Origin of the sequence: Sphingomonas sp. CFBP 8760, assembly GCF_014841615.1 — a bacterium.
Taxonomy (GTDB): domain Bacteria; phylum Pseudomonadota; class Alphaproteobacteria; order Sphingomonadales; family Sphingomonadaceae; genus Sphingomonas.
Genome location: NZ_JACYUG010000005.1, coordinates 1 through 56,369, shown reverse-complemented (window position 1 = coordinate 56,369; position 56,369 = coordinate 1). Strand labels below are relative to the sequence as shown.

Sequence of the window (56,369 nt, the reverse complement as noted above, 5' to 3'; positions counted from 1 at the left end):
GAACAGGCAGCGGAGGCCGCACGCCAGCTCGCGCTTGCAAGTGGTCCTTTCGGACTGCGCAACCGTCCCGGGCAGCTACTGGATGTCCAGGAAAAGGTTTGGGCCGGCTATCTCAACGTGGGAATTGGCGGACCGAACTGGTCAGGAAACCTCGGTTTCCGCGTCGCCGACACGTCGGTCGTGTCGCAGGGCTTTGCGCAGACCATCCGGTCGATCACGGTCAATCCCGGCGACGACAATCTGAACATCGTGTTCAACTACCCGAGCGCCAGTACGGTCCGCAACAGCTATCGCAACTTCCTGCCCTCGGCGAACGTCAAGTACAACCTGACCAGCGACATGGTGGTACGCGCTGCCGCGTCGCAGACCGTGACGCGCCCGACGTTGACTGATCTCGGCGTCGACAACAACTACACCGGTCGGATCACGGCCGCGGTCTCGGGCGGTGGCAATCCCGCACTACGTCCGTTCAAGTCGACCAATTACGACCTGTCATACGAATGGTATATTTCGGATATCAGCTACGTCAGCGTGGCTGGCTTCTACAAGGAATTCTCCGACTTCCTCGAACAGCAGACGTTGCCGGTCCCGCTCGGAGCCTACACCTTCCAGGATACCCGTACGCGCAACGGCGCAACCGGCTCAGTGGCAGGTGTCGAGGTCGGCGGTCAGCTGACCGCCGATCGCCTGACTTCAGGGTTCTTCGGAGGCTTCGGCGTCGCGGGGAATTACACTTACGTCTCGAGTACCGCCAAGCGCGCAGCTGCCACGAACAATAGCTGCGGCTACAATGGCCTGTCGCCGCACTCGGCAAATGGCAGCTTGTTCTTCCAGAAATACGGCATTCAAGCACGCGCTTCGTATAACTGGCGCTCATCGTTCCTGCGTACGTGCTTTAGCGATTATGGCCAGCCGGAAAACCGTGCAGCATACGGACAGCTGGATTTCAGTGCATCCTATGACATCACGCCAGCCTTTCAGGTATATGTTCAAGGCGTAAACCTTACCCAAAAGTACACCTTCGATTACTCCGTCAGGGAGGAGCGGGTAAAAAATATTCAAAACACCGGATCTCGCTTCAACGTTGGAGTTCGCGCTTCCTTCTAATTGTTCAATTGATTTGTGACGTCGGAAGATGCCTATTAATTACAGAAATTAGCGCTTACCTTTCGTCCTTCGGTTTCGTGGGTTTGTTGCCTTGGGTCGCCATCTCTTTTTCAAAAGGTGCTAAGTGGCGACTCCTCATTTAATCACTAACTTCTAGACTGCCGAGGGTGGCTTGTGAGAGGAGTCGAGCCCGTATGCTCCGCCCCGGCAAGGCGCGACATTCATGTCTTGGTTAGGTGTTTGATCCCACGGTTTAATGGTGCGATCCTTTCGTTGGAATGGAAGGAAGCCGTATGGGACAAGTTCGTCACGGGAGCGCCACGACCACGCACGCCGTCCGAGCAGCAATACAGCGATCGCAAGCTTCGCTCGCGACGCTGAGCCGGGAGCTGGGGATCAATCCGAAGACGGTGGCGAAGTGGCGGAAGCGGGTGACGGTCGAGGATCTGAAGACTGGGCCGAAGGCCCCTCACTCCACGACCTTGACCGAAGCCGAGGAGGCAATGGTTGTGGCGTTCCGCCGGCACACGCTGTTGCCGTTGGACGACTGCCTCTACGCCTTGCAGCCATCGATCCCGCCGTTGACGCGCTCAGCGCTACACCGCTGCCTGCAGCGTCATGGCATATCCCGTCTGCCGGACATTGAAGGGAATAAGCCGAAGCGACAGCGCTTCAAACGCTATCCAATCGGTTTCTTCCATATGGATATCGCCGAGGTGCAGACCGCCGAAGGCAAACTGTACCTGTTCGTCGGCATCGACCGCACGAGCAAGTTCGCGGTCACCCAACTCGTCGACAAGGCTGATCGACGGACAGCGTGGGAGTTCCTCGAACACCTGCTGAAAGCCGTGCCCTACCGCATCCACACGATCCTGACCGATAATGGGATCCAGTTCGCCGAGCAGCCCCGCAACCGCAACACCCCCTGGTCGCGCCAGATGCGCTTCGACATGATCTGCGAGGCCAACGACATCGAGCACCGGCTCACCAAACCGAACCATCCGTGGACGAACGGCCAGGTCGAGCGGATGAACCGGACGATCAAAGAGGCGACCGTCAAACGCTTCCACTACGAGAGCCACGACCAGCTCCGGACACACCTCGCCGACTTCATGGCCGCCTACAATTTCGCTCGCCGGCTCAAGACGCTCAGTGGCCTCACATCCTACGAATACATCGCCAAGATCTGGACCTCAGAGCCAGATCGGTTCATCGTCGACCCGATCCACCAGATGCCGGGACTAAACATCTACGGACCGCTGGCATCGCGGGATCCGACGCGGGCCCTACGGGCCGGTGCCGATAGTCCCCTCGACCGGCGGGAGACCCTGGACGCGTTGGCGCAGGCATTTCGCGTTCACAATGCCGCGCGGGATTCTCCGCCGCCGCGCATCGTCGATGCAGGGCGGATCGCCTAACTACCGAATGCCCTCAGTAGTTCGACCAATCCTTCTGGTGGCGGCCTATCGCCCGACGAGCCGATGCCCGCAATCAAGGGAGCGTTGTAGTCATCCACCGCCAGCAGGATCCTAGCCCGGGCCTTTTCCCGGTCGAGCCGTGGCGCTCGTTCCGCGGCCCACTCCGGCAGTCTCTGCACGTTGAGGCGTGCCGGCCAGATGGAAAGGACGCCGATGGTGCGGCCTACCACACGTTCGAGATAGCGCCCGGCCTTGCGGTCCGCCGTCAGGTTCAGACCAACATGATGCTGGACGCGGCCGTGAGCGACTATGCGACTCGCTCGACCCTGGCGAAGCGGGCGGGAACCATGCTCGCGCAAGCCGAAGACGCGATCACCGAGATCGTGGCCAGTCTGCCGTCCGACGTGGCGACAGCGATGCGGCAGCTAACGGCCCACGCTAAGGTCACTGAGCTGGAGCCAACGGGACCTCACCAGCGAATGGAGGGTCCACCCAGCACGGTGGACCAATCGACGAACTGAGCACGATTCGCTGCGATCCCGATGCCCGACAACTGCGTTAGCATCCCGCGAGACGATCACTACGCCCGCGCCGAACCGGTTGCGTACTCGTTGTTGCTCAAACGCCCAACTTGAGTAGTTTCGATTGCAAAATCCGCAAAACCGCTTTTTGCACAATCCACGTCATTTCAATGGCTTACGATAGCATGTCTTGTTGCTAATCGACACCGGCGTGACATGAAGTGCAAGCAGATGACCCAGCGTATCGACGGCCATGTGGATCTTCGAGCCCCTCTTGCGTTTCCCGCCGTCATAGCCGGCACGCTCGCCGCTCTCGGGCGTGGAGCGCAGCGTCCGACTATCGATGATCGCGGCGATCGGCTCGGCCGTGCGCCCCGCCGCCAGTCGCAGCACGCCGCGCAGATCGTCGACCAGCGCCTCGAAGCAGCCCGCCGCCAGCCATCGCTGCGTCTGCTGGTAGACCGCCGCCCAGGGTGGCAGATCGTTCGGCATCCACCGCCACGGCGCGCCGGTCTTCACGATATAGCGCAGACCGTTGAACACCTCGCGCAGATCGTGCTCCCGCTGGCCGGCATCCTCGCGCTGCAACAGCAGGTACGGCGCAACCAGCGACCATTCCTCGTCGCTGACGTCAGACGGATACCCCTTGCGGCAAATGCTCATCCAAGAACGGATGAATCAGACGCGCTCCAAAGTCCATAACAGCCTCTAGGCGCCAAGGAGGAAGTTCTCGTCATTGTTACTGCTGATCAGAGCTTCCGCATTCCAACGGGTGAGTTGAGTCGGCAGAGAATGGACGACATCGGTAATGGACGTATCGTCCGCGACTGCCCGTACCGCTTTTGCATAAGGCATGAACAATGGTCTGACGGCTAGACGTTCCGTTCGGCAGATCGGAAAGGCCGTTAATGAGCTGCGCATCGCGAGTTTGATAGCATTGTCATGAATGTCCGCAACTCGGGCGCTGGCGAATTGTCTTCCTCGTCAAGTTTCGGTGCATTCGACGATCCACGGCGAGCCACTATGTACCACCGCCCCTGCAGGACCCGGGAACGCCGTGGCCATCGCGGGGCTCCCTAGGCTCGTCATACCGGACGGCTACCGTCGTGTACGCACGGCGGATCGCGGATCGGGACTTGCCGGTGGCATCATGTGGCAGCCGTGGCAGGGGATCGTGTTGGTCAGGCCATGCCTGTGGCCGGCAGTGATGGCGCGATGTCGATTTCATCGCATATCCATCCCTTAAAACGTTGGCGTTCGGGCGGAGCGATACCTATTATCACTTCTGCACGGGAAGCGGTTCCCGGGCCGGGGCGTGGAAACCCTGAACGAGAGTCGGTCGAAAGACCATTGATGGTCGAAGAGCTTCTTCGGCCGGGTGGCGGACGCGTATGTCCAAGCCCCGGCTAAAGGCGTTCGCGCCAGTCTCGTTCTGGTTTCCAACATCCGGCTCAGGAGGCCCGCATCTCGCGCAGCGAGATGCGGCCGACTGGGCGGCGTGCCATCTCGTCGGACCGTCGACGATGATCCCCGCGCTGCGCCATGCGCATCGCCGCAGGGAGCCATCAGGTAGTCCGGCCCATCCTCCCAGACGCTCCGGGAGACCGCTGAATGCGCTTCGCCATCGTCATACCCGTCATCTGCACCCTTGCGGCACCCTTGCCCGCGAGCTCGCAGCGTGCGCCGACCACCCGGCTGCTCGATCGTATCCCGCCCATTTTCGGCAGCGGCCCCAATCAGCCGGGACTCGTCATCCCGTCGACGCCCGTCATGCCTGGCCTGACGGCCGTCGCCGACCATGCGAAACCAGGCGATGCGGTCGGCTTCGATCTCGGCGGCTTCCGGCTCGGCATGTCCGAGGCGCAGGTGGACGCCGTCGTCCGCACCCGGCACATGACCCCGGGCATCATTACGCGGGGCGTCGACTTCGAGTCCTCGGTCAGGAGCCTCATCAATACACGCGGAGGTGCCGGTGGCGAGGAGACCCATCGTGGCGTGCTCAGCGAGGCCAACGTGGAGGACGATGCGGGTGGCCGATACACGCTGCGCATGCTGACGTGGCCGGACGGGGCGCATCTCTACGACATCGTCTATGTCGCGGCACAGGGCACGGCGGCCGCCGAATGGCGGCGGATGCTCGTCGGCAAGTGGGGCAGGCCACGGACCGACGACGGCGGTAGCGACCTTACCGCACGGTGGGGTGCCACAACGCCGGCCGGGTTCCGCGCGACGGTACGACTCGGGTCCGACGGCGGCACGATATTGCTGCAGGCACCGGAAGGCTCGGCCGAGCGGCCTTACGCTCTGGTCGCCCAGGCAGCCGACGCCTTCTTCTCCACGCGAGCGCGGAAGCCGGCGCTGTGATCGCCACGACCATCCCCATGATCCGGACCAGAGGAACGTTTCACATGAGGAAGATACAGTTCGTCGCGGCCGCGTGCCTGTCGCTTGCCGCCTGCTCGGCCGGCCCGGAGGATACCGCGCGTGGCTTCATGGAGGACAAGGCCGCCGGGCGGACGGCGGAGGCGATGCAGCGCATGGATCCTGCGATGGCTCAGACGGTGGGCCCCATCATCGCGGCCGTCCTGGCCACCGAAGCGGCGAAGGGTAAATCCCATGGCGGCCTGAAGAACGTCTCCGTCGCCGAGATCGTAAAGGCGGACGCCGATCATGCGATCGTCCGGGCCGAGGGACACTACGGCGACGGCACCGTCGCGCGCGAGCAGACGAAGCTCCGACGGGTCGATGGCACATGGTATGTCACGATGTGACGGCTCGCCCCGCAGCGCCTACGGATGCGGGGCTTTCCTTCCATGTCCGCAGGCGCAGGGCGGACGAAGACGGAAAGACATCCACCATGAGTAATGCTACATTTCCAGAAGGGTTGAATTATAAGTAGGGTTTCCTACCTTTCCGATGCTCGGCCGCATGTCGGACGGATAGACGCAGCCGTGCCGAGGCATGGTGAAAGGAGATGCACCCTATGGATACGACGTTCGACCCGTCACGCGCCGCAGGGGTTCGACGGGCAGATCCAGGGTCCATGCCGCCCGACCCTCTTGATCCCGACAGCCCGTACGACTCTCCGGTCATCGCAACCCGTCGCCGCCTGATTCGCCTTGCGCTGGTCTCGGCCGAGACGTGGGCACGCTCCCAGCGCGAAGGGATGGATCACGACCCCATGGCATGGATGCTCGCATCGCGCGAACTCTTGGATGGCCGCGATGCCGTCGAGGCAGCTCTCGAGCTGGGTCATTGCATCAGGGCGATCCTGCTCCATGACCTGGTCCTGGGGCTCGATGCGGATCCCGCCATCATCGACGATCTCTGCCTCGACGATGCCCCCGCGGTGTTCGCCGCGGTCTGAACCTGACGCGTGTCAGGTCACGCCATTCGTCCGGGCACACCCGACTTGGAGAAGACGACATGACGATCTTCACTGGAAGCTCCCCTCGCCTACCGGCCACGGCGCCGATCCGCAGGGGGCGTTCCGCGCTCACGGTGGCAACACATCGCGAGAGCGACGACGACCTCCCGTTCCAGATCCCCATCGTCCGGCCGCCAGGAGACCGAGGCCGGCTGGCCAGGCCCCGGCGTGGGAGGAGCGGCCGTGCGAAGTCGTCGACCGCGCCACAGCTCTACACGGCGTCGATCGCCTCGGGAGGCGGGCCGGTCCTGATGCAGGCGTTCCACGCGTCCGTTGCCCGGCATCCCATGGAGGTGGTCCAGCGGCTCCGCCGCCGCTTTGGCGACGACGTGGTGCCGCTCGCGGAGATCCGGGTCGGCTTTCACCGTTCGTCGCCGATCGTCATCGCGCTCGTTCCTGAGACGCTGGCGGAGGTCATCAGACGCGTCGAGAGGGACTGCGGCTCGGTGGATGTCGGCACGTTCGTCGTGGACATCGAGCAGCGCGTCGAACTGTAGTCATCGCGCTGGCGCGGGCGACGCACGCCGTCCCGCCGCGCCGTCCTGGCAGGTAACGGAGAAGCACATGGAACAAGTGGAAGGTACCAGCCGCGTCGACGCGGTCGGCAAGAACGGGAACGTGCGCGTTCAGTACCGTCTCGACGTGCAGGATGGGTCCACCGGCGTCGGCAACGGATCCGACACCAGGATAGGCGTAGTCGTCGCCGCCCGGGCCACGGGGGAAAGCCCGACGCGGACAACGATCATCGATCTTGCGATGCGCCGCTTCCGGTTCGACCGGACTGGCGTCGTCACCCATGTCGACCGGGTATATCGATGGTACGAGGACCCGGGCGTCGCGATACCGCCGGATGTCGCCGCAGTCACCGGTCTGACCGACGCGGACGTGGCAGGCCGTGGCATCAAGGACGAGGTGGCGGTACGTCTGCTACGTTCGGCGTGCATCGTGATCTCGCATCGTGCCGCCGCCGACAGGCCTCGGATCGAACGTCGGCTGGAAGGCGTCGGCGATCTCGCATGGGCCTGCTCGATGACGCAGATCGACTGGAGATCGAACGGCTTCGACGGAGTGGAGCTCGGTCATCTCCTCCGTCAGGCCGGGTGGTTCCACGAAGGGCGAGGTGCTGGCGCGGATGTGGACGCCGTCATTCAGCTGCTCCGACATCGCTTCGACGATCGGACGGCGCTGACCATTCTGATCAAGGCGGCGACGCAGCCGAGCTGGATGGTCAGGGCGGTCGGTGCGGCCTTCGACGTCAAGGACATGCTCAAGGAACGGGGATACCGCTGGGATCTCGACCGACGCGTCTGGTGGCGGGAAGTGTCCGACGACGCCCGCATCGCGGAGGAGTTATGGCTGGCCGCCAACGTCTATGCCGTACCGGCAGGAGCGAGGGCGATGGGACCGGACATCGAACCGATCACGGCGGCGACGCGGTTCCTATGATCCGCCCGGGCCAGATCCTGTCGTTCGTCAGGCAAACGATCGGATCGAGATGACGGGCCGGTGACGGTTCGCATGCGCGCATGGCGTTCTGGCCGATGACCACTTCCTGCTCGGAGCGTAGTCCTTCGACCCCGTACGGCAGAGCATGACGATGGAAAGAGCTCGTCGATGTCGGCCAACTGCCAGCCATCGCCCGACGATCTGACCCCATGCCCGCAGGGGCTGTCGGCCTAGGAAAGCCTTGTCCATGAAAGGACGCCTGCCGAGCCCATCGAAACGGCGGCCGAGTAGCCCCGCCACCATCAACCGCGCCCCCCTCCCGCCTCAGGCATCGCGTTGATAAGGGCCTCGACGATGCCGTCGTACCGACACGCCGCGGGCGGGTCGGTACGACACGTCTGCGCATCGGGCCGGTCCTAGAATGTCAGATTCAGCCCTCCAGCCAGGCTGTGATTGCGCATATCGAGCCCGACATGGATGTCGCCAGTCGATCCGGAGATTCCTCCAGCCGATCCTGTGACCCGACCAGCGATCGCGTGGGCATTACCGATGCCCGTGTATCGGTACTCTGCGAACATGGCGATGTGGCGGGAAAGGGGCAGCCTGGCGCCGACACCAGCCCGAATCCCCCAGTAGCCACTGACGTCGCTGTCGGTGATGAGATAGGCCGGACCAGCGAAGATGTAGGGCTGGACGCCTGCGCGGGGTATGCGAACCATCGCTAGGGCAGCGGCCGTCGCGGTCGTCGGAACCTTCAGCCTGGGTATGTCGACGGCGACCGATTGCCCAGGATCGATGGTTACCTGCTCGCCAAACACCCGTTCGTCGAACCTCAGATTGGCCGAGGCTCTGACGGTTTGCCGGTCCAAATCAGGACTTAGCGTGGCTGCATCTATAGCCACACCGAACCAATTGAACCAATGCCCAACACGAAGGCCGAATATGGTCGATTTCGTTGGCCTCAGGCTTTCGACATCAACCCGCAGCTGCGCCGGTACGATCGCACCATTGATCCTGGCCTCGTCTGCGGTGATCGATGCCGCAGTGCGTTCAGGTGGGTAGCGAGCGGCGAATACATCGACGAATGTTTGCGCGGACGCCGTGGTCGGTATTGTTATTGCGGCAAATGATGAATAATATTGCATTTTTACTATTTTATACAACGGGAAACTTTCAAATAATTCGGTAAATCTAAACAACAGCCTAGCTCTCAATAAGTAGATTGCTTGGCTTCATGTTGTTTTCAATAAAGTATTGCTCATCGCGCACTGAGCCTAGGTGTTTGATCCCACGGTTTGATGGTGCGATCCTTTCGTTGGAAGGGAAGGAAGCCATATGGGACAGGTACGTCACGGGAGCGCCACGCCTGTCCTGAGCCTGCCGAAGGGACCACGCACGCTGTCCGAGCAGCAATACAGCGATCGCAAGCTTCGCTCGCGACGCTGAGCCGGGAGATGGGGATCAATCCGAAGACGGTCGCGAAGTGGCGTAAGCGGGCGACGGTGGAGGATCTGAAGACCGGGCCGAAGGCCCCTCACTCCACGACTTTGACGCAAGAGGAGGAGGCGGCCGTCGTCGCGTTCCGGCGTCACACATTGCTGCCGCTCGACGACTGCCTCTATGCGCTGCAGCCGTCGATCCCGCATCTGACACGGTCAGCGCTGCACCGCTGCCTGCAGCGGCACGGCATATCCCGCCTGCCGGACATCGAGGGCGACAAGCTCAAGCGCCAGCGCTTCAAGCGTTATCCCATCGGCTTCTTTCACATCGATATCGCCGAGGTGCAGACCGCCGAAGGCAAACTGTACCTGTTCGTCGGCATCGACCGCACCAGCAAGTTCGCGGTCACCCAGCTGGTCGACAAGGCTGATCGACGAACAGCCTGGGAGTTTCTCGAACACCTGCTGAAAGCCGTGCCTTACCGAATCCACACGATCCTGACCGACAATCCTGTCCTGAGCGAAGTCGAAGGGGGAATCCAGTTCGCCGAGCAGCCCCGCAACCGCAACACCCCCTGGTCGCGCCAGATGCGCTTCGACATGATCTGCGAGGCAAATGGCATCGAGCACCGGCTGACCAAACCGAACCACCCCTGGACCAACGGACAGGTCGAACGGATGAACCGCACCATCAAGGAGGCGACCGTCAAACGCTTCCACTACGAGAGCCACGATCAGCTCCGGACGCACCTCGCCGACTTCATGGCCGCCTATAACTTTGCCCGCCGGCTCAAGACGCTCAGCGGTCTCACACCCTACGAATACATCGCCAAGATCTGGACGTCAGAGCCAGACCGGTTCATCGTCGACCCGATCCACCAGATGCCGGGACTAAACACCTAATGCCTGACGGTACCTTTTGAATATACCCTGAAAGCACCTTAGAATACTGGTCTTTTTACAGTCCGCGACTAACTTCAAAAAACCGGCCCCGATTTCTAGGAAAATCCTTTTTGTTCCTAGGCCTTTCAAAGACCAACGAGCACCAACCCATCGGAGACCGATATCCCACAACGTCACAGGTCAACGGGGCGGTATCACTGTGATTACTCCTAATCGAAAGCCACGAACAATTAGCGATAAATGGAAGCACCTATCTAAGGGAAGCACCGGTGCGGCACGTACTGCGAATAAGGGGGGCCTTACGCGGAGAACGACGATGCACCACCACATGAGCGCCGAAATGCAGGCCTGCATGGATGCCTGCCACCACTGCCACATTACCTGTCTGTCGATGACGACGCAGCATTGCCTTCAGGTAGGCGGCCCGCACGCCGCGCCCGACCACATCAAGATCATGCTGGATTGCGCGCAGGTTTGCGCCACCTCGCTCGACTTCATGGCGCGCGGCTCCGACCAGCATAAGCTCGTGTGCGGCATCTGCGCTCAGATCTGCCGGGCTTGCGCGGCGAGCTGCAAAGGGCTGGACGGGATGGAAGAGTGCGTCGCCGCCTGCGAGCGGTGCGCCGAGGAATGCGAGAAGATGGCCGCCTGAGCGGCGAGGCGGGCGGCGCTTGGCCGCCCGCCCTTCACATCGCCGAAGCGGGCGGTTCGAGCGTCCCCAGCCATGCGACGAGCGCCAGGATCGCCACTGCGCAGCTCGCCTCGACCGCGAGGCTGCGCCGCAGGGCGCGAAGCGCGCCGTGATGATCGGCCGCGGCGATCGAGCGCTCGAACGCCGGCGTAAGTCTGAAGCGGTTGAGCGACGCGAGCGCGAGCATTGTGCCGAACAGCGCTAGCTTGGCGATCAGAAGCTGGCCGTAGCGCGTAGTCGGAAGGTCCGGCAGATTGGCGAGGCCGACCAGCAGCCACGCGTTGACGACACCCGTGACGACGATCGTGCCGACCAGGATCGTGCCGACCATGCCGAACCCGTGCAGTGCGCGGTGCGTCAGAGTCAGATGGGCGGCGTCGACGCGGCCGACCGGCCGGGCGACCAAAAGCACGAGCCCGAGTAGGGCTCCGGCCCAGGCTCCGCCCGCAAGCAGGTGAAGAATGTCGGCGCCCAGATGCACCCAGCCAACAGCGCCCTCGTCCATCGCGCCGTGTCCTGTCCAAGCAAGCGTGGCGAGCGCCACGGCCGCAGCGAACGTCACCAAGCCGAGCAAAGCCGCGCGATCGGTTGCCACGAGGGCCGCGACCGACGCCACCACGAGCGCAGCTATGCGCGCTTCCCACGCGGTGCCCGTTGCGGACCCGGAGAGGAGCATCCCGATCGCCTCCTGATCGACCGGCCAGGGCGGTGCCCCGGCCATCGCCGCCGCGAGCAGTGCGAGGGCGATCCCGGAGAACAGGAGGCCGAGCAGGCCGCTTCCGACGAGCCAGGGGCGCAAGGCGAGCGCATTGGCGCGCTCGCCGGCTTTGAGGCCGTAGAGACTAAAGGCCGACAAGCCGAACAACCCGCTCAGCGTTGCATAAAGCGCGACGCGAACCGCGATCAGCGGCCAGTCGGTCTCCACCCTTACTTGACCGCGAAGGCGAAGTTTCCGGCTACCCGGTGGGTGTCAACCGAGACCACATGCCAAGCGACGCTGTAGCGCCCCGCGGCGAGCGGCGCCTTGGGCGTGACGACGAGCGTGCGGCCATCATCGGCGACCCCGGCCGCAGCCGCGACCTTCATGGGCGCGTGCGCGGTGCCGCCATGCGCGGTCATCATCAGGTCCGCGCCCGAGAACTTCGGCATCAGCTTCTCGCTGAACCGCAGCGCGAGGCGCGCGGGCTTGGCGACAGTCGCGTTCGGCGCCGGTGAGGCGGACAGCAGCTTAGGATGAGCCTGGGCGGCGCTGGCGAGCCCGAGGATGGCAAGGGCGGCAGGGATTAGGGCGCGACGCATGCGGTTACTCCGTGATGTTCTGTCCATTCTACGCGGCACGGTCGCGCACCCCTCACGCGACCGATGAGGGATGATGGGCAGCGCTGCGTAACCAGTGTTAGAGGGGCGGAGTGGAAAACATGGATGATCTGGACAGAGCGTTGGTGAGGTTGGCGGGAGCACCTGTTCCGGCTGCGCTGGACGACGTCGAAGCACGTGTTCTCGCGCGCATCGGCACACGGCCGGTCGTGCGACAGGCCGGGCTCGGCATCGGTGCGGTGACGGTCGCGGCATTGGCGATCGGCATGATCGGCGCCGAGCTGCCCGCGACCGCGAGCCCCGCGGTGTCGCTCGCACCGCTCGGCGGGGCCTCGCCGCTCGCACCCTCGACTTTGCTGATCGGCGAGCCGTGACCTCGACCAAGCGCGTCCTGCTGTGTGTCGTACTCGCCTTTCTCGCGGCGATCGGGGGCGTGTTCGTTGGACGTGCGCTGTTGCCCCAGCCCAAGCAGCCGGGCGCCGCGCTGCACGAGGTCCTGCACCACAAGCTCGCGCTCGATGCCGATCAGCAGGCAAAGCTGAAGGTTCTGGAGGACCGGTTCGCGGTGCAACGGCGCGCTCTCGAGCTGGAGTTGCGCGCGACCAATGCTCGGCTCGCCGAGGCGATCGAGGCCGAGCACGGCAACGGCCCGCGGGTCACGGCCGCGGTCGATCAGAGCCATGCCGCGATGGGCGAGCTGCAGAAGGCCACGTTGGCGCATATCTTTGCCATGCGGCAGCTTCTGCGCACCGATCAGACCTCTCAATTCGATGCTGCGGTGGTGAAGGCGCTCACCGACGGCCAGGGGTGAGCCTCGATTGGACCACGCTGTCCGATGGCGAGCTGGCGACGCTCAGCATTGCCGGTCGGCAGGCCGCTTTTGCCGAAATCGTGCGACGCTACCAACAGCCGGTGTTCCGGCTCGCGCGGGCATGCGTCGGCGAACCCGACGAAGCGCTTGATCTGGTGCAGGAGACGTTCGTCGCCGCACACCAGGCCCTCCCGCGCTACGACGGGCAGCGCGCCATGAGAGCGTGGCTTTCGACGATCGCGATCAACAAATGTCGTGACTGGGCGCGAAAGCGCACGGTGCGCCGGTTCTTCTCCTTCGCGGCCCCCATCGATCATCGGGCTGAAGCTGTGGTGGACGATCAGGTGGCAATCGACGACGGCGCAGCCGACCGCCAGGAGTTGGACCGGGTAACAGATGCCATTTCCGCTCTGCCCATGAATCTAAAAGAGGCTCTGGTGCTGCGCACCATCGAGGGTTTGAGCCAAGCCGAAACCGCCGACGTGCTGGGGATCAGCCAGAAGGCTGTCGAAACCCGCCTCTACCGTGCCCGCTCGCGTCTCCTCGAAAAGTTGAACACCGAACAAGGGATCGGCGTGCGGGACGCGTAGAAGGAGTGAAACGGGCCGGTAGCGGCCCACCTTCTAGGAGCTTTCATGTCGCGCGTTCTCGACCGCCGCCAAGTGCTGCGCGGTGCCACCCTAGCCGGAAGCGGCCTTGCTCTGTCGGCCTATATGCCGGCGTGGGCGCAGCCGGTGTCCGCGGGCATCGCCAAGCCGTTGCCGACAGTTTCGGGCGACGACATTACGCTAAAGATCGCTCACCAGATGATGATGATCGACGGGCGGCAGAGCCACGCGATCGGCATCAACGGCACCGTGCCTGCTCCGCTCATCCGCTTGCGCGAGGGGCAGAACGTGCGCCTCCACGTCGTTAATGATCTGGATGAGGAAACCTCTATTCATTGGCACGGGCTGCTGGTGCCCTTTCAGATGGACGGCGTGCCCGGCATTGCCTTTCCAGGCATCCCGGCACGATCGACCTTCACCTACGAGTTCCCGATCATCCAGAGCGGCACCTACTGGTATCACAGCCACTCGGGGCTCCAGGAGCAGGAGGGGCACTACGGGCCGATCCTGATCGACCCCAAGGACCCCGACCCGGTGCAGTTCGATCGCGAGCACGTCATCGTGCTGTCCGATCACAGCTTCCAGCACCCGCACTACCTGTTCGACCGCCTCAAGAAGGAGTCGGGCTACTTCAACCGCCAGCGCCAGACCCTAAGCGGGCTGCTGGCGGGCAAGGATCAGCCGCTCAAAGAGCGGCTGATGTGGGGCAAGATGCGGATGGACCCCGCCGATGTCGCCGACGTGACCGCCTCGACCTACACCTATCTGGTCAACGGCCATGGTCCCAAGGACAATTGGACCGCGCTGTTCCGGCCGGGCGAGCGGGTGCGGCTTCGGTTCATCAACGCATCGTCCATGACGACCTTCAACGTCCGCATCCCCGGCCTGCCGATGACGATCGTCGCGGCTGATGGGTTGAACGTGCGCCCCGTTCAGATCGACGAGTTCCAGTTCGGCCCGGCCGAGACCTATGACGCGATCGTCACGCCGCCCGACATGCGCGCCTACACGCTGGTGGGCGAGAGCGTCGATCGCTCCGGCATGGCGCGCGCGACGCTCGCACCCCGCGAGGGCATGGCTGCCGAAGTCCCGCCACTTCGCAAGCGGCCGCTCGCGACCATGAAGGACATGGGCATGGGCGGCCATGACATGAGCACGATGGATCACGGCTCCATGCAGGGCATGGGAAGCGCTGCGACGGGCGCACAGGCTGGATCAATGGCGGGCATGGACCATGGCGGTATGGACCATGGCGCAGGTGCCGGTTCGATGCAGGGCATGGACCATTCCCAGATGAACCATGGTGCCGCCGGCGCTGCTGCCGGCGCCATGGCCGGGATGACCGCGCCGCAGGGTCAGAGCGGCGCCATGCCCGGGATGGATCATGGGTCGGGTGCGATGCCGGGCATGACAGATGGGCAGCCGATGGCCGGAATGGACATGGGCAGCATGAACATGCGCGATTTCTCGAAGGCCCCGGGTGTGAAGAAGGGTCCGGGTGTCCAGACCATTTCGGCCATGCCAGTCGATCGCACGGGCGAGCCCGGTCAGGGCCTCGAGAATGTCGGGCACCGCGTGCTGACCTATCGCGATCTGGTGGCACTCGATCGCAATCCCGACACGCGGGCACCCGAGCGCGAGATCAAGCTCCACCTTACCGGTAATATGGAGCGGTACATGTGGGGTTTCGATGGCGAGAAGCTGTCGGAGAGCCCCGATCCGATCACCCTGCTGCACGGCGAACGGGTGCGTGTCACCCTCATCAACGACACGATGATGGGCCATCCCATTCACATCCACGGTCACTTCTTCGACCTGGTGACGGGGAAAGGTGCCTATGCGCCCCGGAAGCATACCGTGCTCGTCCAGCCAGGCGGCACGGTGAGCTGGGACGTGACAGGCGAGGAAGGCGATTGGGCGTTCCACTGCCACATGCTCTACCACATGCACGCAGGGATGATGCGCGTCGTCCAGGTCCGCAAGGCCGGGGAGGCATCAGCGTGAACCGGTCACTCCTTCTCGCCGGCCTTGCCTCGGCAGTCGTCGCCGGCCCTGTGTTCGGGCAGAGCATGGATCATTCCATGCACAACATGCCGGGAATGACCATGCCGGCGAAGCCCGCGGCCAAGGCGACCCCCAAGCCCGCGCGGAAAGCGGCAGCCAAGCCCGCGGCCAAGCGGAAGGCCCAGGTTCGGAGGGCCCCGCGTCGCGCTCAGGCCGCGCCGGCTCGGGTGGCCGATCCGCACGCCGGTCACGACATGAGCGGGATGCAGGGAATGGACATGGGCGCTCAGCAGCAGCCCGCGCCCGCGCAAGATCCGCACGCCGGGCACGACATGTCCGCCATGCCCGGCATGGGTTCCCCGGCAGCAGCCGGGCAGGACCCGCACGCCGGGCACGACATGAGCGCGATGCCCGGCATGGCGATGGATGGTAGCCAGACAGGCGCCAAGATCGGGACCGACCTCCCCCCCGGCAACAAGCCCGCTCCCGCTCCGCCCGGCGATCATCTCGCCGATCGTTTCTGGGGGGCGGATGCCATGGCCAGCTCCCGCGAGAACGACCTGCGGCGCGAGCATGGCGGGATGACCTACTATCAGGTGCTCTTCAATCTTGCGGAGTATCAGGCCCGCAAAGGAAGCGACGGCTACCGCTGGGATGGCGAGGCTTGGGTCGGAGGCGACATCAATCGCCTTTGGCTGAAGTCAGAAGGCGAAGGTGGTTTCGGCAAGGCGCTGGAGAGCGCCGAGGTGCAGGCGCTCTACAGCCATGCCCTCGATCCCTATTGGAATCTCCAGGCCGGCGTCCGCTACGACTTCAAGCCGAACCCGTCGCGCACCTATGCGACGATCGGGATCGAGGGCTTGGCCCCCTACCAGTTCGAGGTCGAGGGCGCGCTGTTCCTCTCCGACAAGGGGGACGTGCTCGCCCGCGCCGAGGGCTATTACGACCAGCGCATCACCAACTACTTCGTTCTCCAGCCCAGGGTAGAGGCCAACTTCGCCGCCCAGGACGTGCGGGAGACCGGGATCGGCTCCGGGCTGACGGACCTGGAGGCCGGTTTGCGGCTTCGCTACGAGGGCCGCCGTGAGTTCGCGCCCTATATCGGCGTGTCGTGGGAACGGCAGTTCGGCGACACCGCCCGCTTCTCGCGGGCGCGGGGCGACGACACAGGGGGCTTCAGCTTCGTCGCCGGCGTGAGGACCTGGTTCTGAGCCCGCGGCTCCGCCTCCACCTTGGAGCGAGCAAGATCCACCGCTGGCTTGCTCTCCTGATCGGCGCGCAGGCGATCGTCTGGTTCACCAGCGGCCTTGTGATGAGCCTGCTCCCCATTGACACCGTGCACGGCGATCACCGGATCGAACGGAACGCCGAGCCGGCGCTGTCGAGCACCCAAGGCTTCGCATCGTTGCCTGCCTTGCTGGCGTCGGCCGGAGCGCCGGTCCGCCAGCTTCAGCACCGAATGCTGCTCGGGCGAGCGATCGTTGAGGCACAGCTTGTGGATGGTCGCATCCGTCTGCTGGACGCTCGCACGGCTGCGCCGATCCCACCATTGGATGCCAGGGTGGCCGGGACGATCGCTCAGAAGGCGTATCGGGGGGCTGGTGTGCCCGCACCCACCATCGAGCGGATTGAACGAGCCAGTACCGAGTATCGCGGGGCGCTGCCGGCATGGAGTGCAACGTTCGCCGACGATGACGCCACCCGAATCTATGTAGCGGCCGAGACGGGACGGCTCACGTCGGTCCGAACAGGAACGTGGCGGCTGTACGACTTCTTCTGGGGTCTCCACATCATGGATTGGACGGAGCACGAGCGGTTCAACACGCCGTGGCTCAACGCTTTCGCCGCAGGCGGTCTCGTCTTCGCAGTGTCGGGTGCGATCCTTCTCTTCATGCGCTGGCCGAGACGGCCGCGCCGCAAAGCCGGGGGGCGTATTTCCAGACAGGGAGTCGCATGATGGACGAGCACCAAGGCAAGATGAACATGGGCATGGGCTACGGTCGTTTTGCGGCAATGGTGGCGACTTCGACCGTTGTCATGTTCGGGCTGATGTACGTGAACGTCTATGCCCTCGGGCATATAGAGTTCAGCCAGACGCGGTTCTGGATGGCCTTCGTGATGGGCGCCACGATGGCGATCATCATGCTCCTTTTCATGTGGTCGATGTACAAGAACAAGCGGACGAATGCCGCGATTATCGGCGGTAGCATCGTAGTGTTCGCGCTCGCGCTGTGGCTCGTCCGCAGCCAGGAGACGGTGGATGACGTGAGCTGGATGAAAGCCATGATCCCGCACCACTCGATCGCGATCCTGACGAGCGAGCGCGCGCACATCAAAGACCCCGAGGTGCGCAAGCTGGCGGACGGAATCATCGATGCTCAGGTTCGTGAGATCACGCAAATGAAGCGGGCCATTGCCAGGCTTGAGGCAAATCCTACGCCTGCGAATGCGCCCGACCTGCCTTCCTATCGTGACAAGCAGGTTCCCCCTCCCCCACCTGAAACTGATGATAGCGTCGGGGTGAATACCCTTCAGCCGATCCGCTGAATTCGATCATGGGCGTGAGGGATACGGTACGCGCGCCCGTATCCCTCCTGTGGGCGGGGGCGTTTACCCAGGAGAGACACGATGAAGAAGATGACTGTTTTGGCCCTCGCGGCCGCGCTCGGCGCCGCTCCGGCCATCGCCCAGATGCAGGGCATGGATCATCCGGGCATGAACCACGGTCAGATGATGAAGCCGACGCCGGCGAACCCCTATCCGCCCTCTGAAATGCAGATGCATCAGAAGATGATGTCGGCCATGGGCGCTGATGCGACCGAGACCTGGGTCCGCAAAATGGTCGAGCATCATCGCGGTGGCATTGCCATGTCGCAGATAGTGTTGCGCGAAACCAAGGACGCAAAGGTCCGCATGATGGCCACCAAGACGATCGCCGAGCAGAACAAGGAAGTCGGCGAGCTGAACGCCTGGCTGCGGGCGCACGGCAAGGCTGCACAGTGATCGGCCCCCGCCCCACCGCAGGGTTTGCCTGCGGTGGGGCGGCCATCTAGGAATAGACATGACCCGCATTCGCCTTCTCGCCGCTGTTGCAGCGTTCGCCATGCCGGTCGCAGCCGTGGCTGTCGGGCCGGTGCTGATGCACCGCGATCCGGGCTGCCCATGTTGCGAGAAGTGGGCGCAGCAGGTGAAGGCTCAGTTCGGTCGGGCGGTCCGCGTCGTCGACGACGCGAACCGGCCCGCGTTCATGAAGGCCCGGGGCGTGCCCGCGGACTTGGCCTCATGCCACACGGCCATCATCGACGGCATGACTTTCGAGGGTCATGTGCCAATCGCCGACATGAAGCGGGCTCTGGCAACGCACCCAAAGGGTGTGACGGGGCTCGCGGTTGCCGGGATGCCGATGGGCTCGCCGGGCATGGAGATGCCGGGCATGAAGACCCAGCCCTACGACGTCGTTGCGTTCGGACCTGGTGGACGCAAGGTGTTCGCCCACCACTGAAAAGGAGGGAGGCGCAGACGCCTCCCTCCCCTGGCTTACTTTTTGGGCATTCCGGACATGTCGTGACCGGCATGATCGCCGCCCTTCTTCATGTCCTTGCAGCAATCGCCCTTGCCGTCCTTGCAGCAATCGGCACCGTCTTTGCAGCACGCCATGTCGGCGCAGCAGGACCCGGCCGCGAAGGCTGCGGTCGGAAGGGCGAGCGCCAGCGCTGCGCCGATCAGCTTGAACTTGGTCATTAAAAGCTCCGTCGATTGAATGTGTGAAACCTGTTGGATGGTTACACGGCTCGTGGAGGTGGAGTGGCGGGCGGTATCAGCCACCCGTTCATGACAGGGGTCGGCGAAGGCCAAGCGGCGATCGGGAATGAGAATAACGGCTCTGCCCTCGCCAGGGCTTCCCCCGGGACGGCGATGCAGGGCGTCGCGCAGGCCGGCTGAGGTGCCTTCTTGTCCGGTGCCGAAGAGCCTTTTTCCTCGCACCCAGCCATTGCCGAGGCGATCGGAGCTGCTTGAGCACTGGTTTCGCAGATCGGCCCCAACCGGACGAGCAGCATCATCGCAAGCACGGCCAGGACGGCAGTGCGAACGAAGCTGACACGAGGGCGAGATCCGGATTTCACGCCAGCTATCGGCAGCCTTTTGGACCTGAAGTCAACGGCTCAGTGCGGCATCGAGAGCGCTGCCGGAGCGATCACCATCCATAGCGCCATGGCGACCATCATCACGTTCTCAGTCAGCGACAGGAAGCCCAGAGGCACATTGCTGTCCCCACCCACGCAGGCGCACTTGAGTTCGCGTTTGTCGACATAGACCGCCTTGATGACGGATACCGCACCGATCGTCCCGATGACGAGCGCGATCGGCACCGAAAGCCAAGTGAGGACACCAGCGGCCATCAGCACGCCCGCAACACCTTCTGCGTAGGGATAGACGTAGGAATAGGGCACCCAGCGCTTGGCGAGCAGATCGTAGTTGAGGAACATGCTCGAGAAGCTCTCGACGTTCTGAAGCTTCAGCATGGCGAGCACGCACATCGAGAAGGCGATGAACCATTCCCCAGCGCGGACCGTGAACGGCGAGCCGAAGGCAGCGTAGCTGGCCGCGAGCGCCATCAGCGCGGTCATGGCGAACACCGCGACTACGGGCCGGTAAGTGACCGCCTTGGGATCGCGCACCGCCTTGCCGAAGAAGCGGCGCAGATCGTCATAACCCCCTACCCGCTCGCCCCCGATGAAGGTCTGCGGTGTGGTCTTCACGCCGTGCTCCGCCTTGAACGCGTCGGTCTCCTCGCGCGTGCGCAGCCAATGATCCTCGACCTCGTAACCTTGCCGGCGCAGCAGATCCTTGGCCTTCACGCCATAGGGGCAGGTGTGCGTCGGCATCACCATGCGATAGATCGTTGCTTTCTTGGGCGCCGCGGTCGCCATCTCACTTCTCCATCCTGTTCGCGGAACCTATATAGGGTCCGTACTATAGTACGGAGTCAAGGCATGGCGGCACTGACGATTGCGGGTCTCGCGCGTGAAGGGGACGTCGGTGTCGAGACCGTGCGCTACTATCAGCGCCGAGGTTTGCTCGATACGCCGGACCGACCCGGAGGCTCCGGCGCGAGCGGTGGTATTCGGCGCTACGGTGTCGATGACGTGCGCCGCCTCCGGTTTATCCGCTCGGCGCAGGCAGCCGGATTCACGTTGGAGCAGATCGGCGAACTGCTAGCGCTCGACGCAACCGACGATCGCGCCCGCGCACGCGAGCTTGCCAATGAGCGGATTGCGGCGCTGGACACCAAGATTCAGGAGCTTGAGCGGGTGCGCGCCTCCCTTCGCCATCTCGCGAGAGAGTGCGGAAGCGGCTCGGCCGGGCCGTGTCCGATCCTTCAAGCGTTCGATCACGCTTGAGTGTTAGGCGCGCGCCATGTGGAGCAATGAAAACCCTGTGGACCGCGCTCATTGAACCGGCCGTTCTCTGGACGGCAGCTAGCCACCCACGAGCAGTCGGTCGGCCACCAGCGACGTCCTGCCGGTCGGCTCCCGACCCAAAGTCGGTCGTAGCCGAGGCACGTTGCCGATCTCCGAAGCGGGCATTCTGAACCACGGTTCTGACACACGCAAACCCTTGAGAGGCCGTGGTAGGTTCCACAGCGTCACAACCGACCGGTTATGACGACTTTCCCGATTGAAATGGTATTTTGGGATTATGGCTCGGTTAGCCGGTGCCACCTGAAACATCGGGAGCCACCTTGGGATCGGGGTCTTGCGCCTTGCCGGTTGCGGGTGCCGCCTTCTGATGCGGCATGGCGGTGAGATAGGCGACAATTTCGTCGACATCCTTCTCGGCCACCGGCGCCTTGTAGACCTCGCGCATCTTGGTGACGGTCGCCTTCCACTGATCCGCCGATAGCGCAGGCTGGGTCAGCGCCATGCTGGCCGAGTGGCACGAAGTGCAGTTGGCGTTGACGACGTCGGCGTGCAGACCATCGGGATAGGTCGCGTCGTCGACCGGCAGGTCGACGCTGGTCGAGGCGAGCGAAAAGCCGCGGGCTGAGACGCTGGTGGGCGGTGCCGGCTCGGATGTCTCGGAGATCGGGGCAGGCGCCTTGCGGCTGCTCGGCGCCCCGATCGAGACGAGGATAATGCCGGTCAGGCCGATCAGGCCAGCGGCCATGATGCCGGGAGACGGGGTCTTCATGCTACTCGCTCCTCAGGCCGCAATGATGGTGGTGGTTTCGATGTTGCCGCGCATGAACCCGCCGGGGTTCCAGATCGGCTTCATCGGCTGAGCGACACCGTTGGCGTTCCAGCAGCGCACCATGATGGGGTTGGGACCGCGCCTAAGCGGCACGCGACCATCCCAGCGCCGGAAGCTATACTTGCCCTCATCCGATCCGAGCGTCGTCCTGTACCAGGTGCGGCCACCATCGGATGAGACATCGACCTTGGCGACGCCGCAGTCGCCGCCCATCGCGATCCCGCCAACCGGGATGGACGCTTCATAGGCGATCACCTGGCCATCCGGCAGGCTGGTCATCCAGCTACGCGGGATCATGCGGTTAATCGGGACGGTCGGGAAGTCTTTCTGTCCCGGCATCACGTTGGCGCCCGGCGTCGCCGGGATCTTGTAAGCCTTGGCCATCCAATATTGGTCGTCAGGGCCGGGCAGCACCTCGATCGCGTTCAGCATCTTGACCCAATAGGTCGAATACCAGCCCGGCACGATCAACCGGCAAGGGAAGCCGTTGAGGAGCGGCAGCTGCTCGCCGTTCATGCCGAAGGCGATCATCACCTCGCCGTCGCGGGCATGGTCGAGCCCAAGCGCCTTCTCGAAGTCGGGGGCGCCAGCGACGACCGGCTGATCGAGAGCGCCGAAGCGTACCTGTACCGCGCCTGCTTTGACCCCGGCGAGATCAAGCACGTCGCGCAGGCGCACACCGAGCCATTTGGCATTGCCCATCGCGCCGTTGCCCCATTGCGCGCCGGCGACACGCGGCTGGAACAACCCACGGCTGTTGCCCGAGCACTGATTGACCGCTGCCATCTCGACGCGCGGCAGGCGCAGCAGTTGGGCAAGGCTGATCGACAGCGGTCTGTTGACGTGGCCGAAGACCTTGAGGCGAAAGCTCTCGACGTCGATCGAGGTCGGGATGTCGGCCCAGTGCCAGCGGACGAAGAACTGGTCGTTGGGCGTGAACACCGACTTGTCGAACACGTCCATCGGCGTCTCCAACAGCGGAGGATGGATGCGTTGGAGGATCATGCTGCCCTTGCCAGGAAAGGCGCTGGTCATCGGCCGCTCGGCATTGCCGCCACGCAGCTTCAGGTCGACGAGCTGCTGCGCCAGCGCAGGTGCTGCGGCAAGGCCGGCGGTGCCGAGCGCCGTACGCCTGAGAAAGCGGCGACGGCTGGTTTCACTCGCCAGCGCGGCGTCAAAATTGTCCATGACAAGGCTCTCCTGTGGCCAGCCACGCTGGCGGATCGAAGGGGCGTTCTGCAAGTGATCGGACCGACTGATCCGATCATCAGGGTGGATCAGTTCGGGGTAGCGATGCAGGGCGAGACGAACAGGTTGCCGCGCCATGCTCCGGCGAGCGTCTTGGCACCGACCAGCAGCCACATCGCCGCGAGCGCGATCGTCAGCACCGTGCCGACGATACCGAAGAAGCCGAGGTTCAGCGTCGTACCGAGGCGGAAGGTGGCGACGGTGTAGACGCCGAGCGGGAAGGTATAGCCCCACCAGCCAAGGTTGAATGGGACGCCGGCGCGCCAGTAGCGGATGGTGATGAGCGTCGCGAGCGCCAGCCACCACAGGCCGAAACCCCACAGGCAGAGCCCGGCGACGACGCCGATCCCTTGCGCGACGGTACCGACACCGACCAGCCCGTGCGCCGCGAGGATCGCCGGCGCATCCGCCCCAAGCACCAGCATACCCAGCGCCCCGGTGCCGATCGGCCCCAGCGCGAGCCAGGAGGATGCCGCCATGCTCTCGTGCGGGAGCTTGTGGAGCGCCATGCGCAGGATCAGAATAGCGAGGATGCCAAACGCGACCGGCACCGAATAGGCCCACAGCACATACGAGGTCGCGAGCGTCACGATCTGCGCGTGGGGATCGGTCAGATGCGGCGCGAGCAGCCCGCCGCTGGCACCCGCCACTTCCGCTGCGACGACCGGCAGCAGCCATACCGCGGTCATGCCGTCCAGGCTGTGCTCGTGGCGGGTAAACATCAGGTAGGGGATCAACACGCCGCAGGCGAGCGACATGGCGACGTCGATCCACCACAGGACGTGTGCGACCGGCATGATGCCGTTACCGAATCGCGCGATCCCGAAGGCGAGACATCCGTTGATGATCGTCGCCAGGCCCATCGGGATGGTCCCGATGAACATCGACACGGTGTTGTGGCCGAAGATGCGCCGTGCCTCATGCCCGAACATCGCCCAGCGCGCGCCATAGAGACCGGCGAACAGGATGAAGAGCGCGATGTTGAAGAACCACAACACCTCGCCAATCGGTTTGAGCGCGGGGCCGATGCCGGGCACCTGCGGCAGCGCGAGAGCGAGGATGCCGGTGCCCATGGTCGCGGCAAACCAGTTGGGTGTGAACTGGCGGATCATCTCGCGCGGGTGATCGAGCCTGCTTAGCGGCTTGAGGCCGGTCAGGGCCGAAGGTGCGTCGGCAGTCATGCGACCTGCTCCTTGATGAGGTCCGTCAGCGCGTCGGCCGCGCGGGTGCGATAGCGTTCCTTGTGGCGCAGCGCGTGGAAGGCGCGATCGGGTAACTCAAGCGCCAGCTCGACCAGATCGCCGGCCTTGAGCGCGCGTGCGACGACCAATCGCGACAACACAGCGACGCCGGCACCGGCCTCGACCGCGGTACGCACCGCCTCGTTGGACGGCAGCGTCATCGCTACCGTCAGCTGGGCCGGATCAAACCCGCGCGTTCGCAGCACGTCCTCGAAGGTCGAGCGCGTGCCCGAACCCTGCTCGCGGACGATCCAGCGTGCAGCGCGAAGCCAGTCCTCGTCGACACGCTCGGCGTCCCTGCGTCCGACCAGCACCATCGGATCGCGTCCGACTTCCCAATGCGCCAGCGCTGGTTCGTCCACTTCGCCTTCAACGAAACCGAGTTCCGCCGCTCCGCTAAGGACCTGCGCTGCCGCGCCTTCGGTGTTGTCGATCGCCAGCTCGACCGCGATCTGCGGGTGGCGGTCGTGGAAGGCGGCAAGCCTTGCGGGCAACCAGTAGCTTGCGATCGTCTGGCTGGCGACGATCCGCAACGAACCACGGGCAAGCCCGGCATAGTCCGCCAGCATCGTCTCGGCATGCGCTGCCCGCCCCAGCACCGCGCGCGCTTCCTCCAGAAAGCCGCGGCCCGCTTCGGTCAGCTGGATGCCACGCCCGACGCGGTGAAACAGAGGAACCCCGTAGCGCGCTTCGAGGGCCGCGACCGCGCCGGAGGCAGCGGACTGCGTGACGTTCAGCACCTCTGCTGCCTTGGTGACGTGTTCGCGCTCGGCGACACCGACGAAGATTCTGAGCTGCTCCAGGGTCATGCAGCTTGTATCGCGCAAACTGATCGATACGACCAACCGTTCGATCTGTTTGTTCCAATCTGGATATCGGAACGATCGGTAATCCTTCGTCTGCGATAGTCTTGAAGGCTTGAAGCGATCCGCGCGCTTGCGGCGTTGGTTCGTCCATGACTGATATGATCGAGCGCAAATCCGATCCCTACAACGCCGAGCCGACGCCCGGCGCGCTGATCGAGCGGTTCCTGACGCCGCAGGCGCTGTTCTACGTGCGCAGCCATGGTGCAGTGCCCGATCTGCCTGCCGATCACCGGATCGCAGTGAGCGGGACGGGCATGGCGAGCCGCTCCTTCTCGGTGGAGGAACTGAAAAGCGCGTTGGCCACGCGGACGGTGACGGCAGTTCTCCAGTGCGCCGGCAACCGGCGCACGGATCTCCAGCAGGTCGCTAAAACGTCCGGCGACCCCTGGGACGTGGGCGCGATCGGCAATGCGGAATGGACCGGCGTACGACTGTCCGACGTACTGGATGCCGTCGGTGCGCCGAATGCGTCCGACCTGTTCGTGGCGTTCACCGGCGCGGACGAGGTGGACGTCGAAGGCGAGGAAGCATTGTTCGGGGTCTCGATCGCCATGGACAAGGCGCGGCAACCCGACGTCCTTATTGCCTGGGCGATGAACGGCGAGCCGCTGACGCCCGAACACGGCGCACCGCTCCGCATGGTGGTGCCGGGCTATGCCGGGGTGCGGAGCGCCAAATGGCTGACACGGATCGAGGTGCGCGAGACGCCATCCGACGCACCGATCCAGGCGCACGACTACAAGCTCTTTCCTGCCGATGTGACGAGCGACACCGTCGACTGGAGCCAGGGTCTGACCATCAATGCCATGCCGCTCAACGCCGCGATCTGCGTGCCCGGCTCTGGCGAAAGCCTGCCGGCCGGGGAGGTGCGGATCGAGGGCTATGCCATCGCCTATGATCGCCGCGTCTCTCGGGTCGAAGTGTCGGTAAACGGTGGTCGCGACTGGCAACAGGCGACGTTCACCGATGATCCGGAGGCGCACTGGGGTTGGCGGCGCTGGACCCTCGACGCCACGCTCGCCAAGGGGCGCCAGCACCTTGTCGTGCGCGCCTTCGACGAGACTGGACAGGGTCAGCCCGAGCGGCCGGATACGGTGTGGAACTTCGCCGGCTATCTGTGCACCGCCTGGCATCATGTGCACGTGCTGGTCGAATGATCGAAGCATCAGCGGCATCGGACCTCGGCTTCTGGATCGATGCGATCGGGCGGCTGGTGGTGGCGACCGCGGCTGGGATGGTGCTCGGCTGGGAACGCTCGCGCGAGAACCGGCAGATCATGGGATTGCGAACGCTGGGTCTGGTCGGTCTGGCGAGCTGCATCGCCGTGCAGGCGATCGTGCACAGTGGCTTGCCGAACGTAAACGCCGATGCCGCAGGACGGGCGATGCAGGGCATTCTGTCCGGCGTCGGCTTCATCGGTGCCGGCGCGGTGCTGCGGGTCGGCCAGGGTCAGGAAGTGCATGGATTGGCGACCGCCGCGTGCATCTGGGTCACGGCCACGATCGGCGCGGCAGCAGGGTTGGCGGTGTGGCCGCTCATCATCGGCGGGTTGAGCCTTGCGATGCTCGTACTGTTCGCGGGCGCTCCGCTCGAACGTCGCATTCGCGAGCGGGCCAGGCTGACTCCGGCAGAGGCCGACCGGAAGGATGCCGAGCGCAAGCCGTGATCCCGCTGGTCCGCCCAGTGCCTGTCGGCGCTAAGAAGCGGCCAGGCGCTATCAGGAGACAAGCCCCGCATCGGCCTGGCGCCGGACCTCATCGGCGATCGGATGCAGCTCGGCAGCGGGTCGCTCGCCCACTACACTATAGCCGATCCCGTCGACAGCCCATGTGACCCGGCCCATGGTCCCGCTGGACGTGCTGGTCATGCTTGCGCTCTTGTCGATTTGCATAGGCCTCGTCAGCACCGCGAGCTTTGACGCTTGCGGTCCATCGTAGAGGAGAAGAGCCGCAGGGCCGTGGGGCGTCGCGACCAATCGCCCCCCGCCATAGCGGTAACCGGCTGTGCTGAGGTCCGGGATGGTCACGCGCTCACCCAATCGGGCGGAGGTCCACCGGATCAGCATGGCGCGCTGGTCGGGGCCGATTTCCGCCGGTCGTATCCGGTCGGCGGCATAGACACGGAAATTGTCACTCGCCTCGTTGGCCAGCGCCGCGATGCCCGCGCGGGGTTCGCCGCTCCAACGCGCACTCGACCAGCCCCCGCCAAACCCGACCGCCAGCAGAAGCGACGCGGCGATGGCGAGTTGCCAACGCGGTTGGCGTTGCCGTCCCCTGATGGCTGCGACGCGCATCGTCGCCGGGATAGGTTCATCCGCGATTGGAGCGAAAAGCGATGCAAGGGCTCGCGCCTGCTCCGCCTGCTCCCGCAAACGGGCATGCACGTCCGGCTGGCCTTCAAGGTAAGCGTCGACCAGACGCTGCCGCTCGGGCGACAGCCTGCCATCGATCCACGCGGCCAGATCGTCCTCTCCGATCGGGCTGGTCATCGAATACTCCTTAATCGTGGCCGTTCACCCTCCCGGAGGAGCGTCGCCAGACGGTCGCGCCCCCGCGATATGCGCGACATCACCGTTCCCAGCGGCACACCGACGACGGCAGCGACTTCCCCATATGACAGACCTTCGACGGAAATGAGGAGCAGCACCGTCCGCTGCTCCTCGGGCAACGCATCAAGTGCGCGCAACAGGTCTCGGTGGTGCAGGCCTGCGTCCTGATCGGCCGGGAGGCCGAGAGCAGCGTCGTCCACGAGGTGGAGCGGAACCGCCGTACCTCGCCGGACATGCTGCCGCTTATGATCGACCAACAGATTATGCAGGATTGCATAGACCCAGGGGCGAACCTCCGTCCCGCGTCGTTGCCGCCAGCGCCCGACCGCGCGCTCAAGGCAATCCTGCACCAGGTCATCCGCCATCGCCTGATCGCGCAACCACGACCGGGCATAACGGCGCAGACCGGGGACCAGGGGCTCGATCGCGGCGGCAAGCGGGTCCATCTCAGTCGCGCTGCACCTGCACGATGCGGCCCGGTGCGCCATTCACCACCTCGGCGACCGCCAGAAAGCGCCGGGGGGCCGCTGCACTGCCCTGAACGATCTGCCGGATCGGACCCGATGCGTTGACGATCGCCGCACCTGCCGGATTGCTCATGAAGTTCGCAAGCGGCTCTACCGCACCGCTGCCGTCCGCGTTGGCGGTGAGCACGAGCATGTAAGGCTTCTTGGGCTGCAGACCGGTAACGGCACTCTGCACGACCTGAATGATGCCCTGGTCGAAGAGGGTAATGCTGCTTGCCGCACCATTGCCGCCAACCGGCCCCATGTTCAGATGCACCGCCTTGCCTGCCGTACCGAGCGGTTGGAGATTGTCGGTGCCGGGGCCTGTCGGAACAGCGTTCGGCACATAGGCGATCGCCTGCGGTGCCTGTCCGACCGGCACGGTGGCAACGACCTTGTTGCCGGCGGTGTCGATCGCGGCAAGTTCATCGGCATTCTCCAGCCCGACATAGATGCGCCGGCCGTCGCCCGATGGCCAGACGCCGTGCGGCATCTTGCCGACCGGGATGGTGGCGACAAGCGCGAAGTCGGACGTGCGGAACACCTTCACCGCGTTTTCCCCGCCCACCGTGACATAGGCGAACTGTCCCCTGACCGTGCGGGCGAAGTTGACGTGATTGGTGATCGGTCCGGTATCCAGCACCTTGAGGATCGCGAAAGGCGGCCTGGCATCGAATGCGACCGTCTTGCCGATGTCCTTCAGCGTGAACCACACCTGCTTGCCGTCCGGCGTCGCGGCGATGTTGGGACAGAACGGACTCGGCTGCGCCACCTGTCCGACCTGCGCGTGGGTCGAGACATCGAACACGGCCAGCACCGGATTGAATGAGGAACAGACATAGCCGTATCGGCCATCGGGAGAGAAGATCGTCATGCCCGGACCACCGGGCGTCTTGATGCGACCGGTCTCCTTGTACGTCGTGGGGTCGAGCACGGCGATGTAATCCTCGCCGCGTACCGTAACCCACACCTCCTTGCCGTCCGGCGTGAAGAACGCCTCATGCGGACTGCGCCCGACATAGGTCGTGTGCTTGACGGTGTTGGTGGCGGTGTCGATCCACGACACGGCGTTGGATCCGATCGACACGACCGCCAGTGTTTTCCCGTCCGGCGAGAAGCCGAGGCCGTGAACCAGCACCTGCCCCTTGTAGAGCGGGGAAAAATTCATCGGCTGCGGATCGCCGAGCTTGATGACGCCGAGCAACCTGTTGTCGGCCGGGTCCGTTACCGACACCGTGTTGGAGAATTGTTCGGATGCATAGACGCGGTCGCGGTGGCTGACAGGCACGTCCTTGGCGTTCCACGGCGCCTGCTGAGCCATGGCAATGCCCGGTGCGGCGCTCATCAGCAAGGCGGCCGAGCGCAGGAAGGTCCGGATCATGTCAGTGCTCCATATGGCTGTGGTGGTCGCCGCCCTGCGTCGGGGCTGGCGTCGAAGGGGGTAGCGGCTGACCGATCGCCAGCTTCATGGCGGCGATCTCCTGCTGCTGATCGATGATGATCTCCTGCGCGATGCGCTTGAGCTGCTCGTTATGGCCGTAGCGCAGCTCTGCCACCGCCATATCAATGGCGCCCTGGTGATGCGGAAGCATCATCGCGACGAAATCGCGGTCGACGTCGCCGGACGGCTTGACCATCATGCCCGCCATCATCCGGTCCATCGCGGCAGATACCATGCTGGCGTAGCCATCGGCGGGGGCGGCCGCGACTGCGCCGGTGAGCATGGCCGAAGCAGTCAGACCCAGCATCCAATTTCGTCTACGCATAAGCCTCCGGCGCATCAGTCTCGAAAGCGTAGACGACGCCCGTCGGGGTTTATTCCATGGGTGAGCCGATTATTGATCCTCAGCAAAACAATGGTCTCGTCGTGACCCTGCCGTTGGTTGACCAGGTCGCCGTCGGACAGCATATGCTCGGGCACGGCGATGGATTTCCGCCGGGCCATTCGGCCGAACCGCCCTCGCAAGGGCCGATGATTCCTACCAGGCGCCGCAAGGCAGCAAGGAGGAATCATGCGCGCGACATTTCGCAATCTCTACGACCAGTTCAACATGGCAGCGTTCATTCGCGATCGCCGCACCCATGCCATGTCGGTGCTGCGGTGGGCTTTGATCCTGGTCCCGATGGCCGCAACGGTGGGAACGCTCTGCGCGGCCTTCCTGTGGAGCCTCGATGCCGTGACCCGGCTTCGCTTTGCCTTTCCCGGGCTGCTCTACCTGCTACCGATCGGCGGGTTCATGGTCGGACTGCTCTACCATCTGACAGGGCGCTCGGTCGAAGGTGGCAACAATCTTATCGTCGAGCAGATCCACGAACCGGGGGGCGGCGTGCCGCTGCGCATGGCCCCGCTCATTTTCTTCGGCACGGTCGTGACACATCTGTTTGGTGGATCGGCGGGGCGCGAAGGCACCGCCGTGCAATTGGGCGGCAGTCTTTCCGGCGGGTTCGGGCGCGCCCTCAAGCTGGATACGCAAGCAACGCGCATCCTGCTGATGACCGGGATCGCGGCAGGGTTCGGCGCAGTGTTCGGGACGCCGATTGCGGGAGCGGTCTTCGCGCTGGAGGTGCTGGCGATTGGCCGGGTCGAGTATCGCGCGCTGGTGCCGTGCCTGGTCGCGGCACTGGTCGGCGACTGGACCTGTCTTGCCTGGGGCATTCACCACGGTATCTACCAGGTCGATGCGACAGTGCCGGTCGACGCTCTAATCGTCATCAAGGCTGGCGTCGCGGGCGTCGTATTCGGGTTGGTCGGACTAGCTTTTGCGGAGGCCAATCATGCGTTTGGCGGATGGCTGAAGCGCATGGTGCCTTATGGCCCACTACGACCCGTCATCGGTGGCGTGGCCGTGATCGCACTGGTCTGGCTGTTCGGAACGCGCGACTATCTCGGCCTTGGCACGCTCGCCGCGACATCGGACGGCCTGACCATCGCCAGCTTCTTTGGTCCCGACACCCATCCATGGAGCTGGGCGCTGAAGCTGCTCTTTACCGTCGTGACCCTGAGCGCTGGCTTCAAGGGCGGAGAGGTGACGCCGCTGTTCTTCATTGGCGCGGCGCTCGGCAATGCGCTCGCGCCCATGTTCGGAGTGCCGACGGGGGTCTTCGCGGCGATCGGCTTCGTTGCGCTGTTCGCGGGTGCTGCCAACACGCCGCTTGCCTGCACGTTCATGGGGATCGAATTGTTCGGGGCGGCCTATGCTGTGCCGATCGCGGTCGCATGCTTCGTCGCCTACCTTTGCTCGGGTCATAACGGCATTTATCTGTCGCAGCGCGTCGCAGTCCCCAAGGTGCCTGCTGCGCACCTCACACCCGGTGCGACCCTGCGTGATGCCCGCACGCACCGTGCTTCCCGCCGACGCTCGCGCGTCTGATCCTGCTTCCTATCGAAAGGCCCGTTATGCCTGATCGTTTCACCGTCCAGCACCGCGAGGTTGGAATGCTGCGCATCTATTTGAAGCCGTCTGACAAGGTCGGCCCACGTCGCTTCTGGGGTGCGAAACCTTTCTATCGCGAGCTGATCCGCACCGCGAAGGCGGACGGCATCATCAACGCCGTCGCGCAGAACATGCATTACGGCTTCAGCAATCGCGGCCCGGCGGCATTCAACCGTTCCGATCCTGAAGCTGACTGGCAGGAAAGTCCCCACTTCCTGCCATCCGGGAACGATCGCCCTGTCCCAAATCACCATCGATTGTGAGACGTTCGCCGGCGCTTAGCATACGCTGGCGAAGCGTTCCTGCGATGACCCTTGGTAGTTCTGACATCGACCGCGATCGATCGGCATTTCCGAGCGGCGGCCCTGGCACCGCTTTCTGCTCCAGCGCCTAAGATCGTCGCCCAAAGCAGGCCTTAGTGCTAGTCATCGCCGAAGCCGCGATTGCGGCTTCGGGGGCAGGAATGAAAACGGGGGCGATGTGCATCTAAAAACGCTCAAGCTGTGGAAATTTCGGGGGTTTGCCAGTTCAAACTACAATCATGAGGTCATTGATGGACCTCACCCTGTAATCGTCGACATGGCGGTCGATACGACTGTCTTCATCGGCCGAAATGGCGCGGGCAAGAGCGCCATGCTTCAAGCACTGTTGCGTCTCTTCGGCGAGACCCGAGACGAGCGCAAGATCCAGCCGGCTGACTTTTTCGTCGAGCCTGGCGAGCGACTTGAAAGCGTTGCCAAACGTGAGCTGTTCCTGGAAGTCGAGATTGCGTTTCCAGAGCTAGACGGGGGCGACGCAGACGCCGAGCGCACGGTACCCTCAGCCTTCCGCCATATGATTGTGACCAGCCCCGGTGCGGCGCCGTTTGCGCGGCTGCGTCTCGAAGCCACGTGGGAGCTCGGCGGGACGCTCGACGGTGTGATCGAGGAGAAGCTCTTCTGGATCCTGACGCCTGACGATGTTCCGACCGGCGAAGGTAGCGCCTTGGTGAAGCGCAAGGTTTCGGCGAGCGAACGCAGCCACATCGTTGTGCGCTACATACCGGCATCGCGCGATGTGACCGCGCTCACCCAGCTTACAGTGAAGAGCCTAGGGCGCAGCCTCATGAACGCTGTGGTTTGGCAGAACAAGGACGAGATCGCCGAACTCGTCGCCAAGGCCGCCGAGAAGCTCGACGCGGAAGGCGCGCTAGCGCGGGTGAACGCTGCTATCAACGCTTGCTGGAGCGAACTCAATACGGCGGAAACCGGCACGACTGCCAAATTGGCGGTGCTCGCGCCTGATCTCCAGCAGATCGTGCGATCTGCCACAATTCAACTCAGCCCGTCGTCGCAAGGCCGGACCATGACGGTCGAGGATCTCAGCGATGGCCAGCGATCACTCTTCCACTTTGCCTTGGTAAAGGCGCTGCTGGACCTCAAGCTTGAGCTCGAGGCGGAGGTCCGCGATGCCAAAACGCCGCCATTCGAAGCGGCTTTTGCTCGCGCTCCCGCGCTGACGGTGTTCGCCTTCGAGGAGCCAGAGAACCATCTGGCGCCGTTTTTCCTGGCGCGCCTGTTGATGCAGCTGAGCGTGCTGACGAAGACTGCCCGTGTGCAAGGCGTGCTCACCAGTCATGCGCCCTCGATCGTGGGACGGATTGAACCCAAGGCGATCCGGCATATTCGCCGGGAAACAAAGACCGGCCTGTCAACGGTCTGCGCCCTTGCTCTTCCGGAGGATGGTACCGAAGCGGCGAAGTTCGTCCGCGAGGCGGTACGAGCGCACCCAGAAATCTACTTCGCGCGCCACGCTATTTTCGGCGAAGGTGCGTCCGAGGAGATCGTGCTGCCCTGGCTCGCCGAGAAGATTGGCGTGCCCATGGATCGCTCATTCGTCGCGATCGTGCCCGTCGGTGGCCGTCATATCCAGCATTTCTGGCGTTTGGTCGAACAGCTTGGCATCCCCCACTCCACCCTCCTCGACCTCGATCTGGGGCGAAGCAGTGGTGATTATGTGCAGTTCAGCTCGGTTGCAAAGGCGCTCACGTCTGGCGGACACCCGCGCAGTGCGGAGCAGCAGAAATGGCTCGATGCCGCCATTGAGCTCAAGCGTCCCCCGGCCTGGGGTGAGGGGAGTGCGACAGATAAATTCCTCCAGGATTGGATGGCTTGGCTCGAGCAGTTCGGCGTTTTCTTCTCCGCGCCACTCGACCTCGACATGCTGATGGTTGAGGCTTTTCCGGACGCCTATAAGACGTTGCCGGATCGTGCGACCGGGCCTCGTGGCGCCGATGACGCGGACGTGATCGCCAAGGCGGCTAAGGAGGTGGTCGGAGCCGACGGCTTTGGCGTTGCACCTTATGAAGCCGACAAGAACTGGCCGCTCTTCTCGTGGTACAAATATCTGTTCCTTGGGAGCCGCGGCAAGCCCGCCGCGCATCTGTTCGCGTTGGCGACCCTCGAAGCCGATGAAGATGCCGATATTCAGCCGGAGATCCCAAAGGTCCTTGCGCGCCTCGTCGCGCATGTGAAAGCCTCTCTTGAAGCACCGATCGCATGATCAAGCCCGATGATTGGAAGCCGATCGAAGTTGCAGCGCTTGAGCCGGCGGCACTCGGTGCCGTGACGGCCACGGGAAGCACGCTGGTGGTTGCGGGGCCTGGGACCGGCAAGACTGAGCTTCTCGGCCAGCGTGCCGCTTTCCTGCTCCAGACGGGGCGTTGTGCCTACCCGCGGCGCATCCTGGCAATCAGCTTCAAGCGCGATGCCGCCAGCAACCTGCGGGAACGGGTCGAGAAGCGCTGCGGCCGGGCGCTCGCCCGCCAGCTCGATTCCTATACCTTCGACGCGTTCGCCAAACAGCTTCTCGACCGCTTCTGGCGCGCGCTTCCCAACCACCTGGCGCTCTCCGGTATGTACAAGATCGGCCGCGCGCAGCCGCCGCGGCAGGGCTACGGACAGTTTCAGTTGTCGGTCGTCGACGCCTTGAAGACTGCCTCCGGGTCTGTCGGCTGGGCAGCCCAGATGTTGGGGGGGCAGCCTCAGGAGCACGCCGTCCATGCGGTTGGCTTCGACGAGTATAGCCGGGGCGTGCAGGCGCTTTGTCTCGAGCCGCTTACAGCCTCATCAACGGCAGCTTTTCTCCAACTCGTGGCACTGCGCGAGGGCCTGATCGCAAGCCCGCCTTCGCTGACGTTCCCACAGATCGGCATCCTTGCAGCGGCTGCGATCACGGCCAATCCCATGATCCGCACCGCGCTGCGCGCGACCTACAGCCATGTCTTTCTCGACGAGTTCCAGGATACCACATCGGTTCAATATGCCTTGGTGGCGGCGATGTTTGAGGGTTCCGAGACGGTCTTGACCGCCGTTGGCGACACAAAGCAGCGTATCATGGGCTGGGCGGGCGCCCGTCAGGACGTGTTCGAGGCTTTTGAGCAGGACTTCCTTAGCGTCGCGTCCGCTCACGGGCGGCTCAGTCTCACCAAAAACTATCGAAGCAACGAGCGAATCGTCGCGATCCTGAACATCCTCAAAGCTCGCCTGGCGCCGGAGGAACCGGACTTCGTGGCGGTGCGCAAGGCACCCGACCTTCCCGACGAGGAAATCTGTTCGGTGCTCGTCGCCGACCACGAAAACGCTGAGGCCGAGGCCGTGGCGAAGCTCGTGGCCGAGGCGATCGCCGACGGGACCGATCCACGAGTGATCGGGTTGCTCGTGCGTCAACGCGCACCCGAGTGGGAGGAGCGCCTGCGCGACGCCTTTGACCGCGAGAGCGTCACCCTTCGCAACGAGGATCGGGACGTCGGCGGCGCCACGATACAGGAGCTGATGACCGAAGCGTATTCTCGCTTCCTGCTTGATCTCCTGGAGTTCTGCTCGCGCAAATATGGTGGCACGCTCTGGAGTGCGGCGATGGACCATTTCGCCGCAGCCGAGGGGATAGAGATCGACGACGACGAGACCGCTGAGCGCGCCTTGGCCACCCGAGTTGATAAGTTCCATACCGAGAACCGGATCGATCCTCGTGTCAAGCCGGAGCCCGACGAGGTACGCGCACGTATTGGAGCGATCGAAGAGTGTGTCGGGCTGGACCGGCTGCGGAGCCTGGCGCCTCAATATGCCACCGGCGACTTTTTCGAAAGCATCAGGAAGGCGAGCGCGGACTTCTTGATCGAATGCGCCGAGGCCACAACGTCGTGGTCCGATGCGATCGATCGATTTCGTGGCATCGGGCAGGTTCCCCTCTTGACCATCACCAAGAGCAAGGGCCTCGAATATGACCTTGTGGTGCTGCTTGGGCTGAATGACGACCAGTGGTGGAGCTTCGACAGGAACACCGATGAGGGTCACTCCGTGTTCTTCGTCGCCGCATCGCGGGCACGGGAACGACTTCTGATGACCCGCACAAGCAGGGACCGGAACCGAAAGATCGAGGAAATCTTCGATCTGTTACGCGCGGCAAACGTTCCCGAGCGCCGCGTGTGAGTGCGAAGCTTGGAACCTCAGCGACGAAGCGAGGGTGCATCAGTCGCCCGTGACGTTTGCGCTGATGAGCACCTGCTCCGGGGCAGGAAGATGCCGATACAGCGTAGGAACGGAGACACCGATCGCCGGCGCTATTTCGCGCATCGGCATGCCCGACGCCAAAAGCTTGCGCGCCGCCTCGAGCCGCTTGGGTGTCATCACCGTCTTGCGGCCGCCCACCCTTCCCTCGCGACGTGCCACCATCAGCGCGGCTGTTGTACGCTCACGGTTCAGGTCCCGCTCCATTTCCGCCATCGCCGCCATGATATGGAAAACGAGCTTGCCGGCCGTACCGGCGGTGTCGATCCCATCGGTGAGCGACCGGAAGCCGATGCTGCGCTCGGCCAATTCAGCGGCTAGGTCCACGAGTCCCTTCATCGTTCGGCCCAGACGATCGAGCTTCCAAACGATTAGTACATCCCCCGCTCGGGCGTGCGACAAGGCGTCAGCCAAGCCGATCCGGTTTGCCTTGGCACCGCTGGCCTTGTCGCTGAACGTCCGATCGCAGCCCGCCTCGCGCAAGGCGTCGAGCTGGGGCGTCAAATCCTGTTCGGGTGTCGAGACCCGTGCATAGCCAATCAGCATTAAGCGTTCTCAAAACTCATCTCGTGTACTTAGCACGAGCACCAGCAATCGAGAATGTGTTTTGATACGCCGGTGACCCCTGCTAGACCTTCTCACATGGCGGCGCTTCAAAATCGATCGTTTGTGAGGCCGGCCGCGAAGACCCGATAGGTGTCATCGATGTGCCATGGGCATGATACAGCATCATCGTTGAAGCTCCCGGCCGACAATCTCCATAAGTTGACAGAAGCTCGATCGCGTCCGTTCACAGCCTTTACCGCTTAGGCCCATTGTGCCATTTCTCTTCACATGCCATAGTTCGACCTGTGATCGATCGGCGAGGAAATGGCAGTGGCTACACAGACCATAGATATCAAAGTGGCGAGCAATGGTCGCATGGTGCTTCCGGCATCAGTTCGAAAGGCTATGGGGTTGCACGGTGATGCCAAGGTCATCCTAACGGTCGAGGACGATCAGGTCCGCCTGTCGCCAATCGGCCATGGCGTATCGCGGGCACAAGCGCTGTATCGCGAGCATGCCAAACATGGGCGCACGACCGAAGACTTCTTGGACGACCGGAGGGTCGAAGCCGCCATTGAGCACGGTGAGGTTGCATCGGGTGGAGATGAGCGAGGCGCACAATGACGTCCGCAGTTCTCGATGCATCTGCCGTGCTCGCGTTGGTTCGAGACGAACCCGGCGCCAATAAGGTCGCTACCCACATCGGACGTGCAGCTATATCGGCAGTCAATCTTCAGGAGGTTATCAAAGAGCTGCTTGTCAGCGGCCTTGACGAACCCCTCATCCGCGAACTGCTCGACGAACTACGGCTAGATGTTCGTGCCCATAATGTCGACGCAGCCTACGCCGCTGCCGCTTTGCACGAACAAACGCGCCAATTTGGCCGTGGTCTTGGTGACCGATCCTGCCTTGCACTGGCGCTCCAGCTCGGCGTCCCTGCTCTCACTGCAGATCGCGAGTGGAAGAAGGTGAAGGTCAAGAGCCTGAAGCTCGAGCACATCCGCTAGCCGCAGCCTACTTCTGCCTCGATCAGCGTCGCTAACTTCGTGCTTTCGACGACGGTAGTTCCTTTCGCTGAAACGGACGGTTGGCACTAGGACTGCCTCGCGTTCGGGAAAGCCCCTGCCCCGCACCTGATACAAGTCTGGCGAACCGTCTGGTCGTTCTTAGGCATACCCTATAGGCACCAGCCCCTGACTGGTCCCTTATGGTGCGTTTGAGGGCTTAAAAAGGACCGCGCAAATACGGACCACCCATAAAGGACCAAAACGTGCAGGACGACATGCCCCCCCCCCCCCTGTCGTCAAACACCTGACAGTTACCGATAAACGCAAGTCCAAAAGGAGGACGCACGGTGAGCTGATTTCCATCCACGATTGGGTGGGCTAATCCGCGATCACAACCATCAAATCGTGGACCGGAGCGCCCACCGGGCGGATATAGGCGGCATAGTCGAGCATGTCAGCATTATCACCGCAAGCTGCTCGCCCAGTGTACCCGACTGCAAAGAACACAACTTCGTCAAAATTGCCCCTTTTCGTCGGTGCCGGGCGTTACCGATCAGCCTTTCGTGCTTGCTGCTCGTAGAGCGCCCAAGCTTCTTCGATGACGACCCCCTGGGTCACGCCACGGCGTTGCGCCTCTTCCGCAATCCCTTCAGCAACGTCAGGAAGCACCTTTGCATGGATCTGACCAGTTCGTGGGCTCGGTCGTCGCCCGCCCCTTCTTGCACCGGGCTCCCTTGGAAAAAAGCCATGCTCTTCGCCTGCTGCATCGGCTGCTGCGACAGAGCGATTGTCCGCTGGCTTACTTTTCGAGCGAAGGCCTTTGATGTCAATTTGGAATGGTGCGTTATCAGACATTCTCGCCTCCCTGCATGAGACGGTTTAAAACCGCTTGGGTAAACTTCGCAGCATTCTCACGGGCTGCAACCGCGTTGCCCTGCGCTGGCATAGAATAGAGGTCGCCCCCAAACTCAAAGAGCGCCGAGAAAGCCGATCGCTCGAGGAGATCCGGCTCGATGACGTCAACACCACTCTCTTTAAGCGATGCGACGATCCCCGAATGCTGCTTCGAGCGGATTGTCTTCGTCATCGTGAAGGCAATCGCCAACGGAATATCCCGGCCAAGAGCTTCTTCTTCTTCGGCTATGAGCCTGATCGTTCTGGCGCCTACTGTCGCGTCCAGGGTTGTCGCTCGCATTGGGGTGATGACAAGGTCCGCTTGGGAGATGGCTCGTGACATCAGCCTCGATGCCACCCCTTCGAGGTCGACAACGACAATATGCTGGTCCCGGTCATACTGCTTGATGGTCTTGATGATCGTCGATTCTGATACGTCTGCGATCACTTCGATGCGTTCAGGAAGCGTTCCGCGGGACGCCCAAAGGCTCACCGACCTGTTTGGGTCGCAGTCAAGAAGGGTTACCGGAACGCCGGCATGCGCAAGCTCGGTTGCGAGGATGACCGCCGTTGTACTCTTCCCAGCTCCACCCTTAGGCGATGCGATAGCAATCGTCGGCATGATGAACGCCTCCTATGACGTTTGATACTAATCCGGTTTTCTGACGAACCGGATTGGCCGTCATACCTATGGCTTACCTGGTCTGTATCAGAACCAGATTGCTTCGCCAACCCGGTCGCCACGCAAACCGGGTTGCCTAATTAATCTGGTTAAGTTTGTAATCTGGTTAGTTAATTAACCTGATTTTCATAACAATCTGATTATTTTTTATATCAGGTAGACTTTTCTACCTGGTTCATGAATTTATTCGGTATTCATGGCAACCGGGTGTATCTACCAATCCGGTACGAGCAATGACCTATTTGAGGGGAGCATATCGTGGCTTGGGGATCGAGATCCGTATTAAGAGTTTTAGCATAAAACGTGGCGAGCAAATACCAATCCGGTAGGTATTTTAACCGGGTTACACTTCTAATCAGATAGGTTTTTGCTTGGCACTGACTGAAGGATCGGCGTCACGTCAAACTTCATCGCTGAGCGGCATATGACCGTTTCCGTTGAGGGGAGATGCGACAATATTTGGTTTCGACACGCTATTTGACTACCCCGATGCGCTACACCTTAAAGGCGTTAACCCTACGAAGAGCAATGCGGTCGCCAGCAAGCCTGCCAGCGCCTTGCCATCTCCCAAAATGCGCCCAGCTAAGCCGCATCTTGCCGTCTGAAATGTGCGGTGATAGCCGTTTTCAGGCTGAGTGCGCCGTCAACCAGCAGCAGCGATCCGATGATGAACAGCAGGATCGTCACCCCCTTTGCGAACGTCCGAGGTCCATCTCGGAAACCGCGAAAGAGAGCACCAGAGGCATCGTCACGGCACCGTAGACAGAGCCCACCAAATCGATGACGTTGCACAGCTGGTAAAGCCTAGGGCGTCTTATCAATCTGACCAAAGTTAGCGGTCGCCTACACAAACGACAGGGTTCGATTGTCCAGAACGGTGGTAGATGCTCCAACACACCCGCATAGCATAGGCAACGGACGCCGGGGTAAGGGATGAAGGTCGAGTCCCTGCTCATATACGAACCGGAGGCTACCTCAGAGCTATTGGATGCCGCCATACTCAGCCCCTTCCTCACCCCATATGACGTCGCCGCCAGTCACGCCAAGGGCAGGGGCAGGGGCAGGGGCAGGGGCAGGGGCAGGGGCAGGGGCAGGGGGGTCGCCCCTGAAGCAGGCGCGTCGCAATGGATCATCGGCTCATCGCGGCAAAGCATCTGCTTTGCTGCGTCAATGATCGGCCAGTTTCCCAGTTGGTGGCATGGATTGTTATGCCTGTCGCGAAAACCGCATTGCACCGCAATCGGCTCCCCCGACAGGTGCGGGACGACGGACGTACTGCCATCGTCCACGGTCTCTGCTGGAGCGAAAAAATTGGTTTGCGTCAACATCGCGGTGGCCTGTCAGTTAGAGGGGAGGGGCCATTCCGGCGTCTCGCTCCCCCTCTTCCCCCCTCTTCTTTAGTTCCTTGGAATGCCCGCTGTCGCAGCCGAGGGTGCAGTTGCAGTGACCGCCCGTAGTGGGAATGTTGCCGAACAAGTTTTGCGGAGGTTCCGCGTCGTTCATCTCAGCGCCTCCGGGCTGGTAAGTTTCGGCCGCGTATGNGGGGCAAGTCCAGTCACATACGAATGGTGCTTGAATCAGCACAAGTTTATATGCGGTGTTTTAGGTAATCCTAAAGCCCTTAAGTAAATCTTTGATCGACCAGCATTGGTTGTCGGTGTCCGACTAATCCCTTCGTCTCCCTAAAAGCAGCCTTTCTGCAATCCACCAGCTCGTGCCGTTCCGAGGCTCCCGAGCTGGGCACATCACCCGAAACCCGACGGACTGCTATCGGGCAGGAAAGCGGCCTGACGGGAAGCGCCCATAAGCAGACATAGGTGCCACAACACGGCGATGCGTTCTGCTGTCTTAGTGCGATTAAAATTGATCCGTTGTACCGCTCATGACCTTACGCAATGATTCGCTCGGGTCACCAGACGGAGAAAACATGTCTCTCAAACTGTCAGCGTTGTGCGGGTTAATTCTGCTATTAGCCACACCAAGCCACGCCCAGAACGGATTGGAGGAAATATACAAGGTAACCGAAGCCGGGGCATGGCTAGGGGGCTCGATCGATCAAGCCGTGACTTTCTCAACAGCGCGAGATACGCTCAATCCAAAACGCTGGATCGTCGAGCGCATTAAAAAGGACATCGACACCTGTGCATTCCGTAACTCGCAAGACGGGTGTGCCCCAACCGAGATAGTCAGGCATGATTGGATCGATAGCGATCAATGCCCGGCGCTAGTCTCTGCGCTTGAGCGCCTATCACGAATTTCGATTCCGCCGTTCGCCGGGGCGACAAACATTCAATCTTTCTGGGCCAGTCATGCAACTGACTTAAAAATCGAGGGAAGGCCAGTAGCCGTCAAATCACTTAGTAATCCGCTGGTCAACATGACGATAACCCGTATTTCAATCGAAGAACAAATTGGCCCCTTTCACGAGTGGTGGAAGGAAACTGGGGTTGCACTCAAAGCCTGCTGGCAGGAAGATGCACCGAGTTTTGATGGCGCGAGGATAATACAAAGACTGTATATCTTACAATGACCGGTACCGGCGGCAGGAGTGAACGTTCCGTTTGCCACGGCTTCGCGACGTTCGCGAGCGGAGTAGCGGGTCGCCAAAGCTGCCAAGCAGGTAGCGCCCAGATCGCCACGTTATCGATGGCGATGCAGTTTCAGCGAGCAGTCTGATTGCCGCTTATCATGCATAATGCACATGATCTGAGGAAATGACGATGACGATGAATATCGCTTTACTTGCGGCGGTGATTTCACCACCATCCTGTCCTGCGCCCGTCGGCGAACCAATCGCGATCACGTCGACTCCATTGCCTGTCGAAAAGCTGGGCGGCTCTCAGTCCAAAACTACTGCTGATCAGACCGTAGGCCAACTTGATTACAATTGGGGCGTCATGCTGCGGTCGGATGATACCCGCTTTGTCGATCTCCGGTATCATCGTGGCGCAGTCTTCTCCGACTCAAGCGGCTGCTGGTTCACTTGGAACATACCGAATACCTTCAACTTCACCGGTCCAGCGAATGGTCGCATTGGCAAGGCTGCCTTCTACGATTGGGTAGTAGAACATCAAGCTGCCTATTGGCCGCAGATACCGGGCTACCGGTTTATAATTGCCAGCGAAGTGCATACCGGCGGCTATGCCTGGCTTGGCGTATGGAATGCGGAAGGGTCCGCTGAGCGGTCCCAGATCATCGTCTATGACGGCCAGCGCCACACAGTGCTTGCTACCCTGCCGCTGCGCGTCGGCGGAATGATGGTGCTCCCACATCTCCACACTGCTTCTCAATCAATAATCTTAATCGGTGAGGGCAAGCATAAGCATGCCATTCCTTGGATTGACCTGACTTGGTCCGGTAGATAACCTGCCGCGTATCGACAAGTATGGGCATTTAAAACTTTTAGTATGATGCAAAAATAACGATATAACATTGATTGGCGATACCACATAATTAGATATGTCAGTTTATTCGATCAATATCAGCGATTGGATGCTGTTGTGGTGTTGATTTATTACCACGGATACAATTAATCGAGACGATGGGCGGGGTGTGATTTTTGCAACAATAGAGCACGTCAGCAATCCACCTCATCGCGACGCTAGCGATCATTAGACCGAAATGTTGAAAGCGATCTTGCATAAAAGGCCGCACCTTGACATTTTTGGTTAAAAAATTTGACTCGGAAAGTGGCCGGGCTGGAAGCGCCAACCTTCAAACGTTGTCGTAAGGCACAGCATATCTGTAAGCTGCCGGAGCAGCCATCTTTTCCAAGTAGGCCTGCCGGAGAGCTGTTATGCTGAGAACTCGACTTATCTTAGCGTTGAACTGCGTCATGACAAACATAAGCGGTCCCGCGCTTGGGCAATTTGCCCCGCCCAAGCCCGGAGTGTTTGCTCGCGCGGAAGATCAGCAGCGCGCACGCCTGCTGACGACGAGATGCGCCGACGTCGACGTTGGGCGCGGGTGCTATCGCTACGACGGCCGTTTGATACGGGAATACCCCTGTACCTATCACATCCAAACCAACGTGATCGGATCGCTGCCGACCGACCAATGCTACAAAATGGAGATGTCACGCCGCTATCGAGGCGTTTGGGTTGATGAGTTTGAAGGGCAACGATTCATACCAGAAAACACCAGCCCTCCCGAATGGCCACGCACCGATCCAAAATCCCCCGGATGGAGAGAGCGTTTCGAGCAAGCTAGGCTTGCGACTATCTGGTTTAACACCAGTCGCGTGAAATTTGACCAAAGAACCCGTCAGCGCGGGGGGAAATGGTTCATCGAGTTTTTCGGCCGGAAAACCTTGTATTCGGGCGCTTATGGCCATCTCGGAATGTCAGGCCAGGAAATCATTGTTGATCGTGTGATATTGCTGCGGGAATGTCCCAAGACTGGCGTCTGTCGCTAAAAGCGGACAGACAGCTTTCCACCACTTTCGGCCATTGGTCGTCGGCAATCCGGTGCCTTAATTCCTGGTCGTTTGTGCGACACGCTTGGCCATCCCGGTTGCCGCTGATGAGCAGCCGGATCAGGCATCAGCGTCGCTCCGGCGCGGCAGCTTCCGGGAACACCTCATCTGGACTATGACAGGTGACATGGCGCACGAACTCGACGACATCGCGGCACAGATGGAATGCCCGGTTTGCGGGCGTACCTTGAACGTGCAGTACAAGACGCTTCGTCTCGAGAGAACCATCGAATGCCCGGGCTGCGGGGAGACGATCCGGCCCATCGACGATACCCCGATCGGTCGCGTCCAGAAGCTCATCGACGACGACGGCGACTAGGCTGCACCTGGTGCCGGTAACGGCAGCCGATCACTCGCCGTCACATCCCCTTCTTGCATAGGGTTACGCGAAGCCCTCGGCAGCGTGGTTGCGAAACGCCTCTTCGTCGCGGACATAGGCGCTGAGCATTTCGATCGACTTGTGCCGACTGTGTTCCTTCATCTTGAACAGCGTGGCGCCGGTCCGCCCCGCCTCGGTCAGGAATCCGGCGCGAAGGGAATGGCCGGCAAAAAGTGCCGGGTCGTAGCCCACCGCCGCGGCGCGCTTCTTCATCACCAGCGCCACCGACTGCTCGCTGAGCGCGGTGTCCGTCACCCGTCCGTGCGGCGTCAGCCGGCGAAACACCCTCCCCTCGCTGATCCCGGCCGCCTCGATCCAGGCGTGGTAGTGGCGCACCGGCTCGATCCGCCGCCCTTCCAGGATCGCGACCGACTGCCCGGCCCCGCCCTGGTCGCCCTTGGAGAACGGGATCAAGACCGTCAGCCCGCGCGGATGCGGGGCGATGTCCTCGACCCGGATCCGGACCAGCTCGGAGCGGCGGAACGCGCCCATCATCCCCATCGTCAGCAGCGCCCGATCGCGTAGCTCCAAAATAGTGTCGCCGGTGATCCCGCGGATGATGTCGCGCAGCACGTCGGCGTCGGCGGGGCGCTTGTTCCCGGGTTTGTCCGCGCGCTTGGCCCTGCGGATCCCGCGCATCATCGTGGTGAGGGTCGCGGCGCCGGTCTGGGTGGTGGGCGGCTCGAGGCCGGCCGCGCGGTGGACGAACACGATCGCGGCCAGCCGGCGCTCGATCGAGGCCTTGGACAGTGGCCGCCCCGCGGAGAAGGCGGTGCCGATCTCGGCGATCTCGGCGAGGTGAGCGCCGGTTACTTCTGGCGTCGCCGGCAGCGGCCGGTACCCACGCGCGGCGCACCAGGCCGTGAACAGCCGCCAGTCCGATCGGTAGGCGCGTATCGTCGACGCGGCCGAGGCGCGCGCGACATACGCCTGCACCCGCGCGTCATCCTCCGGCGTGATCCCTGTCAGCAGCGGTTGTTCCGCAGCCTGCGCGACCGGGATCAGCACAACCGCCTTGTCCCCTGCCCCGCCCGCATCCTCCCCTTCCGCGTCGCCCATCACGCCTCGTCGTTGGAGCCGACTGGCTTGTTGAAGCTCACTCGGTACGGCTTGCCGTCACCGCGCGGGAAGTGCGCCAGCACGACATCGATCGGACCCACGCCAATGTCGGCGCCGCCAGCTTCGGTGACGACCTCGATGGCGGCGTCGATCGCATCGCGCAGTTCGGTCAGCGAGGTGACCGGCCAGCGACGGATAACATGGCCGGTTTCGCCGCGCATCGCTGCTTCAAGCAACCGGTCGATGGCCTTTTCCATACCGGGCCGGGGCCGCTCAGTCGCGGTCGGGGCCGGTGAAGTTCGAAGCCGTGGACGGCCGCGCCAGCGGACAGTCGATGGCAGCGGCCCGTTGGCGTCGTCAGTGATGATTTCCGCCTTGGTCATGCTCGGATCGGCCCTTTCTCACATGCTGACGCTTTAACGTTTCGTAGTAGCATGAATAAACCTTATCGCTACCACGCAGGTGCAGCGTCCCGAAACGATGATGCTCACCCATTCTGCGCCGTTTTTGACCGGGGCGTGAGTTGATGTCCCCCCCCCCCGCCCCTCCGATCAAGCTAGGCCGCGGCGATCGGCGATCGTCCATGTTTCTCGAATAGCATGTTCAACGCCTCGGCCATCAGCTTCACCTGATCTGTCTCCAGTTCGATAGCCAGCATCGCAAGCTGCTTCCTAACGGCTGGGTCGAAATATCCCGCAATGTTCACCTTTCCAGATCGTCCGCCAGGCTTTGTCTCGCCCGCTGGCTCCGTAGATCCTACCACATGGACGGTAGCCGGCGATGCGGGCGCAAGCGGTGTCGCGACCTTCCCTCCAAGCCGCTCCAGATTCCCCAGCCCTGCTGCGAACCCGACCTTTTTCGTCATGCCACCTTCTCCGCCTTACGAGTGCGCCTGTGCACAGGTGCGCCTATGCGCTTGTCCAGTTGTGCGGCAACCCATCGGTGAAAAGCCGCGACTTCGCTTGCGGCTTTTCCCTGAGGTTCCACCTCCTGTGCCGCTTCCCCCGATATCATGCAGCGACTGAACGCGACCCGATCACCGAAACGGGCATCTGCCACCTCGAGGCCAAAGCTCGTTGTGATGGTGTCGGCGGCTTCCTGACCGCCTGAACCCTGGTGCGGGACGCTATTCAGAATCGCGAAGGCCGACTTGCCTACCATCCGAAGCAACTCCACGGTCTTCGACATCGCCCGCAGGTCCATGATGGTCGGCTGGCAAGGAACCAGGACTAGGTCGGCCGCTCTAGCCGCCTCCAGCGCAGTGCTTTCGCTGTGCGGCGCGGTATCGAGGATGACGATATCCGTTCCGATCGCGCGCGCCTCCTCAAGCACCTTGGCCAATCGCGTGGGTTGGATCGACAGGACAGCCGGTGCTTCTTTTTCTCGGTGGTCCTTCCACTCCGTTGCGCTCGCCTGCGGATCGAGATCCAGCAATAGCGTGTTGCGTCCCTCTGCGGCGAACGCGGTTGCCAGATGAATGGCAAGAGTCGTTTTTCCTACGCCGCCTTTTTGTGCAATCAAAGCAACAGTTTGCATGGCAACGCCTCCAGTTTGTAGTGTCAGCCGTTGGTGCACAATCGCTACGGTGCGCCAGCGCGCAGACACACATGTGCATCTGCGCGCTCATGCGGTATCGTGCAAGCGCAATTGTGCGCTGTTGCGCGTGTCCGGTATCGCATAGGTGCACGAATGCGCCTGTTCGTTAGTGCATGGACGCATCCGTGCGCTCATGCGCTGGTGCGCCAGTGCGCCAGTGCGCCAGTGCGGAAACGCGCTTATGCGCTTGTTCGCTTATGCGCTTGTGCGCTTATGCGCTTGTGCGCCACAGCGATAGCGTGAAAAAAGATCGCCCGCCATTGTGCACCTGTGCACAAAAGTAGAGGTGAGAGCTGATGTATGCATTGGGTTAAAGGGTGAGCCCGACCAGGACCAGACCGAAGGCCGTCATACCTGCTGCCGCCTTGCCGCCGCCGATAAGTTTCGCGATCCCCCCGCGGCGAACGACGCTCCATGTACGATCAATGCGCGTGCCGAAGCCCAACACCCCATCAACCAAAAGCAGCGATCCGAATACGAAAAGCAAGATGGTAACAATTTTGGCGAACGTTCGAGCGTTCATCTCGGACAGGATGAAAGCGGTGATTAGATCCAAGGTCGATAGACCGTAGATCGCACCACCTACGTCGAGCAGGCTGTGAAGACGATACGTCCGAGGCCTTCCAAGAAACCAGACGAGTGTCAGCGGTCGCCTGCACACACGGCAGGGCTTGATGGTCCAGAGCCGAGGCAGCTGCTCCACCTTGCTCGCACAGCATGGACAACGAACCCCGGTGTAAGGGGTCTGGGTCGAGTCCCCGCTTAAATGCGGGCCGAAGGTCGTCTCAGAACTACCGAACGTCGGCATACTCGGCCTCTTCTTCAGCCCATATGACGTCGTCGCCGGCGATGCCATGATCCGGGGCAGGGGGGTCGCCTTTGAAGCAGGCCGGGTCACAGTGGACCATCGGCCGATTGCGACAAGCCATTTGCTTACCGTCCGTCATCACAGGCCAATTACCAAGACGCCGACATGGACCGTTATGCAGATCGCGAAACCCGCAAGGTATCGCAATCGGAGCGGGCGTTGCATCCGCTACAACCGCCTCACATTCAGCGACGACTTCACCGGTGATCTCGTCAGCCGGGCTGAACAGGTTTGATTGTGTCATCATGGCGTTGGCTCGTCAGGTGGAGGGAAGGGGGGCTTCCAGCATTTCAGCCTTCCGCCACACCACTTCCCTTTCTCCACTTTAATGCCGTGCGGGGACTACTACAGTTGCTGCCGGCACCGCGGGCGCTGGCATCGGTGCGGGCGCTGGCGCTGGCGTTGCGGCAACAGCCGTGAGCCGGGTCTGTGCCTGCGTTGTCAGCTTCCTGAAGGCGTCGAGCATCGCGAGCGATGTAATTTTGCCCATGTCAGTCGATGTGCAGTTTCCACCCAGCGCACCGATGCCGGCATTGGTCAGGATCCCGCCACCTAGGATCGAGAGGTCCTTTTTGCGGGCTGAGCCTGTCGCGACAGCTTGCTGGATGCCGGTCTTGACCTCGACCAGCGTCAGCATGGTCTGGCTCGCCTTGACCTTCTGCTTGAAGCCAAGGCCGCCCGGGAACATCGAGCCGAGACCACCACCGCTGCCACCGGAGTCATTGTTGGAATAGACGACCTTGGCCTGCAGCAGGTAGTCGGCCGCCTTCAAGGTTGCCTGGTTGTTGGCACCTGCGACCGAGCCGCCGGCAGCGAGCTGGCGCTCACGCTGGAGAGCATCGAAGCCCTCGCCCCTGTCTACGATCTGGAAGCAGCCGCTCTGCGACACCAGCATTTTCAAGAGGGGCAGGGGGTCCACTCGCTGTCCGCCACCGTTTTGCGCTTCGGCCATCCGGATCAGCGCCGCCATGCCGGCGGGCAGTCCGTCAGTCGGGCTCGCAGCGCTGCGCTCCTCAACCAGGGCGATCGTGCCGAGCGGTCGATCGCAACGCGCCACCTCCGTCGTTTCGTCAATGCCGATGCCACCCTTGCCGAGCTTCTGGGCAGCTGCCGGTGAGGCAGTCAACGCGATGACCCCAAGGGCCGTGATGATCTTCTGCATGGTGATGTCTCCCTGTTTAAGCGTGTGATTTGTGCGGGTTTAAGAAGCTGGTCGCGGAGTTCATCGCAGTGCCTCCGGACCAGTGAGCTTTGGTCGCGTATGCAGGTTTCCGTTCGGTCGCCTGTTTAGGTCGATCGAGTGGATCGTCCGTGGCTCGAACCGCATTGCCGCGACAACGGTGTTGGTCGTGGTCGACGATCCGAAATAGTCGGTCAGGCCGTGCCACTTGTCGCCCTCGACGATCAGCATGCGATACTTCCCCGGCGGTATGGCGGTCGTAACATCGTCGTCGCCCCTGACGTAAACCGAGATGACGTGCTCGTTGGTTTTCCACTTGTAGAGTTGCACGACGGCATTGGCGTTGTTGGTAGTGACGTGGAGTCTGGATGTTGCGGTTTTTGGATCGACGCTGTTGTTGACCGTTACCGTGCCGGACGACGGAAACCGTATCTCGGCAGCGCGGTCAGGAAACCAACCGGATCGCTTGGCCTCGCGGTAGGCGGGTATCAGGATCGGCACCGCCCATAGCAGCATGATCCACTTCTGCGCCGGATGTGTCCGAACCCGGCGCTTGGGCCGATACCGGTCATGGCGGTGCTGAAAGCGGCGACTGGCTGCCTCGAACCAGCTACCGCCACCCCCGCCATTGCCACCGATCCAGCTCGCGCTACCCAGCGGCACGGCCTTGCCGTGTTTGTCGTGCGGCTGCTCTACCCTAGACTTGCGATCGTTCCAGAATGTCCCGCCCGTGGCCTTGCCCTGACGCTCCCGGTAGCGATCGCGCATGTAGTCGCGGTCATCGATGCCCATGCGCGACCCCCGCGGTTTCCTGCGCCCGCCGGTTGACGGCGCGTTGGTGGAGGACCCCGNTCGCCCTCGACGATCTGCATGCGATACTTCCCCGGCGGTATGGCGGTCGTAACATCGTCGTCGCCCCTGACGTAAACCGAGATGACGTGCTCGTTGGTTTTCCACTTGTAGAGTTGCACGACGGCATTGGCGTTGTTGGTCGTGACATGCAGTCTGGATGTTGCAGTTTTTGGATCGACGCCGTTGTTGACCGTCACCGTGCCGGACGACGGATACCGTATCTCGGCAACGCGGTCAGGAAACCAACCCGATCGCTTGGCCTCGCGATAGGCGGGGATCAGGATCGGCACCACCCATAGCAGCATGATCCACTTCTTCGCCGGATGTGTCCGAACCCGGCGCTTGGGCCGATGCCGGTCATGGCGATGTTGGAACCGGCGACCGGCTGCCTCGAACCAGCCACCACCACCACCGCCGCCATTGCCACCGATCCAGCTCGCGCTACCCAGCGGCACGGCCTTCCCGTGTTTGTCGTGCGGCTGCTCTACCCTGGACTTGCGATCGTTCCAGAACGTCGAGCCGGTGGCCTTTGCCTGACGCTCCCGGTAGCGATCGCGCATGTAGTCGCGGTCATCGATGCCCATGCGCGACCCCCGCGGTTTCCTGCGCCCGCCGGTTGACGGCGCGTTGGTGGAGGACCCCGAGCTGCTGCGCGAAATCGACGATGACGAATGAGAACTCGTCGGCGACGTTTTGCTCGGCCGCGCAGGTCGGCGCGATCGAGGCGGCCGCCAGCACCAGGTGTGCAGCGGCGATCGGATGCGCCTGCATCAGGTGGAAGGACTGTGTCCGGAAGCNATTGGCGTTGTTGGTCGTGACATGCAGTCTGGATGTTGCAGTTTTTGGATCGACGCCGTTGTTGACCGTCACCGTGCCGGACGACGGATACCGTATCTCGGCAACGCGGTCAGGAAACCAACCCGATCGCTTGGCCTCGCGATAGGCGGGGATCAGGATCGGCACCACCCATAGCAGCATGATCCACTTCTTCGCCGGATGTGTCCGAACCCGGCGCTTGGGCCGATGCCGGTCATGGCGATGTTGGAACCGGCGACCGGCTGCCTCGAACCAGCCACCACCACCACCGCCGCCATTGCCACCGATCCAGCTCGCGCTACCCAGCGGCACGGCCTTCCCGTGTTTGTCGTGCGGCTGCTCTACCCTGGACTTGCGATCGTTCCAGAACGTCGAGCCGGTGGCCTTTGCCTGACGCTCCCGGTAGCGATCGCGCATGTAGTCGCGGTCATCGATGCCCATGCGCGACCCCCGCGGTTTCCTGCGCCCGCCGGTTGACGGCGCGTTGGTGGAGGACCCCGTGCTGCTGCGCGAAATCGACGATGACGAAAGAGAACTCGTCGGCGACGTCTTGCTCGGCCGCGCAGGTCGGCGCGATCGAGGCGGCCGCCAGCACCAGGTGTGCAGCGGCGATCGGATGCGCCTGCATCAGGTGGAAGGACTGTGTCCGGAAGCTGTCCGCCAGGTCACCGACGGTCATTGCAACAAGTGCCTCTGCCTCCGTCACCAGTGGCCCGATCCTAACCTGCTCCATGATTATTCCCCCCGGCTTGTGGTTTGGCTTGCGTAGATGGCGGCGTGAACGTCGTGCCCTGGCCGTGCCATTGGGCGGCGATCATTGCGCAGCCGATCGCCCACAGCGCCGCAAAGACGGCGACCCCGCCGGCGAGCCACAGCGCCAGCATGATCCCTCGTCGATGGCGGTTTGGCGGGTCAGACGCTGGCGAGGGATCGACCGTCGCCTCCCAGATGACCCCATCGGTCGGCGCGGCATCCAAGTGAGTGGTACGGCCGCGCGGTCTGGGCGAGTCTCGCATATAGTCGCGATCAGCCAGCGCCATGTGCCGCCTCCGGCTGTTGCCCGCATGGCGACGCCAACCATTTATCCTCGAAAGCACGAAGACGGCCGCGCATCTGATCGCGATGCGCATCCGCTTCGTCGGCGATTTCTGGACGGGAGTGNATTGCGCAGCCGATCACCCACATCGCCGCGAAGACGGCGATCCCGCCGGCAAGCCAGAGAGCCAGCACGATCGCCCGGCGGTGGAGGAATGGCGGTTCAGCGGCTGGCGAGGGATCAATCGTCGCCTCCCAGATGACCCCATCGGTCGGCGCGGCATCCAAGCGAGTGGTACGGCCGCGCGGTCTGGGCGGGTCTCGCATATAGTCGCGATCAGCCAGGGCCATGTGCTGCCTCCGGCTGTTGCCCGCATGGCGACGCCAACCATTTATCCTCGAAAGCACGAAGACGGCCGCGCATCTGATCGCGATGCGCATCCGCTTCGTCGGCGATTTCTGGACGGGAGTGGTCCAATTTCGTCATCGACTGCCCTCCGGGGTGCCAAGGATGCTGCCAAGGCCGTCACAATGGCTATCGATCGCAAAGGCGATGGCGCGCAGCAGTTCGTCTTGATGCTTCTCGGCAGCTGACATTCCATCGATGGNCAGCAGTTCGTCTTGGTGCTTCTCGGCAGCTGACATTCCATCGATGGCGAGTACCCGGGTTACCGAACAGTCGCGGCGGATACCCTCGGCAGCATTGCGCAAGGGGGCGGTATGACGTTCGATCCCGGCCCGGATCGTCTCGTCATCGAGCAGGTCAGGCCAACCCTGCACGACCTTGTCGAGAATATCGTGGCTCATTTGCGTCATGCGCAGGATCACGTCGGCGAAATCGTTGATTTGCCCGCGCTCCCAGTCAGGAAGATCCCAGCGTTTGAGGTGCTTTAACATCTGCGCCAGGCTGACCTGCTGTTTGTCGAGAAGGGTCATGACCATGTCGATCATTAGCCTTGGCGTCGGGCGTGGNGGCGAAATCGTTGATCTGCTCGCGCTCCCAGTCAGGAAGATCCCAGCGTTTGAGATGCTTCAACATCTGCGCCAGGCTGACCTGCTGTTTGTCGAGAATGGTCATGACCATGTCGATCAGGAGCCTTGGCGTCGGACGGGGCGGATCGGCCGGCACGGGCGAGGCAGGCGGATCGGTCAAGGGAGTGTTGCTCATCATCACATATCCAGACTGAGGTTCTTTTCGGGCAGGCCACGGATCTGTTCGACGTGGCCGGGCATCGCGGGCAGGGCGCTGAGATCGTCGTGTTCACGCGGCGTCAGGCCGAGATCGTCATCCTTGCGATCGGCACGGCCATCACGACGATCGGNCGGCGTCAGGCCGAGTTCGTCATCCTTGCGATCGGCACGGCCGTCACGACGATCGGCATCGTCGCCGTCTTTCATCGATGGCATCTCGCCATCGAGGTTCCTGATATCGGAATAGTCGGTGGTCGACGCGCCCATTGGCGGCAGGTCGGTCATGTCGAGGCTGGCGGGATCGATCAGGATCTTCTCGCTGCCGGCCTGGTCGAGGCTGTCCATCGCTTTCGTGAGGGCATCGTCGGCCGCTTTGCTCTGAACCACAGCGCGATCGATATCCAGACGGCCGAGGCTTTCCAGCGAGGAGGTCTTGTCGCCGGGGTTCCTGTCCAGCTGCATCTCCAGCTTCTGCTGGTTATCGACGACCATGGTCAGGTCGAAGCGGATGCGGGTGACGCCGACGTTGAACAGCCGCTGGTTCGACAGGTTACGTTCCCAGCTTTGCATGACCGTGATGGCTTTGTTGACGGTGATGCCCTGCGCCATGTGCATGTTGAGCGCGTAGGCGAGGTCCATCCGCTGCATCATCTTGTCGTTGTGTTCGAGCGTGACCTGGTCCTTGTTGGCCAGCTCGACCGTGACCTTGCCGCCCTCGATGCCGGTGATCGTCGCCAGCGAGGCGTTGTAGATGCCGCGGTCCTTGTCGTTGTCGGTCCAGCGGATGCGGTCACCTTCATGAATCTGGATCGTCTCGACGGTCGCAAGCGACATCCGATCCTTGTCGATCATCGGATCGATCCGCTGGGGATTGAACCGGATCGTCTTGCCGTTCTGGACGATCTCAACCCGGCCGTTCGCGAGGGTCCGCTTCACCTCGGCAACCCCGCGTTCGAGACCGACATCCGTCATGCGGCCCTTGATCTCGAGGCGCTGGCCCTTGTCGTAGGTCCTGGCGTAGCGCAGGTCCTCGCGCTCGACGTTCACGTTCTGGATGACGGCGATGTATAACCCGTCCCCCTTGAGGGTGCCTTCCGCCTTCAGGCCCTTCTGCACCTCCTCGTTGATTGTGGCGCGGGTCTCGCGGCCGGACGCGAAGATGGCCGTCTCGGCCCGTTCCGCCGGCGACAGCGCCAGCCATAGCTCGGAGGCGTGCTTGGATGGCTCCTGGTGTTCGACGACCTTGTCGCCAAGCACCTTCATGGCCTGGCCCGCCTTGCCGACGTTGGCGAGCGCCGCGACGGTGCGCAGCTGGTCGGTCTGCTGGCGCAGGTTATCATCCATGCGGGCCATGCCGATCCTGGCCGCCTGCATCATCGCAAAGGCCTTGCCGGCATCGATCGGCAGGAGCTGCTGGCGATCGCCGATCAGCGCGATCTTCTCGATGCCGAGTCCTTCCGCGATCGTCAGCATTTTGAGCATGTCGCGGTTCGACACCATCGAGGTCTCGTCGACGACGATGACCGTGTCCTTCAACTCCGCGCGGCGTGCCTGTGCTTCGGGAGTGTTGGGGTTGGTGACGTGCTTGGCATTATGCCAGATGAAGTGCGCGATCGTCTCCGCCTGGACCCCAGAGGCCTGCATCTGGTCGACCGACATTTCGCGGTTGGGAATGGCGTCGGGTCGCGCCATGCCTTCCTTCATGTCGGCGACCATCTTGTTCTGGAAAGCGAGGCCCAGCACCGACTTGCCTTCGGACTCGACGACGCGGGCGACGGCCTGCAGCATGGTCGACTTGCCGGCGCCGGCAATGCCCTGGACGGCGACGATGCGATCCGGGGTGGAGACGATCAGCGTCGCGGCCGCGAGCTGGCCTTCATTCAGCGGGTGAGGGGAGGCGGCCTGTAGCCGGTCCGGCGCAGCGGAAGGCGTGACGATCGGGGTGCCAGCGCCTTTGCCTTCCTCTATCCGGGCAAGGATGGCCTCCTCGGTCCTGAGCGCGTCCGGCGTGGTGACGGCGGCAACGGTCTTACCCTCGACCGTGATCTCGCCGGCGAGGAGCTTGCCCTTCTCGATAAGCTGCTCGACCCTGGCCTCGACATGGTCGATGGTGACGCCCTTCAGGCCGAAGTCGAGCGCCTTCTTGGCGACCTTGTCCTTGTCGAAGGCGGCTTCGCGTTGATCGAGGCTGCGGACCGCAGATGCCACTGCCAGCTGCGCATTTGCCTGGCCGGTGGATTGCGCGAACCGGACGATACCGCGGTCGACCAACGGGTCCGGTGATCGCAGTAACCCAGACACGGTTTCCATCGCGACCTTCACCGCGTCCGCGATCGCATGGTAGCTGCGTTCGAGTGGCGACGTCTCCCGGTCCTTGCTCACCTTCTCGGCAGCGGCCAGCAGATCCTTGCCGGTGAAGCCGAGCGCAGCGGCGCGGTCGATCCAATCTTTCAGGAGACCGTCGCGATCGTCGACCTTCAGCTTGGGATCGCGGGTTCGGGTGGTGACATCGCGCAGCCCCTGCATGCTCTTGATGCCAAGCTTTTCCGCAGTCGCGACGATGTCTGCACGCCGCTGGCTATACTCTTCCAGTACATCCTTCGGGACCCCGACGATCTCGAAGGTGCCGTGTTTCCCGGTCAGCTCGGTCTTGTATCCCAGCTTCTCCAGTTCGGTGCGGAGGAAGGCATGATAGATCGAGCCAATGACGCTGTTATTCGACCAGATTCGGTCGGCGTGGAGGGCATGAAACTTGCCGTCCGGCCCCTTGGTCATGTTGGCGACAATGGCATGGTCGTGGGCCTGCGGATCGAGTGCCCGGCTGGTGTCGTGCTGGAACAGCGCATAGACCAGATTGCCGGTCTTCACCGTCTCGGTCTTGCCGTCCTTGGTAATGCGTGTCTCGGCGAGGTTCTTCTCGATCCAGGCCATGGTTTGCTGGACGGCTTTGGTCTGCGCGCCGTCGGGGCCGAGGATGCGTTTATCCCCGGCGATATAAGCCATCACCGACACCGATTTCGGCGCGGAGAAGGTCAGGTCATAGCCCGGCCGACGCGACTGCCGCTGGTCCATGACCCGCTCGCCAGAGGGCAGTTCGCCGCCCAATACCTTGGCGAAGGTTTCTTGGGAAACCCTCCCCTCGAGGCCAGCCGCAGCCGCGCCTTCGCCGCCCCACATGCTGACCTCGCCGGCCTTCTCGTCAGTGTAATATTCACCGCTGACGAAGTCGTCCTTGGCGAAATATTTGGCGGCGCCCGACGCCGATTTGACGGTCGCGATCGAATGCATCGTCAGTCACCCACACCCAGGCCACCGTCCTCGATTTCATCGGGGAAGGCGTCGCGTGCCTCGCGGGTCGACAAGTCCTCAGCCCGATCCGGCGTCGGCTCCGTAGCCCGCACGGGTCCAGCCTTACCGTGGCGATCATCGTCGTCGCCCGAGCGTTCCGCTTGGCCA

Annotated in this window: 57 protein-coding genes, 4 pseudogenes and 1 riboswitch (1 of these 62 running past the window's edge); of the genes and pseudogenes, 32 read left to right on the top strand and 29 right to left on the bottom strand. The window is 62.7% G+C overall.

Features of this window, described 5'->3' with window-relative positions:
* The 3 genes and pseudogenes from IFT82_RS08230 to IFT82_RS08220 all read left to right on the top strand — a co-directional run.
* Positions 1-1,107 carry the final stretch of a TonB-dependent receptor gene (locus tag IFT82_RS08230; protein ID WP_207105755.1) on the top strand. It extends 1,758 nt beyond the left edge of the window, so 1,107 of the gene's 2,865 nt are visible here — the last part of the coding sequence; its start codon lies beyond the left edge, outside the window; its stop codon occupies positions 1,105-1,107.
* Between the two features lie 293 nt (positions 1,108-1,400).
* Positions 1,401-2,354: pseudogene (locus IFT82_RS08225) on the top strand (IS481 family transposase); the annotation flags it as partial.
* Positions 2,355-2,806: 452 nt separating this feature from the next.
* Positions 2,807-3,046, top strand: coding sequence for a hypothetical protein (locus tag IFT82_RS08220; RefSeq protein ID WP_192125841.1), 240 nt, complete (start codon positions 2,807-2,809; stop codon positions 3,044-3,046).
* Between the two features lie 189 nt (positions 3,047-3,235).
* Here the strand turns inward: IFT82_RS08220 and IFT82_RS08215 are convergent.
* Positions 3,236-3,709: pseudogene (locus IFT82_RS08215) on the bottom strand (IS5 family transposase); the annotation flags it as partial.
* Between the two features lie 948 nt (positions 3,710-4,657).
* Here IFT82_RS08215 and IFT82_RS08210 point away from each other — a divergent pair.
* The 5 genes from IFT82_RS08210 to IFT82_RS08190 all read left to right on the top strand — a co-directional run bounded on the left by IFT82_RS08210 (position 4,658) and on the right by IFT82_RS08190 (position 7,919).
* Entirely contained in the window at positions 4,658-5,410 is a 753-nt protein-coding gene (locus tag IFT82_RS08210; protein ID WP_192125840.1) for a hypothetical protein, read from the top strand.
* 44 nt (positions 5,411-5,454) lie between these two features.
* Positions 5,455-5,817, top strand: a complete 363-nt coding sequence (locus IFT82_RS08205) for a DUF4878 domain-containing protein (RefSeq protein ID WP_192125839.1) — start codon at positions 5,455-5,457, stop codon at positions 5,815-5,817.
* A 212-nt stretch (positions 5,818-6,029) separates the two neighbouring features.
* Complete coding sequence (locus tag IFT82_RS08200) at positions 6,030-6,413, top strand: hypothetical protein (RefSeq protein WP_244646600.1); 384 nt, start codon at positions 6,030-6,032, stop codon at positions 6,411-6,413.
* Positions 6,414-6,472: 59 nt separating this feature from the next.
* Entirely contained in the window at positions 6,473-6,970 is a 498-nt protein-coding gene (locus tag IFT82_RS08195) for a hypothetical protein (RefSeq protein ID WP_192125838.1), read from the top strand.
* Entirely contained in the window at positions 6,924-7,919 is a 996-nt protein-coding gene (locus IFT82_RS08190) for a 3'-5' exonuclease (RefSeq protein WP_244646599.1), read from the top strand. Before IFT82_RS08195 ends, IFT82_RS08190 begins: the two co-directional genes overlap by 47 nt.
* A gap of 416 nt (positions 7,920-8,335) precedes the next feature.
* On the opposite strand, the gene IFT82_RS08185 is transcribed toward IFT82_RS08190, so the two are convergent.
* Entirely contained in the window at positions 8,336-9,118 is a 783-nt protein-coding gene (locus IFT82_RS08185; protein WP_192125837.1) for an outer membrane protein, read from the bottom strand.
* A 136-nt stretch (positions 9,119-9,254) separates the two neighbouring features.
* Between IFT82_RS08185 and IFT82_RS08180 the strand changes: the two are divergent.
* Both IFT82_RS08180 and IFT82_RS08175 read left to right on the top strand, forming a co-directional pair.
* A pseudogene (locus tag IFT82_RS08180) lies at positions 9,255-10,261 on the top strand (IS481 family transposase).
* Positions 10,262-10,589: 328 nt separating this feature from the next.
* Positions 10,590-10,913 (top strand): four-helix bundle copper-binding protein, encoded by a 324-nt coding sequence (locus IFT82_RS08175; RefSeq protein ID WP_156348067.1) that lies wholly within the window; start codon positions 10,590-10,592, stop codon positions 10,911-10,913.
* A gap of 34 nt (positions 10,914-10,947) precedes the next feature.
* Here IFT82_RS08175 and copD read toward each other — a convergent pair whose 3' ends face one another.
* Both copD and copC read right to left on the bottom strand, forming a co-directional pair.
* Positions 10,948-11,877 (bottom strand): copper homeostasis membrane protein CopD, encoded by a 930-nt coding sequence (copD, locus tag IFT82_RS08170; protein WP_056025251.1) that lies wholly within the window; start codon positions 11,875-11,877, stop codon positions 10,948-10,950.
* A 2-nt stretch (positions 11,878-11,879) separates the two neighbouring features.
* A complete protein-coding gene (gene copC, locus IFT82_RS08165; RefSeq protein WP_056025248.1) occupies positions 11,880-12,251 on the bottom strand; it encodes a copper homeostasis periplasmic binding protein CopC in 372 nt (123 codons plus the stop codon).
* Between the two features lie 119 nt (positions 12,252-12,370).
* On the opposite strand from copC, the gene IFT82_RS08160 reads away from it, so the two are divergent.
* The 9 genes from IFT82_RS08160 (at position 12,371) to IFT82_RS08120 (ending at position 19,194) form a co-directional block, all read left to right on the top strand.
* Entirely contained in the window at positions 12,371-12,643 is a 273-nt protein-coding gene (locus IFT82_RS08160; protein ID WP_056025246.1) for a hypothetical protein, read from the top strand.
* A complete protein-coding gene (locus IFT82_RS08155) occupies positions 12,640-13,080 on the top strand; it encodes a periplasmic heavy metal sensor (protein ID WP_056025244.1) in 441 nt (146 codons plus the stop codon). Before IFT82_RS08160 ends, IFT82_RS08155 begins: the two co-directional genes overlap by 4 nt.
* Positions 13,077-13,670 carry an RNA polymerase sigma factor gene (locus IFT82_RS08150; protein WP_056025241.1) on the top strand — a complete coding sequence of 198 codons (594 nt, stop codon included), beginning with the start codon at positions 13,077-13,079 and terminating at the stop codon, positions 13,668-13,670. Before IFT82_RS08155 ends, IFT82_RS08150 begins: the two co-directional genes overlap by 4 nt.
* Before the next feature lie 45 nt (positions 13,671-13,715).
* Positions 13,716-15,692, top strand: a complete 1,977-nt coding sequence (locus IFT82_RS08145) for a copper resistance system multicopper oxidase (RefSeq protein ID WP_056025238.1) — start codon at positions 13,716-13,718, stop codon at positions 15,690-15,692.
* Positions 15,693-15,769: 77 nt separating this feature from the next.
* Positions 15,770-16,903 carry a copper resistance protein B gene (locus tag IFT82_RS08140; protein ID WP_192125836.1) on the top strand — a complete coding sequence of 378 codons (1,134 nt, stop codon included), beginning with the start codon at positions 15,770-15,772 and terminating at the stop codon, positions 16,901-16,903.
* Positions 16,894-17,649, top strand: a complete 756-nt coding sequence (locus tag IFT82_RS08135; RefSeq protein ID WP_056025355.1) for a PepSY domain-containing protein — start codon at positions 16,894-16,896, stop codon at positions 17,647-17,649. The genes IFT82_RS08140 and IFT82_RS08135 overlap by 10 nt, the downstream gene beginning before the upstream one ends.
* Positions 17,649-18,239: a DUF305 domain-containing protein gene (locus IFT82_RS08130; RefSeq protein ID WP_199860401.1), complete on the top strand. Its 591-nt coding sequence runs from the start codon at positions 17,649-17,651 to the stop codon at positions 18,237-18,239. Before IFT82_RS08135 ends, IFT82_RS08130 begins: the two co-directional genes overlap by 1 nt.
* An 81-nt stretch (positions 18,240-18,320) precedes the next feature.
* A complete protein-coding gene (locus IFT82_RS08125) occupies positions 18,321-18,695 on the top strand; it encodes a DUF305 domain-containing protein (RefSeq protein ID WP_192125835.1) in 375 nt (124 codons plus the stop codon).
* Between the two features lie 58 nt (positions 18,696-18,753).
* Positions 18,754-19,194, top strand: a complete 441-nt coding sequence (locus IFT82_RS08120) for a DUF411 domain-containing protein (RefSeq protein WP_056025228.1) — start codon at positions 18,754-18,756, stop codon at positions 19,192-19,194.
* Positions 19,195-19,229: 35 nt separating this feature from the next.
* On the opposite strand, the gene IFT82_RS08115 is transcribed toward IFT82_RS08120, so the two are convergent.
* Entirely contained in the window at positions 19,230-19,433 is a 204-nt protein-coding gene (locus tag IFT82_RS08115; RefSeq protein WP_056025225.1) for a hypothetical protein, read from the bottom strand.
* Positions 19,434-19,855: 422 nt separating this feature from the next.
* On the bottom strand, positions 19,856-20,623 hold the full coding sequence (locus tag IFT82_RS08110; protein ID WP_056025222.1) for a MauE/DoxX family redox-associated membrane protein: 768 nt from the start codon (positions 20,621-20,623) through the stop codon (positions 19,856-19,858).
* Positions 20,624-20,686: 63 nt separating this feature from the next.
* Between IFT82_RS08110 and IFT82_RS08105 the strand changes: the two genes are divergently transcribed.
* On the top strand, positions 20,687-21,094 hold the full coding sequence (locus IFT82_RS08105; protein ID WP_056454901.1) for a MerR family transcriptional regulator: 408 nt from the start codon (positions 20,687-20,689) through the stop codon (positions 21,092-21,094).
* Between the two features lie 307 nt (positions 21,095-21,401).
* Here the strand turns inward: IFT82_RS08105 and IFT82_RS08100 are convergent, their stop codons facing one another.
* The 4 genes from IFT82_RS08100 to IFT82_RS08085 form a co-directional block, all read right to left on the bottom strand.
* Positions 21,402-21,884, bottom strand: coding sequence for a c-type cytochrome (locus IFT82_RS08100; protein WP_056025216.1), 483 nt, complete (start codon positions 21,882-21,884; stop codon positions 21,402-21,404).
* A 12-nt stretch (positions 21,885-21,896) separates the two neighbouring features.
* On the bottom strand, positions 21,897-23,132 hold the full coding sequence (locus IFT82_RS08095) for a molybdopterin-dependent oxidoreductase (protein ID WP_192126038.1): 1,236 nt from the start codon (positions 23,130-23,132) through the stop codon (positions 21,897-21,899).
* Between the two features lie 89 nt (positions 23,133-23,221).
* Entirely contained in the window at positions 23,222-24,373 is a 1,152-nt protein-coding gene (locus tag IFT82_RS08090; RefSeq protein WP_056025209.1) for a TDT family transporter, read from the bottom strand.
* Positions 24,370-25,242 (bottom strand): LysR family transcriptional regulator, encoded by an 873-nt coding sequence (locus IFT82_RS08085; protein ID WP_056025206.1) that lies wholly within the window; start codon positions 25,240-25,242, stop codon positions 24,370-24,372. The genes IFT82_RS08090 and IFT82_RS08085 overlap by 4 nt, the downstream gene beginning before the upstream one ends.
* Positions 25,243-25,388: 146 nt before the next feature.
* Between IFT82_RS08085 and IFT82_RS08080 the strand changes: the two genes are divergently transcribed.
* Together IFT82_RS08080 and IFT82_RS08075 are read left to right on the top strand one after the other, a co-directional pair.
* The gene (locus IFT82_RS08080) at positions 25,389-26,456 is read left to right on the top strand and encodes a sulfite oxidase (protein WP_056025203.1); all 1,068 of its coding nucleotides are present in this window, start codon (positions 25,389-25,391) and stop codon (positions 26,454-26,456) included.
* Entirely contained in the window at positions 26,453-26,965 is a 513-nt protein-coding gene (locus IFT82_RS08075) for an MgtC/SapB family protein (protein WP_052149081.1), read from the top strand. Before IFT82_RS08080 ends, IFT82_RS08075 begins: the two co-directional genes overlap by 4 nt.
* Before the next feature lie 51 nt (positions 26,966-27,016).
* On the opposite strand, the gene IFT82_RS08070 is transcribed toward IFT82_RS08075, so the two are convergent.
* The 4 genes from IFT82_RS08070 to IFT82_RS08055 are packed head-to-tail and all read right to left on the bottom strand — an operon-like array spanning position 27,017 to position 30,101.
* A complete protein-coding gene (locus IFT82_RS08070) occupies positions 27,017-27,787 on the bottom strand; it encodes an anti-sigma factor family protein (protein ID WP_056025200.1) in 771 nt (256 codons plus the stop codon).
* A complete protein-coding gene (locus IFT82_RS08065; protein ID WP_056025197.1) occupies positions 27,784-28,293 on the bottom strand; it encodes an RNA polymerase sigma factor in 510 nt (169 codons plus the stop codon). Before IFT82_RS08065 ends, IFT82_RS08070 begins: the two co-directional genes overlap by 4 nt.
* Before the next feature lies 1 nt (position 28,294).
* Positions 28,295-29,734, bottom strand: a complete 1,440-nt coding sequence (locus IFT82_RS08060; RefSeq protein WP_056025194.1) for a YncE family protein — start codon at positions 29,732-29,734, stop codon at positions 28,295-28,297.
* 1 nt (position 29,735) lies between these two features.
* Positions 29,736-30,101, bottom strand: coding sequence for a DUF305 domain-containing protein (locus tag IFT82_RS08055; protein ID WP_229668351.1), 366 nt, complete (start codon positions 30,099-30,101; stop codon positions 29,736-29,738).
* Between the two features lie 164 nt (positions 30,102-30,265).
* Positions 30,266-30,342, top strand: a riboswitch (Fluoride riboswitch).
* A 23-nt stretch (positions 30,343-30,365) separates the two neighbouring features.
* Here IFT82_RS08055 and IFT82_RS08050 point away from each other — a divergent pair.
* The 4 genes from IFT82_RS08050 to IFT82_RS08035 all read left to right on the top strand — a co-directional run bounded on the left by IFT82_RS08050 (position 30,366) and on the right by IFT82_RS08035 (position 36,256).
* Complete coding sequence (locus tag IFT82_RS08050) at positions 30,366-31,724, top strand: voltage-gated chloride channel family protein (RefSeq protein ID WP_192125834.1); 1,359 nt, start codon at positions 30,366-30,368, stop codon at positions 31,722-31,724.
* Positions 31,725-31,750: 26 nt separating this feature from the next.
* On the top strand, positions 31,751-32,050 hold the full coding sequence (locus IFT82_RS20805; RefSeq protein ID WP_235532453.1) for a DUF190 domain-containing protein: 300 nt from the start codon (positions 31,751-31,753) through the stop codon (positions 32,048-32,050).
* A gap of 316 nt (positions 32,051-32,366) precedes the next feature.
* Positions 32,367-34,328, top strand: coding sequence for an ATP-dependent nuclease (locus tag IFT82_RS08040; protein WP_056025189.1), 1,962 nt, complete (start codon positions 32,367-32,369; stop codon positions 34,326-34,328).
* Positions 34,325-36,256, top strand: a complete 1,932-nt coding sequence (locus tag IFT82_RS08035; RefSeq protein WP_056025186.1) for a UvrD-helicase domain-containing protein — start codon at positions 34,325-34,327, stop codon at positions 36,254-36,256. Before IFT82_RS08040 ends, IFT82_RS08035 begins: the two co-directional genes overlap by 4 nt.
* Before the next feature lie 39 nt (positions 36,257-36,295).
* On the opposite strand, the gene IFT82_RS08030 is transcribed toward IFT82_RS08035, so the two are convergent.
* A complete protein-coding gene (locus IFT82_RS08030; protein WP_056025183.1) occupies positions 36,296-36,880 on the bottom strand; it encodes a recombinase family protein in 585 nt (194 codons plus the stop codon).
* A gap of 324 nt (positions 36,881-37,204) precedes the next feature.
* Between IFT82_RS08030 and IFT82_RS08025 the strand changes: the two genes are divergently transcribed.
* A complete protein-coding gene (locus tag IFT82_RS08025) occupies positions 37,205-37,504 on the top strand; it encodes an AbrB/MazE/SpoVT family DNA-binding domain-containing protein (protein ID WP_199860392.1) in 300 nt (99 codons plus the stop codon).
* On the top strand, positions 37,501-37,887 hold the full coding sequence (locus IFT82_RS08020) for a type II toxin-antitoxin system VapC family toxin (RefSeq protein WP_056025177.1): 387 nt from the start codon (positions 37,501-37,503) through the stop codon (positions 37,885-37,887). The genes IFT82_RS08025 and IFT82_RS08020 overlap by 4 nt, the downstream gene beginning before the upstream one ends.
* Before the next feature lie 546 nt (positions 37,888-38,433).
* On the opposite strand, the gene IFT82_RS08015 is transcribed toward IFT82_RS08020, so the two are convergent.
* Positions 38,434-38,742: a chromosome partitioning protein ParB gene (locus IFT82_RS08015; RefSeq protein WP_192125832.1), complete on the bottom strand. Its 309-nt coding sequence runs from the start codon at positions 38,740-38,742 to the stop codon at positions 38,434-38,436.
* A complete protein-coding gene (locus tag IFT82_RS08010) occupies positions 38,735-39,403 on the bottom strand; it encodes a ParA family protein (protein WP_192125831.1) in 669 nt (222 codons plus the stop codon). The genes IFT82_RS08015 and IFT82_RS08010 overlap by 8 nt, the downstream gene beginning before the upstream one ends.
* A 1,987-nt stretch (positions 39,404-41,390) precedes the next feature.
* Here IFT82_RS08010 and IFT82_RS08005 point away from each other — a divergent pair.
* From IFT82_RS08005 to IFT82_RS07990, 4 genes are all read left to right on the top strand, one after another.
* Entirely contained in the window at positions 41,391-41,993 is a 603-nt protein-coding gene (locus IFT82_RS08005) for a hypothetical protein (protein WP_192125830.1), read from the top strand.
* A 190-nt stretch (positions 41,994-42,183) separates the two neighbouring features.
* Positions 42,184-42,828 (top strand): hypothetical protein, encoded by a 645-nt coding sequence (locus IFT82_RS08000; RefSeq protein ID WP_192125829.1) that lies wholly within the window; start codon positions 42,184-42,186, stop codon positions 42,826-42,828.
* Between the two features lie 470 nt (positions 42,829-43,298).
* Positions 43,299-43,877, top strand: coding sequence for a hypothetical protein (locus tag IFT82_RS07995; protein ID WP_192125828.1), 579 nt, complete (start codon positions 43,299-43,301; stop codon positions 43,875-43,877).
* A gap of 187 nt (positions 43,878-44,064) precedes the next feature.
* On the top strand, positions 44,065-44,256 hold the full coding sequence (locus tag IFT82_RS07990; RefSeq protein ID WP_192125827.1) for a hypothetical protein: 192 nt from the start codon (positions 44,065-44,067) through the stop codon (positions 44,254-44,256).
* 63 nt (positions 44,257-44,319) lie between these two features.
* On the opposite strand, the gene IFT82_RS07985 is transcribed toward IFT82_RS07990, so the two are convergent.
* The 12 genes and pseudogenes from IFT82_RS07985 to mobF form a co-directional block, all read right to left on the bottom strand.
* On the bottom strand, positions 44,320-45,324 hold the full coding sequence (locus tag IFT82_RS07985; protein ID WP_342355074.1) for a tyrosine-type recombinase/integrase: 1,005 nt from the start codon (positions 45,322-45,324) through the stop codon (positions 44,320-44,322).
* Between the two features lie 50 nt (positions 45,325-45,374).
* Positions 45,375-45,596 carry a hypothetical protein gene (locus IFT82_RS20555; RefSeq protein ID WP_207105754.1) on the bottom strand — a complete coding sequence of 74 codons (222 nt, stop codon included), beginning with the start codon at positions 45,594-45,596 and terminating at the stop codon, positions 45,375-45,377.
* A 335-nt stretch (positions 45,597-45,931) separates the two neighbouring features.
* Positions 45,932-46,240 carry a ribbon-helix-helix domain-containing protein gene (locus IFT82_RS07975; RefSeq protein ID WP_192125825.1) on the bottom strand — a complete coding sequence of 103 codons (309 nt, stop codon included), beginning with the start codon at positions 46,238-46,240 and terminating at the stop codon, positions 45,932-45,934.
* Positions 46,237-46,911 (bottom strand): ParA family partition ATPase, encoded by a 675-nt coding sequence (gene parA / locus IFT82_RS07970; protein ID WP_192125824.1) that lies wholly within the window; start codon positions 46,909-46,911, stop codon positions 46,237-46,239. Before parA ends, IFT82_RS07975 begins: the two co-directional genes overlap by 4 nt.
* 370 nt (positions 46,912-47,281) lie before the next feature.
* Positions 47,282-47,674: a hypothetical protein gene (locus IFT82_RS20550; protein WP_207105753.1), complete on the bottom strand. Its 393-nt coding sequence runs from the start codon at positions 47,672-47,674 to the stop codon at positions 47,282-47,284.
* Between the two features lie 490 nt (positions 47,675-48,164).
* A complete protein-coding gene (locus IFT82_RS07960) occupies positions 48,165-49,001 on the bottom strand; it encodes a CsgG/HfaB family protein (RefSeq protein WP_192125822.1) in 837 nt (278 codons plus the stop codon).
* A gap of 60 nt (positions 49,002-49,061) precedes the next feature.
* Positions 49,062-49,811 (bottom strand): hypothetical protein, encoded by a 750-nt coding sequence (locus tag IFT82_RS07955; RefSeq protein ID WP_192125821.1) that lies wholly within the window; start codon positions 49,809-49,811, stop codon positions 49,062-49,064.
* A gap of 858 nt (positions 49,812-50,669) precedes the next feature.
* Positions 50,670-51,128 (bottom strand): annotated as a pseudogene (locus tag IFT82_RS07945) (hypothetical protein); the annotation flags it as partial.
* Entirely contained in the window at positions 51,115-51,366 is a 252-nt protein-coding gene (locus IFT82_RS07940) for a hypothetical protein (RefSeq protein ID WP_192125818.1), read from the bottom strand. The pseudogene IFT82_RS07945 and the gene IFT82_RS07940, both read right to left, overlap by 14 nt.
* Before the next feature lie 965 nt (positions 51,367-52,331).
* The coding region (locus IFT82_RS07925; protein ID WP_207105752.1) for a hypothetical protein at positions 52,332-52,658 on the bottom strand (327 nt) is incomplete at its 3' end.
* A gap of 37 nt (positions 52,659-52,695) precedes the next feature.
* The coding region (locus IFT82_RS20545) for a hypothetical protein (protein ID WP_207105751.1) at positions 52,696-52,875 on the bottom strand (180 nt) is incomplete at its 3' end.
* Positions 52,876-53,045: 170 nt separating this feature from the next.
* The coding region (mobF, locus tag IFT82_RS07915; protein WP_244646598.1) for a MobF family relaxase at positions 53,046-56,201 on the bottom strand (3,156 nt) is incomplete at its 3' end.
* Between the last annotated feature and the right edge of the window lie 168 nt (positions 56,202-56,369).

Coding starts and splice junctions, on each gene's coding strand:
- IFT82_RS08220 (WP_192125841.1), top strand. CDS start 2,807: ATGATGCTGGACGCGGCCGTGAGCGACTATGCGACTCGCTCGACCCTG.
- IFT82_RS08210 (WP_192125840.1), top strand. CDS start 4,658: ATGCGCTTCGCCATCGTCATACCCGTCATCTGCACCCTTGCGGCACCC.
- IFT82_RS08205 (WP_192125839.1), top strand. CDS start 5,455: ATGAGGAAGATACAGTTCGTCGCGGCCGCGTGCCTGTCGCTTGCCGCC.
- IFT82_RS08200 (WP_244646600.1), top strand. CDS start 6,030: ATGGATACGACGTTCGACCCGTCACGCGCCGCAGGGGTTCGACGGGCA.
- IFT82_RS08195 (WP_192125838.1), top strand. CDS start 6,473: ATGACGATCTTCACTGGAAGCTCCCCTCGCCTACCGGCCACGGCGCCG.
- IFT82_RS08190 (WP_244646599.1), top strand. CDS start 6,924: ATGTCGGCACGTTCGTCGTGGACATCGAGCAGCGCGTCGAACTGTAGT.
- IFT82_RS08175 (WP_156348067.1), top strand. CDS start 10,590: ATGAGCGCCGAAATGCAGGCCTGCATGGATGCCTGCCACCACTGCCAC.
- copC (WP_056025248.1), bottom strand. CDS start 12,251: ATGCGTCGCGCCCTAATCCCTGCCGCCCTTGCCATCCTCGGGCTCGCC.
- IFT82_RS08160 (WP_056025246.1), top strand. CDS start 12,371: ATGGATGATCTGGACAGAGCGTTGGTGAGGTTGGCGGGAGCACCTGTT.
- IFT82_RS08145 (WP_056025238.1), top strand. CDS start 13,716: ATGTCGCGCGTTCTCGACCGCCGCCAAGTGCTGCGCGGTGCCACCCTA.
- IFT82_RS08140 (WP_192125836.1), top strand. CDS start 15,770: ATGCACAACATGCCGGGAATGACCATGCCGGCGAAGCCCGCGGCCAAG.
- IFT82_RS08130 (WP_199860401.1), top strand. CDS start 17,649: ATGGACGAGCACCAAGGCAAGATGAACATGGGCATGGGCTACGGTCGT.
- IFT82_RS08125 (WP_192125835.1), top strand. CDS start 18,321: ATGAAGAAGATGACTGTTTTGGCCCTCGCGGCCGCGCTCGGCGCCGCT.
- IFT82_RS08120 (WP_056025228.1), top strand. CDS start 18,754: ATGACCCGCATTCGCCTTCTCGCCGCTGTTGCAGCGTTCGCCATGCCG.
- IFT82_RS08115 (WP_056025225.1), bottom strand. CDS start 19,433: ATGACCAAGTTCAAGCTGATCGGCGCAGCGCTGGCGCTCGCCCTTCCG.
- IFT82_RS08110 (WP_056025222.1), bottom strand. CDS start 20,623: ATGGCGACCGCGGCGCCCAAGAAAGCAACGATCTATCGCATGGTGATG.
- IFT82_RS08105 (WP_056454901.1), top strand. CDS start 20,687: ATGGCGGCACTGACGATTGCGGGTCTCGCGCGTGAAGGGGACGTCGGT.
- IFT82_RS08100 (WP_056025216.1), bottom strand. CDS start 21,884: ATGAAGACCCCGTCTCCCGGCATCATGGCCGCTGGCCTGATCGGCCTG.
- IFT82_RS08095 (WP_192126038.1), bottom strand. CDS start 23,132: ATGGACAATTTTGACGCCGCGCTGGCGAGTGAAACCAGCCGTCGCCGC.
- IFT82_RS08090 (WP_056025209.1), bottom strand. CDS start 24,373: ATGACTGCCGACGCACCTTCGGCCCTGACCGGCCTCAAGCCGCTAAGC.
- IFT82_RS08085 (WP_056025206.1), bottom strand. CDS start 25,242: ATGACCCTGGAGCAGCTCAGAATCTTCGTCGGTGTCGCCGAGCGCGAA.
- IFT82_RS08080 (WP_056025203.1), top strand. CDS start 25,389: ATGACTGATATGATCGAGCGCAAATCCGATCCCTACAACGCCGAGCCG.
- IFT82_RS08075 (WP_052149081.1), top strand. CDS start 26,453: ATGATCGAAGCATCAGCGGCATCGGACCTCGGCTTCTGGATCGATGCG.
- IFT82_RS08070 (WP_056025200.1), bottom strand. CDS start 27,787: ATGACCAGCCCGATCGGAGAGGACGATCTGGCCGCGTGGATCGATGGC.
- IFT82_RS08065 (WP_056025197.1), bottom strand. CDS start 28,293: ATGGACCCGCTTGCCGCCGCGATCGAGCCCCTGGTCCCCGGTCTGCGC.
- IFT82_RS08060 (WP_056025194.1), bottom strand. CDS start 29,734: ATGATCCGGACCTTCCTGCGCTCGGCCGCCTTGCTGATGAGCGCCGCA.
- IFT82_RS08055 (WP_229668351.1), bottom strand. CDS start 30,101: ATGCTGGGTCTGACTGCTTCGGCCATGCTCACCGGCGCAGTCGCGGCC.
- IFT82_RS08050 (WP_192125834.1), top strand. CDS start 30,366: ATGCGCGCGACATTTCGCAATCTCTACGACCAGTTCAACATGGCAGCG.
- IFT82_RS20805 (WP_235532453.1), top strand. CDS start 31,751: ATGCCTGATCGTTTCACCGTCCAGCACCGCGAGGTTGGAATGCTGCGC.
- IFT82_RS08040 (WP_056025189.1), top strand. CDS start 32,367: ATGGCGGTCGATACGACTGTCTTCATCGGCCGAAATGGCGCGGGCAAG.
- IFT82_RS08035 (WP_056025186.1), top strand. CDS start 34,325: ATGATCAAGCCCGATGATTGGAAGCCGATCGAAGTTGCAGCGCTTGAG.
- IFT82_RS08030 (WP_056025183.1), bottom strand. CDS start 36,880: ATGCTGATTGGCTATGCACGGGTCTCGACACCCGAACAGGATTTGACG.
- IFT82_RS08025 (WP_199860392.1), top strand. CDS start 37,205: ATGGCAGTGGCTACACAGACCATAGATATCAAAGTGGCGAGCAATGGT.
- IFT82_RS08020 (WP_056025177.1), top strand. CDS start 37,501: ATGACGTCCGCAGTTCTCGATGCATCTGCCGTGCTCGCGTTGGTTCGA.
- IFT82_RS08015 (WP_192125832.1), bottom strand. CDS start 38,742: ATGTCTGATAACGCACCATTCCAAATTGACATCAAAGGCCTTCGCTCG.
- IFT82_RS08010 (WP_192125831.1), bottom strand. CDS start 39,403: ATGCCGACGATTGCTATCGCATCGCCTAAGGGTGGAGCTGGGAAGAGT.
- IFT82_RS08005 (WP_192125830.1), top strand. CDS start 41,391: ATGTCTCTCAAACTGTCAGCGTTGTGCGGGTTAATTCTGCTATTAGCC.
- IFT82_RS08000 (WP_192125829.1), top strand. CDS start 42,184: ATGACGATGAATATCGCTTTACTTGCGGCGGTGATTTCACCACCATCC.
- IFT82_RS07995 (WP_192125828.1), top strand. CDS start 43,299: ATGACAAACATAAGCGGTCCCGCGCTTGGGCAATTTGCCCCGCCCAAG.
- IFT82_RS07990 (WP_192125827.1), top strand. CDS start 44,065: ATGGCGCACGAACTCGACGACATCGCGGCACAGATGGAATGCCCGGTT.
- IFT82_RS20555 (WP_207105754.1), bottom strand. CDS start 45,596: ATGCGCGGCGAAACCGGCCATGTTATCCGTCGCTGGCCGGTCACCTCG.
- IFT82_RS07975 (WP_192125825.1), bottom strand. CDS start 46,240: ATGACGAAAAAGGTCGGGTTCGCAGCAGGGCTGGGGAATCTGGAGCGG.
- parA (WP_192125824.1), bottom strand. CDS start 46,911: ATGCAAACTGTTGCTTTGATTGCACAAAAAGGCGGCGTAGGAAAAACG.
- IFT82_RS07960 (WP_192125822.1), bottom strand. CDS start 49,001: ATGCAGAAGATCATCACGGCCCTTGGGGTCATCGCGTTGACTGCCTCA.
- IFT82_RS07955 (WP_192125821.1), bottom strand. CDS start 49,811: ATGGGCATCGATGACCGCGACTACATGCGCGATCGCTACCGGGAGCGT.
- IFT82_RS07940 (WP_192125818.1), bottom strand. CDS start 51,366: ATGACCGTCGGTGACCTGGCGGACAGCTTCCGGACACAGTCCTTCCAC.